Origin of the sequence: Priestia sp. D3YE.R1, from assembly GCF_049199565.1 — a bacterium.
GTDB classification, from domain to species: domain Bacteria; phylum Bacillota; class Bacilli; order Bacillales; family Bacillaceae_H; genus Priestia; species Priestia aryabhattai.
On record NZ_JBLTHW010000002.1, the window covers coordinates 692,058 to 749,728 of the forward strand.

At 38.3% G+C, this 57,671-nt stretch carries 60 protein-coding genes and 2 riboswitches (1 of these 62 only partly in view); of the genes, 39 read left to right on the forward strand and 21 right to left on the reverse strand.

The genetic code is table 11. The features are described from left to right. Positions 1–56: 56 nt before the first annotated feature. Complete coding sequence (locus tag ACOZIR_RS15690) at positions 57–242, reverse strand: YkvS family protein (RefSeq protein ID WP_013055988.1); 186 nt, start codon at positions 240–242, stop codon at positions 57–59. Between the two features lie 307 nt (positions 243–549). Here ACOZIR_RS15690 and ACOZIR_RS15695 point away from each other — a divergent pair, with 307 nt between their 5' ends. The 4 genes from ACOZIR_RS15695 to ACOZIR_RS15710 all read left to right on the forward strand — a co-directional run bounded on the left by ACOZIR_RS15695 (position 550) and on the right by ACOZIR_RS15710 (position 3,107). Further along, positions 550–1,395 (forward strand): patatin-like phospholipase family protein, encoded by an 846-nt coding sequence (locus ACOZIR_RS15695; RefSeq protein ID WP_045292788.1) that lies wholly within the window; start codon positions 550–552, stop codon positions 1,393–1,395. A 17-nt stretch (positions 1,396–1,412) separates the two neighbouring features. Next, complete coding sequence (locus ACOZIR_RS15700; RefSeq protein WP_013055990.1) at positions 1,413–1,607, forward strand: hypothetical protein; 195 nt, start codon at positions 1,413–1,415, stop codon at positions 1,605–1,607. 147 nt (positions 1,608–1,754) lie between these two features. After that, a complete protein-coding gene (locus ACOZIR_RS15705) occupies positions 1,755–2,081 on the forward strand; it encodes a hypothetical protein (protein ID WP_013082248.1) in 327 nt (108 codons plus the stop codon). A 312-nt stretch (positions 2,082–2,393) separates the two neighbouring features. Further along, the gene (locus tag ACOZIR_RS15710; RefSeq protein ID WP_045292786.1) at positions 2,394–3,107 is read left to right on the forward strand and encodes a cell wall hydrolase; all 714 of its coding nucleotides are present in this window, start codon (positions 2,394–2,396) and stop codon (positions 3,105–3,107) included. Positions 3,108–3,132: 25 nt separating this feature from the next. On the opposite strand, the gene ACOZIR_RS15715 is transcribed toward ACOZIR_RS15710, so the two are convergent. Further along, entirely contained in the window at positions 3,133–3,492 is a 360-nt protein-coding gene (locus tag ACOZIR_RS15715) for a YueI family protein (RefSeq protein ID WP_045292784.1), read from the reverse strand. Between the two features lie 675 nt (positions 3,493–4,167). Between ACOZIR_RS15715 and ACOZIR_RS15720 the strand changes: the two genes are divergently transcribed. The 5 genes from ACOZIR_RS15720 to ACOZIR_RS15740 all read left to right on the forward strand — a co-directional run bounded on the left by ACOZIR_RS15720 (position 4,168) and on the right by ACOZIR_RS15740 (position 7,262). After that, a complete protein-coding gene (locus ACOZIR_RS15720) occupies positions 4,168–4,464 on the forward strand; it encodes a hypothetical protein (RefSeq protein WP_045292782.1) in 297 nt (98 codons plus the stop codon). A 230-nt stretch (positions 4,465–4,694) separates the two neighbouring features. Further along, positions 4,695–5,993: an NCS2 family permease gene (locus tag ACOZIR_RS15725; RefSeq protein ID WP_045292780.1), complete on the forward strand. Its 1,299-nt coding sequence runs from the start codon at positions 4,695–4,697 to the stop codon at positions 5,991–5,993. A 171-nt stretch (positions 5,994–6,164) separates the two neighbouring features. Further along, positions 6,165–6,539 carry a cytochrome-c oxidase gene (locus ACOZIR_RS15730; RefSeq protein WP_045292779.1) on the forward strand — a complete coding sequence of 125 codons (375 nt, stop codon included), beginning with the start codon at positions 6,165–6,167 and terminating at the stop codon, positions 6,537–6,539. Positions 6,540–6,743: 204 nt separating this feature from the next. After that, on the forward strand, positions 6,744–7,007 hold the full coding sequence (locus tag ACOZIR_RS15735; RefSeq protein WP_045292778.1) for a hypothetical protein: 264 nt from the start codon (positions 6,744–6,746) through the stop codon (positions 7,005–7,007). 48 nt (positions 7,008–7,055) lie between these two features. Further along, complete coding sequence (locus ACOZIR_RS15740; protein ID WP_013055999.1) at positions 7,056–7,262, forward strand: hypothetical protein; 207 nt, start codon at positions 7,056–7,058, stop codon at positions 7,260–7,262. A 57-nt stretch (positions 7,263–7,319) separates the two neighbouring features. Here the strand turns inward: ACOZIR_RS15740 and ACOZIR_RS15745 are convergent, their stop codons facing one another. The 3 genes from ACOZIR_RS15745 to ACOZIR_RS15755 form a co-directional block, all read right to left on the reverse strand. Further along, positions 7,320–8,117 carry a Cof-type HAD-IIB family hydrolase gene (locus tag ACOZIR_RS15745; protein ID WP_045292776.1) on the reverse strand — a complete coding sequence of 266 codons (798 nt, stop codon included), beginning with the start codon at positions 8,115–8,117 and terminating at the stop codon, positions 7,320–7,322. A 379-nt stretch (positions 8,118–8,496) separates the two neighbouring features. Further along, complete coding sequence (metH, locus tag ACOZIR_RS15750; RefSeq protein ID WP_328121327.1) at positions 8,497–11,940, reverse strand: methionine synthase; 3,444 nt, start codon at positions 11,938–11,940, stop codon at positions 8,497–8,499. Further along, positions 11,941–13,779 carry a bifunctional homocysteine S-methyltransferase/methylenetetrahydrofolate reductase gene (locus ACOZIR_RS15755; RefSeq protein ID WP_045292773.1) on the reverse strand — a complete coding sequence of 613 codons (1,839 nt, stop codon included), beginning with the start codon at positions 13,777–13,779 and terminating at the stop codon, positions 11,941–11,943. It lies immediately after the preceding gene. Between the two features lie 107 nt (positions 13,780–13,886). Continuing rightward, positions 13,887–13,993: riboswitch (SAM riboswitch) on the reverse strand. Between the two features lie 344 nt (positions 13,994–14,337). Here ACOZIR_RS15755 and ACOZIR_RS15760 point away from each other — a divergent pair. The 9 genes from ACOZIR_RS15760 (at position 14,338) to ptsP (ending at position 24,962) form a co-directional block, all read left to right on the forward strand. Then, positions 14,338–15,372, forward strand: coding sequence for an amino acid/polyamine transporter II (locus ACOZIR_RS15760; RefSeq protein ID WP_237758468.1), 1,035 nt, complete (start codon positions 14,338–14,340; stop codon positions 15,370–15,372). A gap of 107 nt (positions 15,373–15,479) precedes the next feature. Further along, positions 15,480–15,630: riboswitch (FMN riboswitch) on the forward strand. Positions 15,631–15,908: 278 nt separating this feature from the next. Next, positions 15,909–16,568, forward strand: a complete 660-nt coding sequence (gene ribE, locus ACOZIR_RS15765) for a riboflavin synthase (protein WP_328121324.1) — start codon at positions 15,909–15,911, stop codon at positions 16,566–16,568. 16 nt (positions 16,569–16,584) lie between these two features. Next, a complete protein-coding gene (locus ACOZIR_RS15770) occupies positions 16,585–17,778 on the forward strand; it encodes a bifunctional 3,4-dihydroxy-2-butanone-4-phosphate synthase/GTP cyclohydrolase II (RefSeq protein WP_045292767.1) in 1,194 nt (397 codons plus the stop codon). Between the two features lie 91 nt (positions 17,779–17,869). Continuing rightward, on the forward strand, positions 17,870–18,340 hold the full coding sequence (gene ribE, locus ACOZIR_RS15775) for a 6,7-dimethyl-8-ribityllumazine synthase (RefSeq protein WP_013056007.1): 471 nt from the start codon (positions 17,870–17,872) through the stop codon (positions 18,338–18,340). Positions 18,341–18,778: 438 nt separating this feature from the next. Then, positions 18,779–19,651, forward strand: coding sequence for a hypothetical protein (locus ACOZIR_RS15780; protein WP_045292766.1), 873 nt, complete (start codon positions 18,779–18,781; stop codon positions 19,649–19,651). A gap of 131 nt (positions 19,652–19,782) precedes the next feature. Next, positions 19,783–20,631: a glucose PTS transporter transcription antiterminator GlcT gene (gene glcT / locus ACOZIR_RS15785; RefSeq protein ID WP_013056009.1), complete on the forward strand. Its 849-nt coding sequence runs from the start codon at positions 19,783–19,785 to the stop codon at positions 20,629–20,631. A gap of 318 nt (positions 20,632–20,949) precedes the next feature. Beyond that, positions 20,950–22,956: a glucose-specific PTS transporter subunit IIBC gene (gene ptsG / locus ACOZIR_RS15790; protein WP_375156303.1), complete on the forward strand. Its 2,007-nt coding sequence runs from the start codon at positions 20,950–20,952 to the stop codon at positions 22,954–22,956. A gap of 18 nt (positions 22,957–22,974) precedes the next feature. After that, on the forward strand, positions 22,975–23,241 hold the full coding sequence (locus tag ACOZIR_RS15795) for a phosphocarrier protein HPr (RefSeq protein WP_013056011.1): 267 nt from the start codon (positions 22,975–22,977) through the stop codon (positions 23,239–23,241). After that, complete coding sequence (ptsP, locus tag ACOZIR_RS15800) at positions 23,241–24,962, forward strand: phosphoenolpyruvate--protein phosphotransferase (RefSeq protein ID WP_045292764.1); 1,722 nt, start codon at positions 23,241–23,243, stop codon at positions 24,960–24,962. Before ACOZIR_RS15795 ends, ptsP begins: the two co-directional genes overlap by 1 nt. 42 nt (positions 24,963–25,004) lie before the next feature. Here ptsP and ACOZIR_RS15805 read toward each other — a convergent pair whose 3' ends face one another. The 3 genes from ACOZIR_RS15805 to ACOZIR_RS15815 form a co-directional block, all read right to left on the reverse strand. Further along, complete coding sequence (locus ACOZIR_RS15805) at positions 25,005–25,691, reverse strand: LrgB family protein (protein ID WP_045292763.1); 687 nt, start codon at positions 25,689–25,691, stop codon at positions 25,005–25,007. Next, complete coding sequence (locus ACOZIR_RS15810) at positions 25,688–26,056, reverse strand: CidA/LrgA family holin-like protein (protein WP_013082263.1); 369 nt, start codon at positions 26,054–26,056, stop codon at positions 25,688–25,690. The genes ACOZIR_RS15805 and ACOZIR_RS15810 overlap by 4 nt, the downstream gene beginning before the upstream one ends. A gap of 520 nt (positions 26,057–26,576) precedes the next feature. Beyond that, positions 26,577–27,452, reverse strand: a complete 876-nt coding sequence (locus tag ACOZIR_RS15815; protein WP_045292761.1) for a LysR family transcriptional regulator — start codon at positions 27,450–27,452, stop codon at positions 26,577–26,579. Between the two features lie 241 nt (positions 27,453–27,693). On the opposite strand from ACOZIR_RS15815, the gene ACOZIR_RS15820 reads away from it, so the two are divergent. After that, positions 27,694–28,470, forward strand: a complete 777-nt coding sequence (locus ACOZIR_RS15820; protein ID WP_045292759.1) for a hypothetical protein — start codon at positions 27,694–27,696, stop codon at positions 28,468–28,470. 17 nt (positions 28,471–28,487) lie between these two features. Here the strand turns inward: ACOZIR_RS15820 and ACOZIR_RS15825 are convergent, their stop codons facing one another. Next, positions 28,488–29,183, reverse strand: a complete 696-nt coding sequence (locus tag ACOZIR_RS15825) for a GNAT family N-acetyltransferase (protein ID WP_328121318.1) — start codon at positions 29,181–29,183, stop codon at positions 28,488–28,490. 144 nt (positions 29,184–29,327) lie between these two features. Here ACOZIR_RS15825 and ACOZIR_RS15830 point away from each other — a divergent pair, with 144 nt between their 5' ends. Then, positions 29,328–30,113, forward strand: coding sequence for an SDR family oxidoreductase (locus ACOZIR_RS15830; RefSeq protein WP_045292755.1), 786 nt, complete (start codon positions 29,328–29,330; stop codon positions 30,111–30,113). Between the two features lie 36 nt (positions 30,114–30,149). Here the strand turns inward: ACOZIR_RS15830 and ACOZIR_RS15835 are convergent, their stop codons facing one another. The 5 genes from ACOZIR_RS15835 to ACOZIR_RS15855 form a co-directional block, all read right to left on the reverse strand. Further along, on the reverse strand, positions 30,150–30,761 hold the full coding sequence (locus ACOZIR_RS15835) for a nitroreductase family protein (RefSeq protein ID WP_025749407.1): 612 nt from the start codon (positions 30,759–30,761) through the stop codon (positions 30,150–30,152). A 153-nt stretch (positions 30,762–30,914) separates the two neighbouring features. Further along, on the reverse strand, positions 30,915–32,078 hold the full coding sequence (locus ACOZIR_RS15840; RefSeq protein ID WP_045292753.1) for an aminotransferase A: 1,164 nt from the start codon (positions 32,076–32,078) through the stop codon (positions 30,915–30,917). Positions 32,079–32,174: 96 nt separating this feature from the next. Beyond that, positions 32,175–32,396 carry an IDEAL domain-containing protein gene (locus tag ACOZIR_RS15845; protein WP_045292751.1) on the reverse strand — a complete coding sequence of 74 codons (222 nt, stop codon included), beginning with the start codon at positions 32,394–32,396 and terminating at the stop codon, positions 32,175–32,177. Between the two features lie 203 nt (positions 32,397–32,599). Next, entirely contained in the window at positions 32,600–32,794 is a 195-nt protein-coding gene (locus ACOZIR_RS15850; protein ID WP_013056022.1) for a hypothetical protein, read from the reverse strand. Positions 32,795–32,907: 113 nt separating this feature from the next. Further along, positions 32,908–33,507 carry a TetR/AcrR family transcriptional regulator gene (locus ACOZIR_RS15855; protein WP_071276205.1) on the reverse strand — a complete coding sequence of 200 codons (600 nt, stop codon included), beginning with the start codon at positions 33,505–33,507 and terminating at the stop codon, positions 32,908–32,910. A 296-nt stretch (positions 33,508–33,803) separates the two neighbouring features. Here ACOZIR_RS15855 and ACOZIR_RS15860 point away from each other — a divergent pair, with 296 nt between their 5' ends. Further along, positions 33,804–34,709 (forward strand): chemotaxis protein, encoded by a 906-nt coding sequence (locus tag ACOZIR_RS15860; RefSeq protein WP_328121315.1) that lies wholly within the window; start codon positions 33,804–33,806, stop codon positions 34,707–34,709. A gap of 50 nt (positions 34,710–34,759) precedes the next feature. On the opposite strand, the gene ACOZIR_RS15865 is transcribed toward ACOZIR_RS15860, so the two are convergent. Both ACOZIR_RS15865 and ACOZIR_RS15870 read right to left on the reverse strand, forming a co-directional pair. After that, a complete protein-coding gene (locus ACOZIR_RS15865; protein ID WP_013056025.1) occupies positions 34,760–35,227 on the reverse strand; it encodes a YkyB family protein in 468 nt (155 codons plus the stop codon). Positions 35,228–35,481: 254 nt separating this feature from the next. Next, a complete protein-coding gene (locus ACOZIR_RS15870; RefSeq protein ID WP_045292745.1) occupies positions 35,482–35,994 on the reverse strand; it encodes a L,D-transpeptidase family protein in 513 nt (170 codons plus the stop codon). Between the two features lie 109 nt (positions 35,995–36,103). Here ACOZIR_RS15870 and ACOZIR_RS15875 point away from each other — a divergent pair, with 109 nt between their 5' ends. Continuing rightward, positions 36,104–37,630 carry an exopolyphosphatase gene (locus ACOZIR_RS15875; RefSeq protein WP_421535709.1) on the forward strand — a complete coding sequence of 509 codons (1,527 nt, stop codon included), beginning with the start codon at positions 36,104–36,106 and terminating at the stop codon, positions 37,628–37,630. A gap of 73 nt (positions 37,631–37,703) precedes the next feature. Then, the gene (locus ACOZIR_RS15880) at positions 37,704–39,827 is read left to right on the forward strand and encodes an RNA degradosome polyphosphate kinase (RefSeq protein WP_415383517.1); all 2,124 of its coding nucleotides are present in this window, start codon (positions 37,704–37,706) and stop codon (positions 39,825–39,827) included. Positions 39,828–39,866: 39 nt separating this feature from the next. Here ACOZIR_RS15880 and ACOZIR_RS15885 read toward each other — a convergent pair whose 3' ends face one another. Together ACOZIR_RS15885 and ACOZIR_RS15890 are read right to left on the reverse strand one after the other, a co-directional pair. Continuing rightward, positions 39,867–40,160: a hypothetical protein gene (locus ACOZIR_RS15885; RefSeq protein ID WP_013082274.1), complete on the reverse strand. Its 294-nt coding sequence runs from the start codon at positions 40,158–40,160 to the stop codon at positions 39,867–39,869. A gap of 146 nt (positions 40,161–40,306) precedes the next feature. Continuing rightward, on the reverse strand, positions 40,307–41,173 hold the full coding sequence (locus tag ACOZIR_RS15890) for a metallophosphoesterase (RefSeq protein ID WP_045292738.1): 867 nt from the start codon (positions 41,171–41,173) through the stop codon (positions 40,307–40,309). A 170-nt stretch (positions 41,174–41,343) separates the two neighbouring features. Between ACOZIR_RS15890 and fadH the strand changes: the two genes are divergently transcribed. From fadH to ACOZIR_RS15905, 3 genes are all read left to right on the forward strand, one after another. After that, positions 41,344–42,108, forward strand: a complete 765-nt coding sequence (fadH, locus tag ACOZIR_RS15895) for a 2,4-dienoyl-CoA reductase (RefSeq protein WP_411304010.1) — start codon at positions 41,344–41,346, stop codon at positions 42,106–42,108. 105 nt (positions 42,109–42,213) lie between these two features. Further along, positions 42,214–43,425, forward strand: a complete 1,212-nt coding sequence (locus ACOZIR_RS15900; protein ID WP_045292735.1) for an EAL domain-containing protein — start codon at positions 42,214–42,216, stop codon at positions 43,423–43,425. Positions 43,426–43,580: 155 nt separating this feature from the next. Then, positions 43,581–44,051, forward strand: a complete 471-nt coding sequence (locus ACOZIR_RS15905; protein WP_421535710.1) for a DUF3993 domain-containing protein — start codon at positions 43,581–43,583, stop codon at positions 44,049–44,051. A gap of 41 nt (positions 44,052–44,092) precedes the next feature. Here the strand turns inward: ACOZIR_RS15905 and ACOZIR_RS15910 are convergent, their stop codons facing one another. Beyond that, a complete protein-coding gene (locus ACOZIR_RS15910) occupies positions 44,093–44,329 on the reverse strand; it encodes a glutaredoxin domain-containing protein (RefSeq protein ID WP_415383513.1) in 237 nt (78 codons plus the stop codon). 280 nt (positions 44,330–44,609) lie between these two features. On the opposite strand from ACOZIR_RS15910, the gene ACOZIR_RS15915 reads away from it, so the two are divergent. The 6 genes from ACOZIR_RS15915 to ACOZIR_RS15940 all read left to right on the forward strand — a co-directional run bounded on the left by ACOZIR_RS15915 (position 44,610) and on the right by ACOZIR_RS15940 (position 49,085). Further along, complete coding sequence (locus ACOZIR_RS15915; RefSeq protein WP_013056035.1) at positions 44,610–44,846, forward strand: YkuJ family protein; 237 nt, start codon at positions 44,610–44,612, stop codon at positions 44,844–44,846. 382 nt (positions 44,847–45,228) lie between these two features. Further along, complete coding sequence (gene cbpB / locus ACOZIR_RS15920; RefSeq protein ID WP_013056036.1) at positions 45,229–45,684, forward strand: cyclic-di-AMP-binding protein CbpB; 456 nt, start codon at positions 45,229–45,231, stop codon at positions 45,682–45,684. A 99-nt stretch (positions 45,685–45,783) separates the two neighbouring features. Further along, positions 45,784–46,662 carry a LysR family transcriptional regulator gene (locus tag ACOZIR_RS15925; protein WP_013056037.1) on the forward strand — a complete coding sequence of 293 codons (879 nt, stop codon included), beginning with the start codon at positions 45,784–45,786 and terminating at the stop codon, positions 46,660–46,662. A gap of 129 nt (positions 46,663–46,791) precedes the next feature. Beyond that, positions 46,792–47,511, forward strand: coding sequence for a 2,3,4,5-tetrahydropyridine-2,6-dicarboxylate N-acetyltransferase (gene dapD / locus ACOZIR_RS15930; protein ID WP_013082280.1), 720 nt, complete (start codon positions 46,792–46,794; stop codon positions 47,509–47,511). A 144-nt stretch (positions 47,512–47,655) separates the two neighbouring features. Then, complete coding sequence (locus tag ACOZIR_RS15935; protein ID WP_045292731.1) at positions 47,656–48,783, forward strand: N-acetyldiaminopimelate deacetylase; 1,128 nt, start codon at positions 47,656–47,658, stop codon at positions 48,781–48,783. A 56-nt stretch (positions 48,784–48,839) separates the two neighbouring features. Next, positions 48,840–49,085 carry a YkuS family protein gene (locus tag ACOZIR_RS15940; protein ID WP_013056040.1) on the forward strand — a complete coding sequence of 82 codons (246 nt, stop codon included), beginning with the start codon at positions 48,840–48,842 and terminating at the stop codon, positions 49,083–49,085. A gap of 35 nt (positions 49,086–49,120) precedes the next feature. Here ACOZIR_RS15940 and ACOZIR_RS15945 read toward each other — a convergent pair whose 3' ends face one another. Continuing rightward, the gene (locus ACOZIR_RS15945; protein ID WP_045292729.1) at positions 49,121–49,984 is read right to left on the reverse strand and encodes a mechanosensitive ion channel family protein; all 864 of its coding nucleotides are present in this window, start codon (positions 49,982–49,984) and stop codon (positions 49,121–49,123) included. A 356-nt stretch (positions 49,985–50,340) separates the two neighbouring features. Here ACOZIR_RS15945 and ACOZIR_RS15950 point away from each other — a divergent pair, with 356 nt between their 5' ends. The 7 genes from ACOZIR_RS15950 (at position 50,341) to ACOZIR_RS15980 (ending at position 57,343) form a co-directional block, all read left to right on the forward strand. Beyond that, positions 50,341–50,889 (forward strand): peroxiredoxin, encoded by a 549-nt coding sequence (locus tag ACOZIR_RS15950; RefSeq protein ID WP_014461006.1) that lies wholly within the window; start codon positions 50,341–50,343, stop codon positions 50,887–50,889. A gap of 102 nt (positions 50,890–50,991) precedes the next feature. Next, entirely contained in the window at positions 50,992–51,438 is a 447-nt protein-coding gene (locus ACOZIR_RS15955; protein WP_045292727.1) for a TlpA family protein disulfide reductase, read from the forward strand. A 188-nt stretch (positions 51,439–51,626) separates the two neighbouring features. Continuing rightward, positions 51,627–52,523: a phosphogluconate dehydrogenase (NAD(+)-dependent, decarboxylating) gene (gnd, locus tag ACOZIR_RS15960; protein WP_045292725.1), complete on the forward strand. Its 897-nt coding sequence runs from the start codon at positions 51,627–51,629 to the stop codon at positions 52,521–52,523. 129 nt (positions 52,524–52,652) lie between these two features. After that, positions 52,653–52,952 (forward strand): hypothetical protein, encoded by a 300-nt coding sequence (locus tag ACOZIR_RS15965; protein ID WP_237758470.1) that lies wholly within the window; start codon positions 52,653–52,655, stop codon positions 52,950–52,952. A 21-nt stretch (positions 52,953–52,973) separates the two neighbouring features. Next, positions 52,974–54,710, forward strand: coding sequence for an ABC transporter ATP-binding protein (locus ACOZIR_RS15970; protein ID WP_045292722.1), 1,737 nt, complete (start codon positions 52,974–52,976; stop codon positions 54,708–54,710). A gap of 15 nt (positions 54,711–54,725) precedes the next feature. Continuing rightward, on the forward strand, positions 54,726–56,531 hold the full coding sequence (locus ACOZIR_RS15975; protein WP_045292720.1) for an ABC transporter ATP-binding protein: 1,806 nt from the start codon (positions 54,726–54,728) through the stop codon (positions 56,529–56,531). Positions 56,532–56,680: 149 nt separating this feature from the next. After that, a complete protein-coding gene (locus ACOZIR_RS15980; protein ID WP_013056047.1) occupies positions 56,681–57,343 on the forward strand; it encodes a potassium channel family protein in 663 nt (220 codons plus the stop codon). 43 nt (positions 57,344–57,386) lie between these two features. On the opposite strand, the gene rnjA is transcribed toward ACOZIR_RS15980, so the two are convergent. Further along, on the reverse strand, positions 57,387–57,671 hold the 3' portion of the coding sequence (gene rnjA, locus ACOZIR_RS15985; RefSeq protein ID WP_013056048.1) for a ribonuclease J1. It continues 1,383 nt past the right edge of the window; only the last 285 of its 1,668 coding nucleotides appear in the window; the start codon falls outside the window, past its right edge; its stop codon occupies positions 57,387–57,389.

Below are 57,671 nucleotides of genomic sequence, written 5' to 3' on the forward strand. Positions count from 1 at the left end.
TTCTTTCAAAACCAATAAAAAAGCAACCGTTTTTGCGTTCCGGTTGCTTTTTCCCTTTACATAGCTGGATTAATAATGGTGTAGTTTTTGTGATTAACAACAGTTCGCTGTTCTAAGTCTAAATCGCGGTAGTTTGTCATGTAAGTCAAATCAACAATCACCGAGTTTTCATTTACTTTTTCGACAATGCCCTGTAAGCCATTTTTAAATTCTATCAAGTTTCCTACCTCTGCTATTTTCATGATTCATCGCTCCTTTGTTTTAAATTAGTTCATTATTAATTTTTCAAATAATTTTAATTTTAAAAATAGTAAAACTAGTTAGCGTTTTCTTTTTTACAATTTTGCCTTAAAACTGGGAATTAGTAAAGAGTTTTTTGAAAAAACATAAAATAAAATTGAAAAAATAAGTAAAATGTGCTTTGAAATAAAAGGAATTGGTAGCTTTAACGAAAGAGAGAAGCAGGACAGTTCCATCTTTGTTCATCTTTCGTTATAATAAACGAGGTATAATCTTGTCATAAATTATAAGAATTAGAAGGTGTAGAAATTGAAAGATACTGGACTCGTGCTCGAAGGAGGCGGTATGAGAGGCCTTTATACAACTGGAGTTTTAGATTACTTTATGGAAAGAAATCTATACCTTCCGTATGTAATTGGCGTTTCAGCCGGCGCTTGTCATGCCACTTCTTATTTATCTAGACAAATAGGAAGAAGTCGCAAAGCTAATTTAGATTTTTTAGAGGATCCTCGCTACTTGTCGTGGAAAAATTATTTTAAAACAAAAGAGATATTTGGCATGGATTTCGTTTTTGATGAAATTCCTAATCAGCTTCTTCCATTTGACTTTGAGGCATTTGCTGAGCGTACAGAGAAGCTTGTAGTAGGAGCAACGGACTGCGTAACAGGAGAACCCGTTTATTTTGATGAGTATGACCGGGACATTTTGACAGCGGTTCGCGCTTCTAGTTCCCTTCCATTTTTAGCACCTGTCGTTACATATAAAGGAAAAGAGCTGTTAGACGGAGGAATCAGTGATCCGATTCCAATTAAAAAAGCAGTGCAAGATGGATATAGAAAAAATATTGTTGTGCTAACGCGAAACGAAGGATATCGAAAAAAGAAATCAAATATGCTTTGGTTATTGAAGCGCAAATATCGTCATTATGATGGGCTGACTCGTGCGCTTGAGAACCGCTATAAATTGTATAATGAAACATTGTCATATATTGAAGAGCAGGAAAGACAGGGGAATATCTTTGTGATTCGTCCGCAAACCCCTCTTGTAGTAGGGCGAATTGAGAAGAATCGTGAGCGTCTCGACGCTCTTTACAACCAAGGATATAAAGAAGCTGAAGCTCAATTTGTATCTCTCCAAAATTGGCTGAGCAGTTAAAAACGAGGTGAAACTGAATGGATGAACAAACAGCAATAAATATGTTGAATGAGTTAAGTGAAGGAAAAGTAACCGAAATTAAAGTTAAAAAAGAAGACTTTCTTGCTTTTCGCCCTTTTTTAGTAAATCGCCCTGATTTCAAACATTTTCGTGGAATAGCCGGACGCGGTGGCGATTTCACCTATACGTATCTAGAAATTCCTAGGAGCTAAACGAAATGATGGCATTATTTGATTATGCCTTATATAATGGATGTATGAGCCTGTACAGTAGAGAATATACTGTTACAAGTGCTTGTGCGTTTATTTAGCAACGTACGGTAAGAGCAAATAAACGTGTTTAGTTATAGGAGGGATATTATGGATGAGTTTCGAAAAAGTACAGCACCTTTTTATTTTGCAGATCATATATGGAAAGATAAAAATGGAATGACGACTTATGGGATGCTGTTAACGAACCGGCCCGAAGATGACGGGGACTATGACCTCCATTCGTTATTAGAAGAAGCATATGTAGATCATAAAAAAATTCTAATTACTACTGTTTACGACAACAGTGAACAGCAGTTGACCGGATACGTGATACATTTATCAGATGATCAAGACGTCTTTACGTTTATGGATGATACGGGTGCTAAGCTAGTGATTGATTTCTATGATGTTGTAGAAATTGAGATCGAAGATTAAAAAGAGCTGAATGTTGATTACAACATTCAGCTCTTTTGTGTAAAAGTAGATAAATTTAAATGTTTATCATAAGAACTATAAGGGAAAAACGAATGAAGAAATTTCTGATTAAACTGAAATAAAGCGGGAAAATATACCTGCATTTTAGAAAAATTACCGTGATTATGACAAAAAATAAGGTACAATGTCATATTTGTGTTGCGAACGTAATTTTGTTCATCAAACTTAAAGAAATGTAATTGAATCGTTCGGTGAAACCCCTATATAGCTATGATAGAGTAATACCATACGAAATTTCAGGAGGTATTACCTATGAAACATAGTTATATGAAATCAATGGTAGTAGCTTGTTTAGCTACTCTTTCATTTATAGGTTTTAATGCAACAGCTACGGCTGCAACTAATTATAAAGTAGTCAAAGGCGATAGTCTTTGGAAGTTAGGTAAAAGATATAGTGTAACAATTGACGATATTAAAAAATTAAATAATCGTCAAGGAGATATGATTTATATTGGTGAAACATTAGCTATTCCGAGTAAGACAAAAGTGCTGGCTGCTGAAACAACGGAACCTTCAACGGCAGAACCTGCTAATACGGCTAAGCCAGAACCAAAACCAGAAGCCAAACCTGCAGACCAGGAAACCCCTGCAGTTTCGATTTCAGCAAGTGAAAAAGATTTATTAGCTCGCTTAGTAGAAGCTGAAGCAAAAGGCGAATCGTATGAAGGAAAAGTAGGAGTAGCAACAGTGGTGTTAAACCGTGTAGATTCTCCGAAGTTTCCAGATACGGTAACAGGAGTGATTAAACAGGTTGTCGGAAAAGCATACGCTTTTTCACCGGTCCAAAATGGATCAATTAACAAACCTGCTTCAGAAGATTCGAAAAAAGCAGTAGAACAAGCGTTGACTAGAAAAGATCGTTTAGACGATTCTATTTACTTTTATAATCCAAAAACAGCTACCGATAACTGGATTCGTTCACGTGCGGTAATTAAAACAATTGATCATCATGTATTTGCCAAATAAAAAAGAGCCGTTCTGGCTCTTTTTTTTAGTCTAAAAAGATATCGCGTTCCAGACTGCCTTCAGAGCCTGTTAAAACTAGACCAATGTCGGTATCAGCTTCTAGGTTCTGAACGATGGTAAAAGGCACTTTATGTTGGTTAGCCGCTTGAATATAAGGGGAGAGGTATGAATAAGACAAGGAGCCATTTAAAAACAAATGACCGTCTTTCACTTTTTTTAAAAGAGTCTTTATTTTTGCCGTATCCTTTTTCATGACTTGCCCTTTTTTTAGTGCAAGTTCAATATTCTCACGTAAAGCAGTTAAGAAATATCTTCTTTCGTCTCTTTTTGTTTCCTTTGCTCCGTACATTCCTCGTTCTAAGTATTCTTCTAGTTGATCAGACATTACGCCACTTCCTTTCGTTATAAACTATAAACGATTATGACTATAAGTAAAAGGGACAGGAAAAAAGGAAAATCACTGTGCTATATCACCTGTTTTTTTGCTGAGTACAAAGAAAAACAAAAAATGTGTTGAAATTTAGCCTGAAATATTGTTTAATGTAAATAGATAGAAAATCATATCGGTTTTTTATTAAAGGTTTGTAAGCGATTACAGATATACATACATAGCAGCGTTTGGGGAGACGCTCCTATGATTTTATGTTCAAAGCGCATTGTATAAAAAGGGGATTATATAGCTTTAGGGCATATACGGTCAAGCAAAGGGTCAGATAAATTAATAAAAAATCGCTATGTATTTTCATAAGAAGAACGGTCAACATTTTTGTTGAGCGTTCTTCTTATGCGTTCCTATTATGTTTATTTCTCATTGCAGCAGCTGCTGCAAATTATAAAGGTGCATTCCTCGTTTCATCTCTCTTATTTTACATAAGTTACATGTAGTATGTTTCAAAGCCTTAAAAAATATATGTTTGTACGCTTGTTTAATCCTAACGAGGTAGTAGAAAAGGAATATTTTTTAAGAAATCACAAAAAAAGAGGCGATTGCCTATGCAAGAAGTGGGTGAATAACATATGTAATAAAGAGAATGAAATATAATTTGAGGAGGCATGTATCATGCAAGAATTTGATATTAATGACATAAGAAGACCATTCGGTGGTTTTGGAGGCTTTGGAGGCTTTGGTCGTCCAGGATTCGGTTTCGGTCGTCCAGGATTCGGTTTCGGTCGCCCAGGTTTTGGTTTCGGTCGTCCTGGTTTTGGCTTCGGCCGTCCGGGGTTCGGCTTTGGCTTTGGAGCTCCATTTCTTGGAGGATTAGTTCTTGGAAGTGCATTAGCAGGTCCAGGTTATTACGGTTATCCACCACCATATTATTATCCGCCGTACCCACCATATTACCCTTATTATTATTAAAACAATGAGCGCTGATAAAGCGCTCTTTTATTATGTCCAGTCCAAGGTATATATAGAATGAATGGAAGACGCTGCGTTTAGAAAATGATAACAGTTTTAAATAAGGAATGAACGCTTAAGCTAAAGGAGACAAGTTTTCCTTGCAACAATTGTTGATTTTGCTATAATAACTTCGGTGGCATTTTTGGTCACTGGGTGGGCGAGGGATAGATGAAAAGAAGGAAATTAGATTGAACGCATTATTTGAAAAGTTGTTTCGTTTAAACGACCACCAAACAACTGTCGGAAAAGAAAGCTTAGCTGGGGTCATTTCATTTCTTTCCATCGTGTATATTATTGCTGTTAATTCAACCATTTTGTCTGATGCCGGTATTCCGCTTGAAGCAGGAATATTCGCAACAGTAGCTTCGGCTTTTGTAGGCTGTGTTATTATGGCTTTTTGGGCAAATGCGCCTCTTATTCTGGTGCCAGGTATGGGGATTAATGCATTGTTTACGTATACGATGGTTCAATCAATGGGGTTATCTTGGCAAGAAGGGTTATTAGCAGTAGTGATATCCGGCTTTCTTTTTACAGCATTAGCTTTTTCACGACTGTCTGCCAAAATTGTCTCTTCGATTCCGCATTCGCTAAAAGAAGCGATAACAGTCGGTGTCGGCTTATTTTTAACGTTTATCGGTTTGCAAAAAGGAAAGCTTGTAGTTCCAAGCGAAACCACTTTTGTAGCACTTGGAGACTTGTCAGATCCGTTTGTTATCAGTACGCTGCTGACGTTAATCATCACAATCGTACTGTTTATCCGAAATGTGAAAGGTAACTTTTTGTTAAGCATGATTGCTGGATCAGTCCTTGCCTTCTTACTTGGTGTAAGAAGCGGTGCAGAAAAAGGACAGTCCGCTGCGAGCGTGAACGACTTTTTTAGCAGCTTTGGCACATTGTCTTTTGGGGCTATTGGAGACGTTGCATTTTGGGCAGCTGTCTTTTCATTAACAATGGTATTGATTTTTGAAAATATCGGTTTGCTGCACGGTCAGCTAGGTATGATGAATCAAGATAGCAAATTTCCGCGGGCCTTTCAAGCAACAGCCGCCTCAGCGTTGCTAAGCGGCGTGTTTGGAACAAGTCCAACGGTGTCTTCTGTAGAAGGAGCATCTGGTATTGCAGCTGGAGGGCGAACGGGTTTAACATCGCTTATTACAGGAGTTTTATTTTTAAGTTCACTTCTGTTTATTCCATTTATCAAGCTGGTTCCAGATAGTGCTATTGCACCTATTCTCATTGTTATTGGAGCATTGATGATTCAAAATATCAAAAACATCAATTTACAGGACTTAACAGAAGGTTTCCCTGCATTTTTAATTATTGCGCTTATTCCTCTTACGTACAGCATTGCTGATGGAATTGCATTTGGGTTCATTGCGTATCCACTGCTTAAATTATTCCTTGGTAAAATGCGTGAAGTATCGATGTTTATGTATGTAAGCGCGCTGTTGTTTTTCTTGAATTTTGTGCTGCATTATATTGCTTAAAATAGACAGCTGAGTATTTTTGCTCAGCTGTTTTTTGTGTTTGCGGTAAAGAATCCTCTTTTTAGATATCATACTCCGTATTTCGTGTCCTTTGGCTAACTTCCGCTTCTAAAATGACGTTTCCTGCGTAAAGTAGTACAGAAGTCGGAGGGGATATAAGGGGAGAAAACGATGGGAATTAAATTAATTAAAATATCAGCCGTTTATTTTGGAATTGGCATCATATTGGGGTATTATATGTCGATTGTTCACAGCTACGCTTTGACACCTGTTCACGTGCACATCAATTTATTAGGATGGACGTCGCTTACGTTAGCCGGACTTATTTATTATTTGTTTCCTGCGTTTAGCGAAAGTAAATTAGCCAAACTGCACGTATGGCTGCATAATATAGGATTACCGGTCATGATGATTGGTCTATTTTTCATGATCGTACTAGAAAATCAAGCTTTTACCCCCGTAGTGGCAGTAGGAGCAACACTTACGGCTATTGGCGTTTTAATTTTCGTATATCACATCCTTAAAAATCTGAAATCTGAACGATAAACGAAGAAAGTCGTTAACGATGGCTGCTAATTTCAAAAGGAAAAAGAACCAGCTATAGCGAATATACATGTAAACAAAGTGAAAGTGTGATTTACATAAAGGTGTGCTAGGCATCTTTATAAGGAGGGGTAAGCTGCAGGGATTTCTAGCTCTTATAAAAGCCAATAAAAGGGCTGATTATAAGTTTCTTGCGGCGGAGATACTATGGGAGAACATCAACAATTAGTGCGTGTTAGGGAGCTAGCAAATGAAATTATTCGACTTCGTCTTCAAGACCGTACGACTTATGACGAATTAGAGTTGCAAAATAATGTAGAGTTGTTGTCTCGTTCTGTGGTTGACTTAGTAAACATTATGTTAGCCGAAGATGTGGATTCGTCTACGTCTTTAAAAGCTACAGCTTCTAAAATGAAAATGGTGTATAATAACATGCATCAAACTGAGAAAAAAGATTATTTGCATTTCTAACTGCTAGGCTCCTTTTCGCCACAAACGAAATGGAGGTGTACGAGGCAGATGCTATCGTCACTAACGACTTCTGAAGCTATTGTAGCATCCGTTCTTGCACTGGTTGTCATTGCCGTTTCCATTATCTTTTTTGCCACTCTTATTATGGTTGTTGTTCGACGAGAAAGAATCAGCAGCTTGGTTAATCACGGAGAGCATGCAGATGGGAAGCAAAAAAGCTTAGGTGAATTTTTTCGTTCTTTGCGAAAAAAATAACTACCGTTTTCTTATTAAATAGATAAAAGCGGTCAATTTAAACGTTGACCGCTTTTTTTAGGTTGGTTGCTTATTTTTTTCTAAAACAATACGCGCTGCTTCACTAACCGATGACACAACAGCAGAGGCGTGGCGCTGAACAGCTTCAGGAGCTGTAGCCATAGCGAAACTGTTCGGCGTTAATTGAAACATAGGAATATCATTAAATGAATCCCCCACACAGGCAATTTCCTCTGGTTTTAGCTGAAGATGACTTAATAAAATTTCAATGGCATTTCCTTTGCTGATATGTTTAGGCATAATATCCAAACACTGCTTGGCAGAAATATATGTATCAATATAATCACCAAACTCTTCGTTCACTTCTTTTTGCAGAGCTACCATTTCATCATGATCTCCAAGAACCGTGATTTTAGATGGAGAAAGAGCGTGACCAAATGAATCCGTCATTTCAATTTGTTCTTCGATAGGGAAAAACATGTGAGTTTCAATTGCTTCAATAATTTCATTTCGCTGCTCTACATAATTGGTGTCGTTTGAACAGACAAGCGTAATACGGTTAGGATCTATCGTTTTTTTATAAAGTTGAACCGCTAAATCATCTTCAAACACTTTTCTATGAAGTTCTTGATTTTCTTTGGTCCACACAAATCCTCCGTTTTGGCTAATGCGATGGAATGTATTATTAATATCGGTAGAAATTTTTAAAATTTCCGTATCCATTCGTCCAGAAGCAAGACAAACCTCTACTCCTTGGCGCTGAAGTTCACTAAGTGCGTCTGCATTATGCTGTTCTACGTATTTTTCTTCGTGTAACAGAGTGCCATCTAAGTCGCTTACAAATAATTTAATCATTTCTTGAAAATTCCTTTCCTTGAAAAATTTTCTGTGATAAGAGTGTTACAATTTATTACATTCCTTATTCTATCAGTGTTTCCCAAGAAACTCATAAAAAAAGCTCAAACCGGCGGTGAATTCAAAGAGATTAAAGCATAACTACATCAATTTTTCCCGCAGGAGTCTTCGCTTTGCCCTCCAATCAACAGCTAGAAACAGCTACATGAAATCTAGTTCACCATCACAATGAAAAAATCCGAACGGAGTGGATTCTCAATCAAGAATCTGGATTTACCGTTCGGATCTTTCTTCAACTAAAATATATTTGTCGCAGGCGCTTTTTTGGGTTTGTTCACTGTTAAAAAACAGCCGCGGTCTAAAAGACCGCGGCCATGTTTTACAATACGTTAAAATACTTCGCTTCAGGATGTGCAAAAACAAGGGCTGTAACAGAAGCTTCTGGTTCCATCATGAAACCGTCTGTTAACTGAATGCCGATGTCTTCAGGTTTAATTAATTTAAACAGTTTTGCTTGGTCTTCAAGGTCTGGACATGCAGGATATCCGAATGAAAAACGCTGACCTTGGTATTTGGCTGAAAAACGCTCCGCCATTGTAAAATCAGGCGAATCGGGGAATCCCCAGCGGTCACGAATTTGCTGATGAACACGTTCTGCTAATCCTTCAGCTAGTTCAAGCGCAAGAGCTTGGAACACGTGACTCTTTAAAAACTCGCCGTTTTCTTTAAATTTCGCCGCGCGTTCGCGAATGCCCGTTCCTGCTGTTACAGAGAAGAAACATACATAGTCCATCTCGTTTTCTTTAGGCTTTGCAAAATCAGATAAGCACAGGAACTGTCCTTTTGCTTGTCGTGGGAAGGTAAAACGTTCAATTTCTGTTTTTTCATCAGCAGGATCATAAATAATTAAATCATTTCCGTCTGCTTGAGCAGGGAAGAACTGATAAATAACCGCTGGTTTAATTAAGTTTTCTTTTAGTGCCAGTTCGAGCAGGTCATCAACGGTTTCTTTTAATTGAACAGCACGCTCGTCTTTTTCAGCAAGCAGCTTATTCACTTTTCCTTTTAGTCCTAAGTGATGGCCTAAAAGCATCTGCCAGTTAATATACGGAAGAACCTGTGCCAAATCGTAGTGTTTGACAACGTGCCGCTTTAAATCAGCCGGTACAAAAACAGGAGCGTCCGTTGAAATAGCGGATCTTTCTAAAACAGCCGTAGCTGCTTGAGCGGTTTGAGGCTGGCGTTCTCGAACCGTTACTTTCTTTTCTTGCCGCGTTTTTAAATCCGCTAAAAGCTGAATAACTTCCTCTTTGTTCTGCAGTTTATTTGCTAACGCTAATCCGTCCATCGCATCTTTGGCGTAGAGGACCGCACCTTCATATTCCGGGGCAATTTTAAAGTCAGTAAATTTACGGGAAAGGGCAGCGCCTCCTACCATAATTGGAACATCAATGCTTGATTGTGTTAAGTCTTGTGCAGTCAAAACCATTTGCTGAGCTGATTTTACTAGAAGACCTGACAGGCCAATGATGTCTGGCTTTTCGTCTTTTACTGCTTCAATCAGCTGCTGCGGCGTTACTTTAATCCCTAAATCAATTACTTTAAAACCATTGTTGCTTAAAATGATGTCTACTAAGTTTTTACCGATATCATGCACGTCGCCTTTAACCGTTGCAAGAATCACTTTGCCTTTTCCAGAATCATTTTCAGTTGCTTCCATATGAGGTTCTAAAAAGGCAACGGATGCTTTCATAACTTCCGCACTTTGAAGCACTTCTGCTACAATCAACTGGTTGTCATTAAACAAACGTCCGACTTCCGCCATTCCCTCCATAAGCGGTCCGTTAATAATATCTAACGGATCATCATATTGAGCTAAAGCCTGTTCTAAATCAGGAAGCAATCCTTCTTTTGTACCTTCGACAATATACATTGCCAATCGTTCTTCGAGTGTTAACGTAGAAATTTCTACTTTTGCTTCTTTCTTTTTATCACGATAAAAGTCGGTAAACGTGCTTAGCGTTTCATCAGTTGTGTTAAATAATAACGCATTAGCAAGCTCAATTTCAGCTTCTGGAATAGAAGCATAGCGCTCTAATTTTTCGGTATTAACAATGGCATAATCGAGTCCAGCCTGCGTACAGTGATAAAGGTAAACGGCATTCAGTACTTCACGTCCGACTGGAGGAAGACCGAATGACACATTACTTACGCCAAGAATGGTCAGGCAATCAGGCAGGGCTTCTTTAATCATTTTAATTCCCTTAACTGTTTCTTCAGCAGAACCAATATATTGTTCATCACCGGTCCCTACAGGAAACACAAGAGGGTCAAAAATAATATCTTTTGGATTAAAGCCATGTTTTTCAACAAGCAAATCATGTGAGCGTTTAGCAATCTCTACTTTTCGTTCTGCAGTAACGGCCATGCCTGTTTCATCGATTGTACCGACAACCAGAGCTGCACCGAATTTTTTTACTAGCGGTAAGATTGCATCAAAACGCTCTTCACCATCTTCTAGGTTAATGGAGTTAATAATAACCTTACCTTGTGAGTACGTTAAAGCTTTTTCAATAACTTTCTCGTCGGTTGAATCGATTACAAGAGGAACCTTCACTTTTTTTACAACTTCTTGAATAAATTCCTCCATGTCTTCCATTTCTTCACGGTCTGGATCTGCTAAGCAAATATCGATAACGTGAGCACCATTTTTAACTTGAGCACGCGCAATTTCAGATGCTTCTTCAATTTTTCCTTCCGCAATCAGACGCTTGAACTTGCGAGAACCGATTACATTCGTACGTTCTCCCACAAAAAGAGGGCGCATAGAATCGTCATATACAAGTGGTTCAATACCGGTGACAGCATGGTTATGCTCGGAGCGATCAAGCGAACGAGGCGCAACCTCTTTTACCGCTTCAACCAGTGCTTTAATATGAGCAGGCGTTGTACCACAGCATCCGCCTACAAAGTTCAGCCAGCCTTTATCAGCAAACCCTTTAATTTTTTGAGCAAGCAGCTCAGGGGATTCATGATAATTGCCTTCTTCATCCGGAAGTCCAGCGTTTGGATAACAGCTAACTGCTGAAGTAGCTAGGTTTGAAAGAGAGCGAATATGATCTGTCATAAATTCAGGGCCTGTCGCGCAGTTAAGTCCGACTGAAAGAGGCTTCATGTGTTCCAGTGATAAGTAAAAAGATTCGATATCTTGACCAGCGAGAGTTGTTCCCATAGGCTCAATTGTTCCTGAAATCATAATCGGAACTTCTATTTTTAGTTTTTCAAACGCCGCTGTAATACCTAAAAATGCGGCTTTTACGTTCAGCATGTCTTGGCAGGTTTCGACTAGAAGTAAGTCAACGCCGCCGTCTAACAAACCCCGAACTTGCTCTTCGTACGATTCTACTAGCTCAGGGAATGTAATACCTCCGGTAACAGAGAGAGTTTTAGTGGTAGGACCGATAGCTCCAGCTACGAACCTAGGCCATTCGGGAGTTGAATATTTATCGCGGGCTGCACAAGCAAGCTTCACAGCTTCGATATTCAATTCATACGCCAAGTGGCCTAAATCGTATTCATCAAGTACGGTAGATGTTGAGCCAAACGTATTGGTTTCAATGATGTCAGCACCTGCTGCAAAGTACTCTTCATGAATGCGCTGAATCACATGAGGCGCTGTACGGGTCAAATATTCGTTACAGCCTTCATATTCTTCGCCGCCAAAATCTTCAGCGGTTAAATCAGCATCTTGAATCATCGTTCCCATTGCTCCATCGATGACGAGTATTCGCTTCTTTAGTTGTTGTTCGATAAGTGAGCTCATTTATATCTTCCTTTCTGATGTAACGAGTTGCTTGTCATGAATATAGCGTGTTAGAATTTCGGTCATTTCATAGCGCATAAACGGCGTAATTAAGTAAATACCGTCAAATAACTCATATGCTGTATCAATTAAGTTTTTTGCAATCGCAAGGCCTTCGACTTCGCCGCGAATCCGGTCATTTCCCGTTGCGTCCATGCGTTCTAGAATATCTTCTGATAATTTAATTCCAGGTACTTCATGGTGAATAAATCGAGCATTTCTTGCGCTTGTTAACGGCATGATCCCGATGTATACCGGTGTTGTTAAATGTTTGGTTGCTTCATATACCTCTTCAATTTGCTTAGTTGAATAGAGAGGTTGAGTAATGAAATAGTGAGCCCCGCAGTCGATTTTCTTTTCCAAACGCTGAACGGCTCGGTCTAAGTGACGCACGTTTGGGTTAAAGGCAGCTGCAATGGAAAAATTGGTTTTTTGACCAAGCGGTTTGCCGGAATAAGATAGTCCTTCATTAAACTGAGCAATTAAACTAATCAAGTCAAATGAAGATAAATCGTAGACCGAAGTGGCGCCAGGGAAATCGCCAACTTTTGACGGATCACCGGTAATTGCAAGCACTTGATTCATTCCTAACGTATGAAGTCCCATTAAATGAGACTGAAGTCCAATTAAATTTCGGTCGCGACAGGTAATATGAATAAGCGGTCGTGCTTTTGTTTCTTGCTGCATCAGTGTTGCCATTGCTAAGTTGCTGATGCGAGGTGAGGCTAGAGAATTATCAGCTAATGTAATAGCATCTACTCCGACTTTATCAAGTGCTTTTGCGCCTTCTAAAAATTTCGTCGGACCAAGCTGTTTAGGAGGATCTAGCTCAACGATAACCGAGCGGCGTTTCTTCACAATTTCGTGCATATGAGGTTTATCCTGCTGCTCACGCTCTTGAACCGTAACGGCTGGTCTCATTTTAACGACTTTGCTTGTAATCGGAGGCAGGTCTTTTAAAGCAGACGACATTGCGCGTACGTGAGCTGGTGTTGTACCGCAGCATCCTCCAATTAAGCGAACCCCTTGTTCGCGGAATAAACGCGCGCTTTCTACAAAGTAGTCTTCATTCGTTTCATATTCCAGCTTTCCTTCCACATACGCCGGAAGGCTGGCGTTAGGGTAAGCAGATAAGAAAGCACGATCGGGAAGCGGTACTTCTTCAAGAGACTGAATCATATGATAAGGACCTAAACGGCAGTTAAGTCCGACAACATCTGCTCCTAACTCTTCTAATTCTTTTAATGCATCTGCTAAAGGACGGCCATCTTGCAGTACGCCGATATCATGCAGGGAAACGTGGGTAATAATAGGCTTATCCGTTTCTTTTCTCGCCAGGGTAAGAACGGTCTTTAATTCTTCAAAATCATAGTATGTTTCAAATAAAAGGCCATCCACGCCTTCATTTAAAAGCCAAAACATTTGTTCACGAATGCTTCGCTTAACCTCTTCTAAACTAATAGCGTTTTTTTGGAAAGAACGAATTCCGCCGAGTGTACCAACTACGTAAGCCTGATCTTTTGCAGCTTGTTTCGCTAATTTTACACCAGCAACATTGATATCTTTGACTGAATCTTCTAATCCATAACGGGCAAGTTTTTGATAATTAGCAGCGTACGTATTTGTTTGAATAACGTTTGCACCAGCTTCTACATAGGCTCTGTGAATACGAGAAACCTCTTCTGGTTTGGTGATGTTTAGTTCTTCAAAGCAGCTGTCAATACCGTGTGAGTAAAGGAGGGTACCAGTGGCACCATCCCCAATTAAAATTTTAGACTTTAAATCTTCAAGTAACCCCATGTCAAAACCTCCTTAAATTGTTCCGCTTCTATTTCACGAGTGATTCGTTTTATGCAATATGCCGATAAAATAGAAAAAGTCTTCTTAAGAAGAAGACTTTTTTCGCCTTCTTATCTTCCAAGCAATAAATTGCTTGCTGGATTTAGCACCATGTCTCTAACGACTGGTTGCTGAGGTTTCAAAGGGCCAGTCCCTCCACCTCTCATGATAAGAATCAATTGTATATAATTGAAACATATTTTTTTAAATAGAAAGAATACTTATTTAATAATTTATCTGATTTTTAGAAATTATACAACAGTAAATTGTGAATTTCCAGCAAATATTGAGGAAAATTTAAAAGCTAAAGGGAAAATATCCGTATATTTTGTTTGAAAATGACTGTTATGTTAGGGGTTAAGGAGTTTTTTGTGAGAAATACAAAAAGAAAATGAAAAATAAAAAATAAACGAAAAGGCACCAGCGCTGGGAGATGCGTCGATTTATACGTAAAAAGGCTCGTCTTTTTTTTATCGCTTCTACATATAGTGAACTATGAAGGGTAGAAGGGTGATGGGCATGAAAAGGTGGAAACTCACGCTGCAGGTTGCTGCTACGTATGTAGGCACCGTTGTAGGAGCCGGTTTTGCAACAGGCAAGGAAATCGTTCAATTTTTTACACAGTACGGGGAACTTGGAATGGTTGGAATTTTGGTCAGCGGCTTGTTTTTTATTTGGCTAGGTTCGAAAATGATGCTGCTTTCGCACGCAATTGGGGCTTCTTCTTATCAGCAGCTTAATACATATTTATTTGGTGATGTGCTTGGAAAAGTTGTAAACGGTGTAATGATTGTCATTTTATTTGGAGTAACTTCAGTCATGCTAGCGAGTACGGGGGCAATAGGAAAAGAACAGTTCGGGCTGTGGCCTCCTGTTGGGATGATTTTTACAATTGTTTTAACTTATATATTTATCGCAAGGGGAATTAACGGTATTTTAATGGTTAATTCTCTTGTTGTCCCGATGATGCTTTCATTTGCTTTTATCATTTTTGTGCCAAATATCAGCTATTTCTCACTGATTCAAACGAAGCCGGATTTAACGCTCGTCACACAGTGGAAGTGGGCGGTTAGTCCCTTTTTATACATTTCCCTAAATCTAGCTTTGGCTCAGGCCGTTTTGGTTCCATTAGGAAGTTCCGTGAAAGATAGGAGCGTGATTAAAAAAGGGGCCGTAATAGGAGGATGCGTACTTACGTTTATGCTTGTTTCTACTCATCTTGCCCTTTCCAATTTGCCTTATTCATTTCAACTTGATATTCCGATGAGTGCCGTTGTTAAAAATATCTCAGCGTGGGTGAATGTTTTATTTACGGTAGTTGTGTTAGGCGAGATTTTTACTACATTGATTGGAAATGTATTTGGAATCGCTAAGCAGCTTCAGTCATTTCTTCCCTTGAATGATAAACAAGCTTTTGCGTTTATTATCTTGGCTTGCTTTATTATTGGACAATTCGGATATGCCCAGCTTCTTGGGCTTCTGTATCCAATATTTGGCTATATTGGACTAGCTTTTGTATGGATGCTATGTATTAAAAAAGAAAAAATAAGCTAAAAGCTGGATTTTAAAGAACAGATGTGAAAAAACGAAGTTAAATGATGTGACAAGTCGATTTTACTTTGCTATAATGTAAAACAAATAAGACTATAGCAGTCGAATATATTATCCTTCGGGGTCGGGTGTAAGTCCCAACCGGCGGTGATGAAGCGTATGCTTTTAAGCCCGTGACCCGTTTTCATACGATGTATGTTAGCGGTGGATCTAGTTAAAATCTAGAGCCGACAGTAAAAGTCTGGATGGGAGAAGGATCAGGAAGCACAGTTGTTTTTTTGTGTTGTATTAATAAGGGACAGGTTTGCCTTTTTTAAAGCTACCCTTGTTTTCATACACAAAACATAACTGTTTATTTCGTATACAATTAGCGGAATTTTGCATAGATAAAACTGATTCAGCTCAGCCGACCCCTTGGACATTTGTTCAAGGGGCTTTTTTATTTTCAGTGGTTGGGGGAAAGATAAATATGAAAAAAAAGCAGCTGCTATTTCAAAACGGCATAAGAAGTTGGAATAGCGCCAAAGCAGGTGAAGAAAATGTTCACAGGTATTATTGAAGAAATTGGGAAGATAAAACGTATTCAAAAGGCTACAGAAGCAATCGTTCTTACGATTGATGCGAAGACCGTGTTAGAAGATGTGAACTTAGGGGACAGTATTTCAGTTAACGGCGTTTGTTTAACCGTAACGGCTTACTCTCAAAATGAATTTACGGTCGACGTCATGCCGGAGACGATTAAAGCAAGTACCCTTCAGCTTCTAACTGTTGGATCACGTGTTAACTTAGAACGGGCGATGGCTGCAAATGGCCGGTTTGGGGGGCATTTCGTTAGCGGACACGTTGATGGAATTGGAACCATTGTAAGCAAAACACGTAAAGGAAATGCCTTTTATTACGAAATTCAAGTTGACCCTAAACTTCGTGAATTTATGATGTTAAAAGGATCTGTTTCTGTAGACGGAACAAGTCTTACTATTTTTGATGTCAGCAACCAATCATTTACTATTTCTCTTATTCCTCATACGGTGCTTCACACGGTAGTAGGAGACAAACAGCGAGGAGACAAGGTGAATATTGAATGCGATATGCTAGCTAAATATATGCATCAGATGATGACGAATAAGTCAACTCCCGGCGCCTCGAATCGTTCAGGTAATATGAAAGATTTATTGCAACAGCATGGTTTTACAAATTAACAGTGAGGTGAAAGAGATGTTTCATAAAGTAGAAGAAGCCATTGAAGAGTTAAAAAAGGGAAAAGTGGTTATTGTATGCGATGATGAAGATCGAGAAAACGAAGGAGATTTTATTGCATTAGCCGAAAAAACGACGCCTGAGGTTATTAACTTTATGGCTACTCATGGAAGAGGATTAATTTGTACACCTGTTAATGAAGAAATTGCGCATAAATTGAATCTTCACCCGATGGTAGCGAACAACACGGATGTACATGGAACAGCATTTACAGTAAGTATTGATCATATTTCAAGTACAACAGGTATCAGTGCATACGAACGCTCTGCTACCGTTATGGCTCTTGTAAATGAAGCAACGGTAGCAAGTGATTTTCAACGCCCAGGACATATTTTCCCATTGATTGCAAAAGACGGGGGCGTTCTGCAGCGTGCGGGTCATACAGAGGCTGCTGTTGATTTAGCAGTGTTAGCAGGAGGGAAACCTGCGGGTGTTATTTGTGAAATCATGAATGAAGATGGAACAATGGCACGCGTACCGGATTTAACAAAGATTGCAGAGCAATTTGATTTAAAAATGATCACAATAAAAGATTTGATTGCCTACCGCCGCAAACATGACCAGCTGATTAGCCGTGAAATAGAAGTGAGCTTACCTACGGCATTTGGTGATTTTAAGGCTGTAGGATATACAAATAAACTTGATAATAAAGAACATGTGGCTCTTATCAAAGGTGATATTGATCATAATAGCCCCGTTCTCGTTCGCGTTCACTCCGAGTGTTTGACTGGAGATGTGTTTGGCTCTGAGCGCTGTGACTGCGGTCCTCAGCTTCACGCGGCTCTTACGCAAATTGAAGAAGAAGGACGCGGCATTCTGCTGTATATGCGTCAAGAGGGCAGAGGCATTGGCTTGTTAAATAAGCTAAGAGCTTATAAGCTGCAGGAAGAAGGATACGATACCGTAGAAGCGAATGAAAAGCTCGGGTTTGCTGCGGATTTACGAGAGTATGGAATCGGTGCTCAAATCTTAAAAGACCTTGGAGTCAAACAAATGAAGCTTTTAACGAACAATCCTCGTAAAATTACTGGGCTAAAAGGCTACGATCTTGAAGTGGTAGAGCGAGTGCCTCTTCAAATGCCGGCAGTGGATGCCAATAAAAAATACTTAGATACAAAAGCTAAAAAACTAGGTCATTTATTACATTTATAAGTTTACACTTTTTTTCTTTATAACAAATGAAGCTAATTCATGAAAAGAAATGTAAATAACTATATATTACTACTAGCAGGAGGAACAAGAGATGAATCATTTATATGAAGGAAATTTAGTAGGCACAGGATTAAAAATCGGAATCGTGGTAGGGCGTTTTAATGAATTTATTACAGGCCGTTTACTTAGTGGAGCAGAAGATGCGCTCAAACGTCACGGTGTAGCTGATGAAGATGTAGACGTGGCTTGGGTGCCGGGCGCTTATGAAATTCCATTAATCGCTAAAAAATTAGCTGAATCTAAAAAATATGATGCGGTTATTACGCTAGGAACGGTTATTCGAGGAGCTACTCCACACTTCGATTTTGTATGTAATGAAGTGGCAAAAGGCGTTGCATCTCAAAGCTTACAAACAGGCGTGCCAATTATCTTTGGTGTATTAACAACTGAAACAATTGAGCAAGCAATTGAACGTGCAGGAACAAAAGCAGGAAATAAAGGATGGGAAGCTGCAGCATCAGCTATCGAAATGGCTAACCTTTCAAAAATGATTGAAGGATAATAGATACCATTCCATTTTTTGTGAGTTGAAGAGTTAAAAGAGGCTAAAACAAAAGTATGTTAGTTGGAAGATCCGAACGATGAATCGTTCGGATTTTTTCATTAGTAGGGTGAACGTAGGTTTCATGTATATAGTGGCTTCTAACTGTAGATTAAAGGGTAAGGCAAAGACTCCTGAGGGAAAAGCGGAAGAAGTGTGACCTCGCAGAAGCGTAAGCGACGAGGAGGCTCGGCGTCCGCCTGCGGAAAGCGAAGACTTGCGCAGAAATCAACTGCAGTGCAGCAAGCGATCCATACTATCTCATGTCTCCCGTTTGTTCGTCTTTAGATTGGATTGATGTAGTATGTCTCAATCTCTTTTGAATAGAAGTTAGCCATGTATAATTTGGCTAAAACGTCTTACTCTAAGTAATAATTAGGTCGTAAAAGGGAGACGTCTATGCCTCATTATACTGCTTTTTTTGCATTGATTATTATTAGCACAGCCGTTTTGCTTGCAGTATTCATACGTAAAAAGGATAAAAAGCTAGTCGTTTTGCTTTTTTTTATCATTGGAATGGCTTATGTACTAGAGTATGTTGTATTTGTGCTGTTTGAAAGTTACGAGTACGATCCTGATTTTATGACCAATGAATATTTTGATAATTTGTTTGGGTCCTTAACTTCTCAAACGTTTGCTTTTCCAATCATGGCTACGGTGGTAGCTGCTTATCAATTAAAATTTCGCTATATTTTAATCATTTCAGCTATGTTTATGGGGATTGAAGAATTATTTTTACACTGGGATATTTATACACATCACTGGTGGAAAACAATTTATACAGGCGTTTTAATGACCATCGGCTTTAGTATTTCAAAGATTTGGTATGTATGGCTAACAGAACGTTACATGACATTTGTGCATTACGCTACATTTTTTCTCGGAATGCTCGCCATTACTTCTACTATTATGTTTATGCTGTTAGCATATTTTCATAATAATTGGTTTTATACGGGATGGTTTGCATCGGCTACTCATGATTCCGTAAACGCAACAATGATTTATGTTTGTATAGTTACAATTCTCCTTGTTTGGAGTGTAGTCAACGAATTTTTTATTGGAGCTGGAATGATTATAGCAGGGCTGCGTATAGTAGATATTTTGCTGATTCACTATGGGGTTTTGCTGGTATCTATTACCACTTCACTTGTTTTTTTTACGCTTTTACAAGCGGGTATATTCATTCTGAGCGTTATGCTTCAACATTTTATTATGAAAAATTGTTATGGCACGAGTAAAAAAGACATTGCGTTTCCAGCGAAGAACTACTAAGATAATACGTAACTCAAATAGTTTAGTTCAATAATGTTTGAAACAAAGAAAAATGAATTGACGGTTATGCGTATTATTTGTAAGATAGGAAAGCAAATAATAGAAAGCCGAAACAGGGGAGTGAAGGATTCGTGAAAGAGTCCTTTTTTGTAGAAAAGGTACTTAATAATAACGTATTAATTGCTAAACACCTTACCTATGATGAAGTTGTGCTAATTGGGAAAGGAATAGGGTTCAATAAGAAAAAAGGCGATGAAATCGATGCAAAAGCCGTGGAGAAAATGTTTTTGTTAAAGAGTGAAGAAGAGCAAGAACAGTACAAGCAGCTTTTAGCTCAGGTGGATGAAGATGTAATTGAAATGATGAATGATATTGTAACGCACATTCAAAAACGCGTTAATATTCCTTTGAATGAGCATATACACATTTCATTGACGGATCATATTGCGTTTGCGATAAAACGTTTTCAGCAGGGAATGGGACTTAAAAATCCATTTTTACTTGAAACAAAAGCTTTATATCCAGAGGAATATACGATCGCATCTGAAGTAGTAGAAATTATTAGTCGCAAAATAGGCGTTCAGCTTCCGGTAGGAGAGATTGGATTTATTGCGCTTCATATCCATAGTGCGCTGACTGAAAAAAACCTGCTGGAAGTGAATCAAGACTCGCAGCTTATTCAAACAATTATTAATGTGATTGAAGAATCGCTTCATCTGCAGGTAGATAAAGAATCTGTGCACTATATGAGATTGATTCGTCATTTGCATTTTGCTATTGATCGAGTAAAAACAGGAGAAAAAATAGAAGAGCCAAAAAAAATCGCTTTGCTATTGAAAGAAGAATATCCCCTGTGTTACAATGTGTCTTGGAAAGTGATAAAAGTAATGCAGCAAGCGTTACATTTACCTGTGTATGAAGCAGAAGCAGTTTACTTAACGATGCATCTGCAGCGACTTATAACAAAAACGGATTTATAAAATCATTTCAATACGTGTTACTGATACGATCAGGCATGAGTGAGAAATGAAGCGATGTGTAATTGGATGAGTGTATCCATTTATCGTTTCTTTTTCCTCATGCCTTTTTTTGTTATAAGAAAGCGCAATCATTGAAAGCTTCGCCTCAGGACACCAGGAGATGTAATGAGTTTTCTAGTTAAAGAAAGCGTTTTATGAAAGCGCGTTAATGATTCACGTATCAAATAAATAGCTTGTTGCACACTAAATATATAAAAGGAGGTAAGCGCCGTGTTTAAAAAACTTTTTGGAGTATTACAAAAAGTCGGAAAAGCGCTTATGTTACCGGTTGCGATTTTACCGGCAGCAGGGATTTTACTTGGAGTAGGGACAGCGCTTCAAAACCCTACATTGTTGGATGCAGTACCGGCACTTGGTGCAGACTGGGTTCAATTGGTTTCAAATGTTTTGTCGCAAGCGGGTCAAATTGTATTTGACAACTTATCGCTATTGTTTGCCGTTGGTGTTGCCGTTGGTTTAGCCGGTGGTGACGGTGTAGCAGGTATTGCTGCAATCGTAGGCTACTTAATTATGAACAAAACGATGAGCACAATCTTAGTTGCTACAGGACAACTAGATCCTGACAAAATGGGTGCCAATCCAGCTTACACTAGCATCTTAGGAATTCCTACGTTAGCTACAGGTGTATTTGGGGGTATCATAGTAGGTATTTTAGCTTCATCCATGTATAATCGTTATTTCAATATTGAATTACCATCTTATTTAGGGTTCTTTGCAGGAAAACGATTTGTACCAATCATTACTGGGGTATTTTCAATTATTTTAGGTGTTATTATGATTTTCATTTGGCCGCCAATTCAAAGTGGATTAAATGCTTTCTCTACTAACATGATTGATGCAAACCCAACTTTATCAGCGTTTGTATTTGGATTGATTGAACGTTCATTAATTCCATTTGGACTTCATCACATCTTCTACTCTCCGTTCTGGTTTGAGTTTGGTGATTACGTTAATAAAGCAGGTCAGCATATTCACGGTGACCAAAAGATTTTCTTTGCTCAATTAGCAGATGGCGTGCCTTTAACAGCAGGAACATTCCAAGTTGGTAAATTCCCGTTCATGATGTTCGGATTGCCAGCAGCCGCTCTTGCGATTTATCATGAAGCTCGTCCTGAAAACAAAAAATATGTGGCTGGTATCATGGGTTCAGCTGCTTTAACATCTTTCTTAACGGGTATTACAGAGCCGCTTGAGTTCTCATTCTTATTCGTAGCGCCAGTATTATTTGCAATTCACGCAGTATTTGCTGGTTTATCATTTATGGTTATGCAGTTATTACATGTTAAAATCGGTATGACATTCTCGGGTGGGGTTATCGATTACGTTCTATTTGGAGTTATGCAAAATCGTACAGCATGGTGGCTAGTTATTCCAGTAGGTTTAGTTCTAGCAGTTATCTACTACTTCGGTTTCCGCTTTGCAATCCGTAAATTTAACTTAAAAACACCGGGTCGTGAAGATAAAGAAGAAGGAGAAGAAGATGTAAAAGTAGAAGCAGCAGAGCTTCCGACAAATATTTTAGCTGCACTTGGCGGTAGAGAAAACATTACACATTTAGATGCTTGTATTACGCGTTTGCGTGTATCAGTAGATGATGTAGGTAACGTTGATAAAAACCGTTTGAAAAAACTTGGAGCAGCTGGTGTTCTTGAAGTTGGTAACAATATTCAAGCTATTTTCGGTCCAAAATCTGACACGTTAAAAGGTCAAATTCAAGACATTATGAATGGCAAAACACCGGTTGTCACAAAAGAAGAGACAAAAACAATTGAAAAACCTGTTGCAACATCTGAAGTAGGAAGCGATAATGGTAATGATATTGTTTCACCGATTGAGGGAGAATTGGTACCTTTATCGGAAGTACCAGATCAGGTATTTTCACAAAAATTAATGGGTGACGGTTTTGCAATTATTCCGAAAACAGGCACAGTAGTTGCACCAGTGGACGGAAAAATAGTAAACTTATTCCCGACGAAACATGCTTTAGGTATTGAATCAACGACTGGACGTGAAATTTTAATTCACGTTGGTATTGATACAGTTAATTTAAAAGGCGAAGGTTTTGAAGCTTTAGTTGCCCAAGGCGATGAAGTGAAAAAAGGACAGCCTCTATTGAAAATTGATTTAGACTTTGTAAAAGAAAATGCGCCATCGACGATTACGCCGATCATTTTCACGAATTTACAAGCTGATGAAAAAATTGATATCTTAAAGCAGGGCCAAGTTTCTCAACAAGAAGCAAATATTATTAACATTTCAAAGTAAAAAGGAGATTGATTTAACATGGCACAAAAAACATTTACAGTAACAGCAGACTCAGGAATTCACGCACGTCCAGCAACAACTTTAGTACAAGCAGCAAGCAAATTTGATTCTGATATCAACTTAGAATTCAACGGTAAAACTGTAAACTTAAAATCAATCATGGGCGTTATGTCTTTAGGTATTCAAAAAGGCGCTACAATCACTATCTCTGCAGAAGGTTCTGATGAAGCAGATGCACTTGCTGCTCTTGAAGATACAATGAGCAAAGAAGGATTAGGCGAATAATGACAAAGGAAATTCAAGGCATTGCCGCTTCTAGCGGCATTGCTATTGCTAAAGCATTTCGTCTAGAAAATCCAGAATTAACCGTTGAAAAAAAATCAGTAACCGAAGTTGAAGCAGAAGTAGCACGTCTAGAAGCTGCACTAGAAAAATCAAAATCAGAACTTGAAATTATTAGAGAGCACGCTCGTAAAGAACTTGGAGATGACAAAGCAGAAATCTTTGAAGCTCACTTATTAGTTCTAAGCGATCCTGAACTTATTAATCCAATTAAAGATAAAATTACAAATGAAAATGTAAACGCTGAACATGCACTTGATGAAGTAGCGGCAATGTTTATTAATATGTTTGAGTCAATGGACAATGAATATATGAAAGAACGTGCTGCTGATATCCGCGACGTAACAAAGCGTGTATTAGCTCATCTTTTAGGTGTAAACGTTTCAAATCCAAGCTTAATCTCAGAAGAAGTTGTCATTATCGCAGAAGATTTGACGCCGTCTGATACAGCACAGTTAAATCGTAAGTTCGTAAAAGGATTTACAACAGATATTGGCGGACGTACTTCTCACTCAGCAATTATGGCGCGTTCAATGGAGATCCCAGCTGTTGTAGGTACAAAAACAGTTATGGAAGATATTCAAAACGGCGTATTAGTAATTGTTGATGGTTTAGATGGCGAAGTTATCGTTGATCCAAGCGAAGAAACAGTAAAAGCTTACGAGAAAAAAGCCGCTGAGTATGCAGAACAAAAAGCTGAATGGGCTAAGCTTGTAAATGAAAAAACGGTTTCAGCTGATGATCATCACGTTGAACTTGCAGCTAACATTGGTACACCGGAAGATGTAAAAGGCGTATTAGAAAACGGCGGCGAAGGCGTTGGTCTTTATCGTACAGAATTCTTATATATGGGCCGCGAAGAGCTTCCGACGGAAGAAGAGCAGTTTACTTCTTATAAAACAGTTCTTGAACGTATGGAAGGCAAACCAGTGGTTGTTCGTACTCTTGACATTGGTGGAGATAAAGAGCTTCCTTATTTAAATCTACCAAAAGAAATGAACCCATTCTTAGGATTCCGTGCCATTCGCTTATGTCTAGAGATGCAAGACATGTTCCGTACACAGCTTCGTGCGCTTCTGCGTGCAAGCGTATACGGTAATCTGAAAATTATGTTTCCTATGATTGCTACTGTTGATGAGTTCCGTCAAGCAAAAGCTATTCTTTTAGAAGAAAAAGCAAAACTTCAACAAGAAGGCGTACAAGTTTCGGAAGACATCGAAGTAGGGATGATGGTAGAGATTCCTTCTTCAGCGGTAATCGCAGATTTATTTGCTAAAGAAGTAGATTTCTTCTCTATCGGAACAAACGATTTAATTCAATACACGCTTGCTGCTGACCGCATGAATGAGCGCGTGTCTTATTTATATCAACCGTATAACCCAGCGATTCTTCGCTTAGTGAATATGGTAATCAAAGCGGCTCACAAAGAAGGTAAGTGGGTAGGCATGTGCGGAGAGATGGCAGGAGATGAGATTGCAATTCCAATTCTTTTAGGCTTAGGCTTAGATGAATTCTCAATGAGTGCAACATCTATCCTGAAAGCTCGTTCTCAAATCCGTCAATTATCAAAAGCTGATATCGAACCTCATTTAGATACAATTCTATCAATGTCTTCTACAGAAGAAGTTATTGAGTTCGTAAAATCAACTTTTCATATTGGATAATAAAAAGGTGTGATCATATATGATCACACCTTTTTTTATCTTTTAAGCGAAAATAGTAGGCAGAAGCATATTTGCGAACAGCATTGTAAGAAGTGCTGCTACGATCATGCCAAGGCTAGAAAAAGTACCTTCAATTTTTCCAAATTCAAAAGCTCTTGCTGTACCTGTCCCATGAGAAGCTACTCCTAAAAGAAGACCTCTTGCTAAAGAAGAGTGCAGTGCGAGGAGCTTAATTAGTTTTGGCGCAACCATACATCCTACTACACCGGTTATAATCACAAACATGATGGTAATATTCGGATCGCCTCCTAGCGTCTGAGATACATTAACGGCAATAGGAATCGTAACCGATCTTGGGATCAAGCTATGAACCAGCGTTGATTGTAAATGAAACACTAATGCTAATAGCATGGAAGAAATCATGGCAGCAAACGTTCCAAGCCCTACGCTTAAGCTGATTTCAACACGATGTTTTTTGAGTAAATCAAAATATTTAAACATAGGAACAGCAAAAGCAACGGTTGCTGGTCCAAGCATAAAGCTAATCGCACTGGCACCTTGCTTATAATGATCATAAGAGCCATTCGTTACTAATAAGATGCCAATTAAAAGAATGGGGGCTAGTAAAATAGGGGAAACTAGCATAGACTTATATTTTTTATAGAGCACTTTTGTGCCGATATAAACGAGCAGTGTAAGCGGAAGAGCAATCCATGTGAGTAATGTCATTTTAGCGAACCTTCCTTTCTTCTTGAAATATGTTCTGCAATGATTCCTGTTATAGACATCACAATAATCGTACTGATTGTGATAATAATCACAATCTGGATTCCAAAATGCATCAATACATCTCCATAATTGATGAGTCCAACGACGGCTGGTATGAAAAATAATAATAGTTCTCCCACTAACAGTGTTCCACCTTGTTCAACCCAGCTTAATTTAATTACTTTAAAATACAGTAAGAAAAACAGTAAGAAAAATCCGATGATACTACCTGGCACTGGGAGGTCAAACCACTGTGAAATACTTTCTCCTATTAAAAACAGAGCCGTTAGTAATAAAATCTGTAAAATCACCATAATCAATTTCATGATTAGCCTCCTTTATTTATGTTTTTATTCATTCATTCATTCCTAGTTTGTTGAGACAATAATGGAGTCGTCTATGCTGAAAAGACGACTCCATCATGGGAAAAGAGAAACTATTTGGATTTTGCAAATGGGGATACAACTTAAGTAAATGAATGCTACACACTTATCTTACAAAAAAACGACTATAATATGAAATATATAATAACTATGATAACTATTCTTTTTAGTTATAGTTGTAAGAAATCTCTTTACAAATGCGTTGGTAACCTTTTCAAAAAAGAGTTTGTGAAATATAAGGTCTAATTATTTAATAAAAGGCAATCAAAAAAAGAGATGGAGACATGCCTGCATTCATTCAATCTAAAGACGAACCGATTGGATAAATGATTTAGTGTGAATGACTTGTTACATTGCTACATATATGAAACCTACGTTCACCGCCATGAAAAAATCCGAATGAGTTTGATTCTCCATCAGACTCGTTCGGATTTTTAATAAAACTACTTTTGTCTCAGCTTTGTTAAACTGTACTTTTAATATAATCAATAAAAGCCTGTGTAGCATAAGAGATATAGCGATCTTTTTTAACGATTAAAGCAATTTCCCATGGAATAGCATTCTCGAGATTAATTACTTTCATATGCTCCAAATCAAGCTTTTCACATAATGAATAAGGGAAAAGAGCAATGCCGAGATTAGCAGCGACCAGCTCTCCAATGAAGTCCCACTGAGAGCTTTTAAAAGCAATATTAGGCGTAAATCCATTTTTTAAACATTCGTTATAGACCATTTCATGCATGGTGAAGTCTTCATGAAAGGAAATAAGCGTTTCGTCTTTTAACTCTTTTAATGAAATCGTAGAATGCTGAGCCAACGGATGAGATTTATGCACAACAAGCTGCAGCGTTTCTCGGGCTAAAGGAGTCGTAAAAAACATATTTTCATCAACTGGAAGTAAAACTACCCCCACATCCACTTCTCCTTGTTCCACAAATTTTTGCATTCGTTTAGCGCCATATTCCACTAATTGAATATCAATCTCAGGGTATTGCTCTCGAAATGCTTTAATAATAGTAGGAAAAAACAATGTACCAATAATAGGGGGAATGCCTATTTTGATGGTTCCTCTTTTTAAATGCATTAAATCATAGAGGGAATCCGATAAATCTCGGAGAGAAGATAAAATGCTTTCAGCTTGCTCGTACACAATCATTCCTGCATCGGTAAGCTGCACTTGTTTGCCAGCGCGATCAAACAAAGGTGTGCCGAGCTCTTCTTCTAATGATTTAACCATTTTACTGAGGGAAGGTTGAGAAATATGCAGCGCTTCAGAAGCTCTTGTGAAATTTTTATGTTTAGCCACTTCTGTTAAGTAATGCAAATGGCGAACATCCATTTTGTATACCTCCGTGTTCATACATGCTAATTAATAAGATACACACATTCTACCACATTCATAAACAGCTCTATACCTTTCTTTCATATCAACTGAAATGATCAGTAGAAGAGGTAGTGAATACGAAAGAAATTGCCAACAATATATATTTACACATTGTTTATTTTAGAAGTATAATATATAAATCAGTAGAACGGTTACATATCGATCACAGAATCAATCAATAAGGTGGTTAGAACGGTTGAGTAAAGCAGATGAAATAAGAGATATCGTTTATATTAATGGCCATGTAAATAAAAAATGCTTTATTACATATGGAATTGAATTTAAAGAGTTTTATCATTCCCTTCCTACGCCGCTTGCAAATATATTATTGTTAAAGCACGGTTTTGAAGACAGTGATTACCATTACCAAACCCATATGGACTACGTAGAAGAAGAACAAATTCATCTTTTAGCAGAGGATGATGTTTATAATTATGGCGATTTTTGTTGGATTGATTTTGAGGATATATCTTCGTTGGATTTGTTAGAACCTCAAGATATTGCAGCTCTGCTGTATTTAGGTCATTTAAAAAAACCGCTCAATTCGCCATTTAATAATAAACTGGGTAATCAATTTGTTTATTTAGCTCATGATGATGGATTTTATAACAAAATCTATTTTCGAGACGTGTATGATATGAAGCATATTTTAAGCCGAATCATTCCGTTAAAAATGTCAGAAATTAAGCAAAAAAGATTTGTATTTAGAAGGAAGAAGTTAGAATATCCGATTTTGCCGCTTGTTTTGGCCAATACTCTTCTTACTTTAACAAATGACGGTTTGTTTATTGATTTCGAACATATGGTGCAATCCCGTAAAGATATTAAAATTCCTTTGTATACAATCGGTGATTTTGACGATATGAATGAAATGTATAATGATCGGTTTGAGCACAAAGAGATGAGTAAATTGCAGGCGCATCTTGTTCTGACTCATAAAGAATTAGAGTGGAGCATTGAAGAAGTTCAATAATCTAAAAAGAGGCTGGGCTAAAATACTTTTGTCTCAGCCTCTTTTTGAATAGCCTTATAAAATGGATTTTTCCATTCCATTAGTACGGCGTAGTTGTGTGAATCTTCATCTTCAATATAATTTGCTGCAAGGCCAATAGGCGTTCTGCCACAGCGCATCAAAAAGGTCATAACGGGATCGTAGAGAGTTCCAGCTGATACAAGGTTCATGTATTCAACGGGCGTGTACAAGGAAGACACTGGTGCGTATCCAGGGATGCGGCACCCGCCGAGCAGCCTTTCTAACTTGTAATGAATCACAACTTCATATAAAGACTGCAAAAGCAGTTTCCCGAGCCCCATCGATCGATGCGAAGGAGTGACGCACACGTCTACTACATAAAGCGTATTACCAGAAGGGTCGTGCGTATGAATATATCCGCTTCCTGTTACTTCATCCCAGGTGTGAGCCGCATTTCCTTCCACTGAAACAATCGCGCTTGTGATAGATCCGCATATTGTCCCGTCTATCTCCACGCATAGCGCTCCATCCGGAAAAAGGGAAACATGGTTATTTAACTGATCTTTGCTCCATAATAATTCCGAAGGGAAAGGAGGGGGAAAACTTTCTTCTTGAATCCGAATCAACTCATCGAAGTCATTCGATGTATATGATCGTACCGTACATATTACAGGCTTATTTTGATGAAAGACAAAGCATTGCTTTTTATACACTGCTTTTTTGCCTCCTTTAAGAAATAATTTTCAGATAATTAAGTATACCATATGGAGAAAAGAAATTATTTCATATTTATTGAAGAATTTGACGAGAACGTGATAAAGTTAAAAAGATTCGAACTATTAGACGAGGTGAAAGAAATGGATGTTGAATTAAAAGGAAAAACAGCCCTTGTATTTGCAGCCAGCCAAGGGCTTGGCAAAGCGATTGCTGCCAGGCTCGCAGAAGAAGGCGCAAACGTTATGATTGCAAGTCGCTCAGAAGAGAAACTAGCCCAAGTAGCGGAAGAGATTTCATATCTTGGAAGCGGACAAGTGTTACATAAAACGGCAGATGTCACAAAAACTGAAGACATTCAAGATGTTATTCAATATACAGTAGATACGTTTGGAACTATTGATATTTTAATTAATAATACAGGAGGTCCTAAAGCTGGGAACTTCCTTTCGTTAACAGATGATGATTGGAAGCATGCATTTGAATTAAATCTCCTCAGCTATATTCGTATTATTCGTGAGGTAGTGCCCGTTATGAAAAAGAGCGGAGGGCGTATTGTCAATATTGCTTCTTCTTCCATTAAAGAGCCAATTGCTGGACTTATTCTGTCAAATACCTTCCGTACAGGAATCGTGGGACTTACCAAAACACTTGCTTCAGAACTAGCGGAAGACGGTATCTTAATTAACACGGTTGCACCAGGAAGAATTGCAACAGACCGAGTGAAAGAGCTAGATACCATTCGTGCTGAAAAATTGGGAGTAGACGTTTCAGAAATTGAAGAAGAGATGAGAAACCAAATTCCTCTTAAGCGCTACGGTCAGCCTGAAGAGTTTGCTAAAGCCGTTGCTTTCTTGGTCTCAGGAGCGAATTCATATATGACAGGCCAGTCATTTCTAATCGACGGAGGCATGGTAAAGTCCATTTAGTTACATAGAAAAACCCTGCAGCTGCAGGGTTTTTTGTTAAATCCAAGTTGTAACTTGGTCCAATGGTAAACGATCGCTAGCATGTGCTTCTTTAGCCGCTTTTCCAACTGAAATAAGCATAACCGGAATGTATCGATCCTCAATTTTAAATTCTTCTACAAATTTTTGAGCGTTAAATCCGCCCATTGAGCAAGTGTCTAATCCTTTTGCTTTTGCTGCAAGCATGAATGTCATAGATGCAAGTGAAGCATTCGTAAACGCTGCATCGCGGGCAAAAGCACCGTTTTTATAAGCGCCGTTAATTTGTCCCGACAAAATATTTTTTACGTCTTCTGTCATGTGACCTGCTTCAACTAGCGGATTGTACACGTCATCTACATTTTTATTGGCTTCTAAATCACCTAAGACAGCTACTACAGCGCCTGCTTCTGTAATTTGTTTTTGGTTGTAAGCAATTGGAAGTAGACGTTCTTTCGCATCTTGGTCTGTAATAACAACGAAATGCCAGTGCTGTAAGTTCCAAGCTGATGGTGACTTCACTGTTGCTTCTAAAAGTTCCGTTAATTCTTCTTTGCTTAATTTAGCTGAAGAGTCATATTCTCGAATCGATGTACGTTCATTTACCACATCAAAAAAATCTTTTGTCATAATAAAAACCTCCGTTAAAAGTATGTATTTCTTTAGTCAATCGATGCACATTTTATAATGATACACTATTGAAGTCAATTTATATGCTTTTAGTATACCCACTCTTATGTGCGGTCACTCGCCAAAGAAATGCATACACTTCTTACCATCGGTTTAACGTGATTGACGAGATGTAAGATAAGCTTCAATTCGATCACAGGCTTCACGCAGCGTGTTCATGGAATACGCATACGATAGGCGTACATATCCTTCACCATGGGAAGAAAAAGCGCTGCCGGGTACTAGTGCAACACCCGCTTCTTTGACTAGCTCCAGGGCAAAATCAAATGAATTACTGTGGAAGTTCTGAATAGAAGGGAAGATATAAAAAGCACCAGTCGGCTTTTCTACGTCAAATCCCATGTTTACTAGTCGGTCATAAACATAATTCAGTCTTTGTTCGTATTCTTTTTTCATATCTACCGCATCGTTTTTACCTGCTGTCAGTGCCTCGAGTGCAGCTGCTTGAGAGACAGAAGAAGCACAGCTCACGTTGTATTGATGAACTTTTAAAATATGTTTGGCTAAATAAGAAGGAGCAAATAAAAGGCCAATTCGCCAGCCAGTCATGGAATGAGACTTTGATACTCCATTAATAACAATTGTTTTCTCTCTCATAGATGAAATGGAGGCAATGGACTGGTGTTTTTTATCAAAAACGAGCTCGCTGTATATTTCATCAGATAGCACAAAAATATTTTTATCGCTTAAAAGAGCAGCAATTTCTTCTAATTCTTGCTGTGACAACGTCACGCCTGTAGGATTAGAGGGATAAGGTAAGATGACGCATCGTGTTTTTGATGTCAAATGCTGCTGGATTAAATCCGCTGTTAGTCGAAATCCTGTTTCGGTTGTATCAATATGTACAGGTTTAGCGCCGTTTAACCGGATAAGCGGTTCGTATCCTGGGTAAACAGGTCCAGGTAAAATAACTTCGGAATCTTCTTCTAAAATGGTGCGAAGAGCAATATCAATTGCTTGACTAGCTCCAATGGTTACAATAACTTCATCAGCTGGGTTATAGTGCAAGTCATATTTTTCTTTGACAAATTGAGCTGCTGCCTCGCGTAGTTCTATTGTTCCAGCATTGTGGGTATAAGAAGTTTGATTATCATCAATTGCAGATTTTGCCGCTTCTTTTACATGTTGTGGTGTTAAGAAGTCAGGTTGTCCAATTGTGAGAGATAAAACATCTTGATAGTGTGAGACCATATTATAAAATGTACGTATTCCTGATAATTCAATTTCTTTGACACGTTTATTGATTAAGTGCTCCATGGGTTCAAATCCTTCCGCGTATTTTCAACTCATTTTATCACAATGAAATTAGGTAAAAAACCACTATTTGCGCATTTTGCAAATAGTGGTTTTAAGTTAGGTGTTATATAGCTTATTAAAAGCAGTTGTTAGTTCATAAAATTGTTCTTCGTCTCTGTTATCTAACGCATCGTCGATAAGAGATTTCAAATGCTGTTTATTAAAGTTTGTACTCATAGTCGTCAAAATACGATTGGCTTCTTTCGCGTAATAGTGTTGGTAAGGTGTGTACTGAGATGAGTGAGGGTAGTGATTCATATTTTTTCGATAAGAACTCATAACATAAACCTCCTTTTTTAAAATAAAACGCAGCTTCTATTACTTGAAATGTACCCTTTCTATATAGTTGTTAACCCTGTTTTTAGCTGCGAATGTGCTAAGGTATGTGTTAGGAAATCAGAGGTTCCTTGCTTCACGTTCGATTCTAGATTCAAAGAAATAAGCGTATAAAAAGACCTGCATATATATGCAGGTCTTGTATATTAGTCAGTGTGTATTTGGCCTTCACGCCAATAAACGGGGGAAACGTAGCCAAAATCAACTTCATGATCGTCCAATGTTACAACGCAGTGATCAGAGCCTTCTTGTTCTTTAATATCTTGATATACAGCTTCTTCTACGTTTTCAATAATGGTCATTTCATTATCGTCATTAAAAAGAATGACGGAGCCTTTCATATTACGAACACCTTCTTTTAAGATTATTCATTCACTTTGTGTAGTATAAACCGTTTTGGCTGTAGAGTCCACAGCTATCTTCGATTTCTTGTTAAAAATTTGTGAACGGGCTTTTAGGAATGAATAAGAAAGCCTCTAAATAGAAGAGTAACCGACTTGTCTATTCTTTCTTGAAGAGCAATAGAGCCGGGTTGGTTGGTACACCAGTAGAGAAGTGTGCCAAAAAAATTAAGTATAGCAATAGAAGCCATTTCTTCGGCAGCGATATCGACTATAAGTTCACCTCGGTCTTGTCCTGTTTGAAAAACTTTTGTAAAATGAGCACGCATTTTTTCAATTTGAAGAATTTCAGATTGTTGAAAGGAACTGTTGGTGATAGCAATATGAAACCAAGAACGGATTAGGTGAGGGTTCGCTTCTTCGTTTGATTGTGCTAGTAATAAAAAGAGTTGTTTAACAATGGCAGCAGTTGATTCTTCTGTTTGAAGGAGCTGTTCTAATTTATAGGAGATACGGTTTGTGAAATTAATTCCAAGGTAGTGAAGAACTTCTTCTTTTGTTTTGAAGTAATTAAAGAATGTTCCCTTTGCTACACCCGCTTCATGCGTAATTTGAGACACAGTCGTTTTTTGATATCCCTGCTGTTGGAATAAAGAAATAGCTGCTTTTTGTATGCGTTTTTTTGTTTCTTCTTTTTGTAATCCTCTGTTCATAAATTACACCTCGTTTGAATAGGAGTAGTCGTTTGACTCAAGTTCATTAGCTAGTATAGAGAAGTAAAGTAGAGCAATTAAAAAACTGAGCAGAGGATGAGACGAAAGGGATCGACGCTCATGTTTTTATATAGTATATAATATTCTGTTAATTCGTAAAACAATATTTTGTGTATATGTTTCAGGGGAAAAGATAACAAAATAAGAAAGTTTTTCTTTACGGATATAAGAGGCGGTCACTATAATAGGAAATATGGACTATTAGATAAGCAGGTGAGATGAGAGGGGCAAGTGATATGAATCAAGATAAAGGAATACTGTTAGAAAGTGGTACAAACGAACTGGAAATTGTCGAATTCGAGATAGGAAATGTTTTATTTGGCATCAATGTAGTAAAAGTTAGAGAGATTATTAATCCCGTATCTATTACACCTGTTCCAAATGCGCATTCTTACATAGAAGGTATTATAGAGCTAAGAGGGGAAGTTCTTCCTGTTGTTGACATAGCCAAAGCGTTAAAAATGGAACCTTCAAATACGCCGGAAAAAGATAAGTTAATTGTTACAGAGTTCAATCGGCAAAAAATTGTCTTTCATACCCATGCAGTGACGCAAATTCACCGTATTTCTTGGAAAGAAATTGAGAAGCCTTCAGATTTGTATCAAGGTTTGGAAACGCAGATTACTGGAGTGGTAAAATTAAACGGACAAATGATTCTGCTTTTAGACTTTGAAAAGCTGATTTCTGACGTGAACCCTGATGCGGGTATTAATCAGTCGAAAATAAAAAAGCTAGGGGCCAGGGAACGCTCCAATAAAAAGATTGTCGTGGCTGAAGACTCGCCGCTGCTGCGCCGAATGATTGAAGATACTCTTGCACAAGCAGGTTATGAGAACACGGAATTTTTTGAGAACGGTGAGGAAGCATGGAACTATCTAAGCTCGGTGATCGATGAAGGAGTGGAAATCAGTGATCAAGTTCAGCTGCTTATTACAGATATAGAAATGCCGCAAATGGATGGACATCATTTAACTAAAAAAGTGAAAGAAAATCCTCAGCTTTCTATCCTTCCAGTCATTATTTTCTCTTCTCTTATCACGGAAGATTTACGTCACAAGGGAAAGATGGTAGGAGCAGAAGGACAAGTAAGTAAGCCGGAAATCGGAGAGCTTGTTGAGTTGATTGATCTCTATATTTTGTAGGATGACAAAATAGTGCCTGAAAGCAGATTGCTCCACTTCAGGCACTTTCTTTAAAAATAACTTTTACCCAGCGGTTTAAACACAGGTGCTTGCCGTTTTCTTGGAGTCGAAACAGGGCTTTTGGCCGGCTGTACGAGATGACCCGTATATTTAGATAATAAGCGCTTCGCATAAGATAATGACATAGTCGTTTTGGGATTTCGATACTGATGGTTTAAATGGCCGAGGTGTGATAACTCTTTGAAGTCTTCTTTCTTTGGAGGCATATGGAAAAAGTAGTCTCCAACTGATACAAGTACATCTGATTTTTGTTGACTTTTACCAGGGTTTGGCGAAAAGTGAAGTCCTTCTTTTTTTGCTTTTCCTTCTAAAATTAGTTGATCTAATGCAATTTTCTTTAACGTATATAACTGCTTAGGATCAGGAGCAGCTTTTGCGTGACGATTTACAGTGAAAATAGCTTGTGCAATCTCAGATACAGACGGGGTCAAAGAGCCTTGTCCATTTGCTTGAGACATACGTTCACTCCCTTTCTATCATATCAGCTGTTCAACCTATAAGGTGAAAGCTGATACGTTCATTATAGCGTGTCTTGTCCCATTTGAAAATAATTACACGAAGAAGTATTTTGGTAATTACTGAAATTTCTTATGTATAGGGTTTGTTTTGTTGCGCTTCCTTATACAAGTAAAGTGGAACAGCACGCCATACTTTCTCTTTTTTTAAAATGCTGCTCACACAGTTACACAATCATTAATTAGTAAATCCTGAACTATTGAGCCATTCGCCGAGAAGGTCGAATATAAACACCAGTACCATTTGGCACAATTTGAGCTAGCTCATTTACTTGGGCATTATACATGCGAATGCATCCTTTGGATACGGCTTTTCCAATAGAACTTGGATCATTTGTTCCGTGAATGCCATAGGACTTTTTAGACAAGCTTAGCCACATTGTACCAAAAGGCCCCCCGGGTTTTGGCTCCCGGTTAACGATAACAAAGTCTCCAGTAGGGGTTGCGCTCAGCATTTTTCCTGCTGCAATGGGATAGACTTTTTGTATGACATTATTTCTTCGTAATTCAAGCTGTTTTTCAGCAATAAACACGTGGATCGTGTAAGGAATGAGCTCTTTATCGGGAAGGTTTGGAATGATGATTACTTGCCCTGGCTTCAGCGTACGATGGCTTACAAAAGGGTTAGCCATCCACAGGTCTTCAACCGGAATCCGGTAGTCACCTGAAACACTTTGCCAGGTTTCACCCCGCTTTACTGTATATCTCATTAACTTCGCTCCTTTGATATATGACTATGTTATAACAGTATACGATTGAAAAAAGTAAAAGTGACTTTTGTGAGCATAAAGTTATTTTGAAAAAGGTGTTGAAATTACATTGACGTATAAGCATGGACTGATTGATATAGGTTCAAATACGATACGCCTTGTTATTTATAAATACAACAAAGGCAGAGGGTTTAAGCAAATTGAAAACGTGAAAGTAGCTGCACGGCTTCGAAATTATTTAAGTAAAGAAGGAGTGTTAACGGCTAAAGGAATATATACCTTGCTTGATACGCTTAAAACGTTTGGAGTTATTACCAAGCATCATCAGCTGTCGCACGTTACCTGTGTGGCCACAGCTACCATCCGTCAAGCGACTAATGCAAAAGAAGTTCTAGCGGTTGTAAAAAAAGAAACGGGCTTTTCTATTCAACTATTGTCTGAATATGAAGAAGCGTATTACGGCTTTGTTGCAGTTATTCATTCCACTTCGATCGAAGAAGCCATTACAATTGACATTGGCGGGGGAAGTACGGAAGTTACGTATTTTCGCAATCGAGAGTTAGTGCAGTACCACAGCTTTCCGTTCGGTACCTTATCTCTACGTCTGCAGTTCGTCAAAGGCAATATTCCCACTGCAGAAGAAAAAGTGAAAATACGGGATTTTGTGCTCCGGCATTTCCATACCGTTCCGTGGCTTTTAAATCGCCATGTTCCGATTGTAGCAATGGGAGGAAGTGCAAGAAGTATGGTGCAACTGCATCAAGGTTTTATCCACTATCCTCTCGCGGGGCTGCATCAATATGAAATGAATTTAGCTGATATATTGCATGTGAAATCGGCTATAGGCTCATTGTCATATCACAATCTTCAAAAGCTAGACCGCTTGTCAAAAGATCGTGCCGATACAATTTTGCCAGCGATTGAAGTATTTCAATCAGTATATGAAACCGTGAACGCGACTCGCTTCATCTTAAGCCGCAAAGGCTTGAGAGAAGGAGTGTTATTTAAAGAAGCATCTGATGCTAATATCCAGCCAATGTACCCCGATGTCATACAGCAAAGTTTTCAAGAAATAATGGAAGAGTTTGAAATAAGTAAAGAGTACGTCAAACAGCTTACGAGCACAGCTATTATGATATTTCAGCATCTTAGAGAGCAGGGGCCGGTTGATTTAAAAGAGGATGACTTAGCGCTTCTTATAAAAGCTGCGCAAGTGTATGATATAGGAGAGTATATTGATGCGGAATCAAGCAGCCAGCATACGTTTTACGTGCTTGCTAATCGTACAATAGATGGAATTTCACATAGAGAACGTTTAAAGCTGGCACTTGTTTCTTCATATAAAGGGAAGTTTTCTTTTAGGCAATATGTTGCTCCTTTTAAAAAGTGGTTAACAAAAGAAGAACAAAAAAAAGTCCAGCTGCTCGGTGCGGTTTTAAAAATAGCTGATGGCTTACATGCAACAAAGCGAAATGTTGTTCAACATATTGATACGAAAAGCGATGAAAACACAGTTACGATTAAACTATTATGTACAAAAGCCTTTCTTCCTGAACAATATCAGGCTGAAAAACAGAAAAAGCATCTAGAAAAAGTAGTCAAAAAAAATATTGTTCTTGAATTTACTAAGCTTTAGAATAACGCTGGATCGGTTAGAATATTCAGTATAGCTAACTAGATTAAATCCATTATCCTGGAAGGTGAGGCTAATGTTAGAAAGTAATCGGACTTATAAGCAAGCCATACAAGTGGCTGATTCAGCTTATTACAATAATCGTGAATTGAGCTGGCTGGCCTTTAACAAGCGGGTGCTGGAAGAAGCTGTAGATACGAAAAACCCTTTGCTTGAGCGATTTAAATTTCTAGGGATTTTCAGTTCGAACCTGGATGAGTTTTTTATGATTCGGGTAGCGGGGTTAAAAGATCAGGTGAAGGCTGGATTTACCAAACCCGAAAACAAAGCAGGTTTAACTCCTAAACAGCAGCTATTCTCTATCTCCAAACAAAACCACAATCTTGTCAAGCAGCAGTATGATACGTATATTCACACACTTCTTCCCGAATTACAGAAATACGGTGTGGAAATCATTACGATTGAACAGCTGAAGAAATCAAATCTAGATAAGCTTGAACAGTATTTTGATGAGCAAATCTTTCCCGTATTGACTCCTATGGCTATCGATACCTACCGGCCGTTTCCTATGTTGATGAATAAAAGCTTGAACTTAGCAGTCGTCCTTTCAGAACAGTTAAATGATGAGCAGCAAATTGCTGAGATAAAAGGAAGACTAGCTATTGTCCAAGTACCTTCGATGCTAACGCGCTATATTGAAATAGCTACGTCAGATTCTACCCGTCTATTTGTATTGCTAGAAGATGTGATTGCCTATTTTATTAAAAAATTGTTTAAGGGATACCGCGTTTCTTCTGTTTCTCAATTTCGAATTACCCGCAACGCAGATATGACTATTCACGAAGAAGACGCTCAAGATTTACTAAAAGAGATTGAAGAAGAGTTGCAGAAGCGAAAATGGGGAGCGGCTGTTCGTCTTGAGATTAAGCGTCCATATGATCTGGATGTACTAGCGTATGTAAAGTCAGTCCTTGAAATTGATGATGAAGATGTGTATGGGATCGAAGGACAGCTGGATTTAACCAGTTTATTTTCGTTTTATAGATTACTTAAATCTACGCATGAAGAGTTGGCTGAAAAAGCCTTTATTCCTAAGCTTACAACAGGGTTACATCCGGATCAAAATGTTTTCGACCAAGTGATTCAAAGAGACATTTTGCTTCATCATCCTTATGAATCGTTTAAGCCGGTCCTTGATTTTGTTAACTTTGCAGCAGACGATGAAAATGTGCTAGCTATTAAGCAGACGTTATACAGGGTAAGCGGAGATTCTCCTGTTATTAAAGCATTAAAACGAGCGGCTGCAAAAGGTAAACAAGTGACGGTACTAGTTGAACTAAAAGCAAGGTTTGATGAAGAGAATAATGTGCAATGGGCTAAAGAGCTAGAGCGGGCAGGATGCCACGTGATATATGGAATGACGCATTTAAAAACGCATGGTAAAATTACGCTCGTGGTGAGAAGAGAAGGAGAGCATATTAAGCGATTTGTTCATCTTGGTACTGGGAATTACAACGATGCGACGGCAAAGATCTATACGGATATAAGTCTTTTTACTGTCAACCGAAACATCGGGATAGATGCGGCCAATTTTTTTAATTACTTAAGTGGCTATACGCAAAAACCAGTATATCATCATTTATCCGTTGCACCATTTGATATAAGAAATGATTTTTTGCATCTCATTGATCAGGAAATCCATTATCATAAACGGTATGGCAATGGAAGAATCATTGGGAAAATGAACTCATTGACGGATAAAATTTTAATTATGAAGCTATATGAAGCTTCTATAGCTGGTGTGGCAATCGAACTCATTGTTAGAGGAGCGTGCTGCTTGCGCCCTCAAGTTCAAGGCGTTAGCGAGAATATAAGAGTAAGAAGCATTGTCGGACGATTTTTAGAACATAGCCGAATTTATTATTTTCATCATAATAAACAGGAAAGGTTTTTCTTTTCATCTGCAGATATGATGACAAGAAATATGGTGAAACGAGTAGAAATTTTATTTCCTATCTTGGATACACATTTGAAAAAAAAAGTGTGGAAATGGCTTGAAGTTATGCTTGCTGATAATGTAAAAGCACGAGAACAAGATCAAGAAGGAAATTATCATTACGTCATAAAAAAAGAACATGAGCTCTCTATTAATAGTCAAGAGATCTTTTGTCAATATGCTCTTTGCGACGAGCAAGAATAACATAAAAAAAGCCGAGTGCTCGGCTTTTTAGTCATGTTATTATCTAGGAATGGGACCAACAGGACCGTATCCAGGTCCGTAGTATGTGTTATAAACAGGAGCACCGCCTCCATAGCCGGCACCAGGGTAGCCTCCTCCAGGAAATCCACCGCCGTAAAACGGAACCGGATAAGGATAAGGTGGTGGACAGCACCCAGGTCTGCCTCCAAAACCGCCAACAGCTAGTCCGCCAAGCAGCCCACCAGCTAAGCCAGCAACAAAGGGAAATCCAAAAAAGCGCTCGTCACCATTTGGAATATTACGATATCCTGTATAGGGATATTGATAGTACATAATTTAACCTCCTTGTCAGTTGTCTTTGTAGTGTATGGCTGAACGGAAGCTTTTGAGCCTGGTTTATTTCTTTAAGACTAGAATTAGGCGGTCATGATCAGCTAAAAAAAGACAAAAAAACATAAAAACGCCCTGTAAGGGCGTTTTTATATTGATTGCAAGGTGAAAAGCGTAATTTCAGGCGTAGCTAAAAAACGAAAAGGAATGCGCGTGGTTCCTAAGCCTCTATTCACATAAAGCTTCATTTTAGAATCTCCAACTTCGTACATTCCTTCAGGGTAAACTGTCCCAAAGGGCGGTGTAATCAAAGGACCGTAAAAAGGAATTTGAATTTGGCCTCCGTGACTATGGCCGGAGAGCTGAAGATCCACTGGAAAAGGAGCTGCTTTGACAGCAACGTCAGGTTCATGAATCATAGCAATAGAAAAGATATCCGGCTGTAATTGACCTAGCGTTCCTTCATATTGTGGATTCCCCAGCATAATATCATCAAGTCCGCAAATATGAATGTAGCTTTTATCAGGCATGGACACCGTGTCAACTTCATTTACTAGAAGTCTAAATCCTGCGTTTTCAATGGCTTGTTTGTAGATATTTGTTCCATACCCTCCATGATCATGGTTTCCATATATTGCGTATTTTCCAAGAGGAGCCTGAAGCCTTTGTAAAATCGGGGGGATTCTTTCTGGATGCGGGTATTCATTAGGTACATCCATTAAATCTCCGGTAAATAATATAATATTAGGCTTCAAATTATTTATGGTTACCATAAGCTGTTCTAGTTGTAATAAATCATAAGATAGTCCAAGGTGAATATCACTAAATTGTAAAATTTTTATTCCGTTAAAGCTTTTCGGAATGTTTTTAGAAGTAATTGTATGACGAACAATTTGCAGACGTCTAGGCTCAATATATTTGGCATATGTATACCCAAAAGACGTGGTGAGCAAAGACCCTAACGAAATGGACGCTAGTCCTTTCAAAAAAGATCGTCTTGTATACGTCTTTTTCATGCAAAATCAACCTATTCCTTATAGTTTTCAAGTTTTCATTATAGCATTGTTTTTTTTATCATCACAACGAGAAGTCTGCTTTTAAGTTAAATAGATAAAAGTTTCACTTTATTCAGAAAAAATAGTAAAATGAAATTGTAAAACACTTATATTTTGGGGAGGATGAGAAATTGAAGAACAAGGTCGTAATTGTTACTGGCGGTTCAAGTGGAATGGGAAAACATATGGCGAAGCGATTTGCAGAACAAGGTGCTCATGTGGTAATCACGGGCAGGTCAGCCGAGCGATTACAAGAAACAGAAAATGAAATTAAAACATTTGATGGACAGGTACTTTCAGTGGTGATGGATGTACGCAATCCAGAAGATGTGGAACGAATGGTTCAAGAAACAGACAAGTCATTTGGACAAATTGATTTTTTAGTTAATAATGCTGCAGGCAATTTTATATGTGCAGCTGAAGACTTATCTATTAACGGATGGAACAGCGTAATTAATATCGTATTAAATGGTACATTTTACTGCAGTTCCGCAGTAGGGAAGTATTGGATCGATAAAGGTACAAAAGGAGCTATTACAAATATTGTGGCTACATATGCCTGGAATGCAGGAGCAGGTGTTATTCATTCAGCTTGTGCCAAGTCAGGAGTTTTAACCATGACGCGCACGCTCGCAGTAGAGTGGGGAAAGAAATATGGTATACGGGTGAATGCGATTGCGCCGGGGCCGATCGAGCGAACAGGAGGAGCAGATAAATTATTTGAATCAGAAAAAATGAAAGCGCGTACATTAAATTCTGTACCATTAGGACGCCTTGGAACTCCTGAGGAAATAGCAGGATTAGCTAGTTTCTTATTCTCCGATGAAGCGTCTTATATCAATGGGGAATGCATCACGATGGACGGGGGACAGTGGCTAAATCAGCATCCTTTTTAAGTTTGGATACGCACTAAAAAGTACAAAGCAAACCGAGAAGGGCTAGCAAAATTATGCTATTCGTATTATACTAACGTAAAGTGAACAAGGAGAGGGGAGAGTTGAGTGGACCCGTTAGATGTATTAACAAACATAGAGAAAACTCTTCCGTATTATCAAGCAATTTTTAGTGCAGATGGACATAGAGTAATTGGCTATGAAGTGTTGGCGAGGTTTCAAAATGAAGGGGAAATTGAAAGTCTCGGCCCATTCTTTCATGATGATGCGATTCCGGATGAATATCGCATAGAAGTTGATTATGCTGTTTTAACACAAGCGCTCGAGCATATGTTGACCCAGGAAGAACAATTTTTAATTTTTATTAATCAAAACCCTAATTTATTAATGAACGATCATGGAGAATCCTTGCTAGAATTATTGAAACTTTTCGAAAATAAAGGATTGTCGCTTGATCGAATTGTTCTTGAAATTACAGAACACAATTTTAGTGGAGATTTGGAATCACTTCAACACTTACTAAAGTATTATCAAACATATGGTATTAAGATTGCAATTGATAATATAGGAAAAGAAAGTAGTAATCTAGACAGGATTGGGTTGCTTTCACCAGATATCTTAAAAGTAGATTTACATATTCTAAGACAAACAGACATGGCGCAGTCGTATCAAGACGTATTGTATTCTTTATCTCTGTTAGCAAGGAAAATGGGTGCTACGCTTCTATACGAAGATATAGAAGCCTCCTATCAGCTGCAATATGCATGGAGAAACGGAGGCAGGTATTTTCAAGGTTATTATTTACATAAGCCGGCTGCTGAACTTGTCGATCCGAACATCTTAAAGGATAAACTAAAGGAACGTTTTGAAATGTATATCGCTCACGAAAAGAAAAAGCTGCTTGCTGTTTACCAGCTGACAGAACGCTTTCAAGATAAAATGCAGCAGGTAATGACAAAGTGCAGAAAGCTAGAAACGTATGACGATATGCTGCCTGTTATTGCAGAAGAACTATCCAACGTGTGTTTTCGCCTTTACATCTGCGATGAAAATGGATTTCAAAAGTCTTCTAACTATGTAAAGAAAAACGAGGATTGGATTCTTGAGCCTGAATATGTAAAGAAAAATTGGAGCTGGCGCCCGTATTTTCTTGAGAATATTATTCGAATGAGCTATGAAAAAAAAGGCATATTATCAGATTTGTATAATGATATTGAAACAGGCGAGAATATCCGAACTTTTTCGTATCCAATTGATAATATGCACTATGTATTCCTTGATATTTCATATTCTTTTTTATACGAAAGAGACGTTTTATAGAGAATGAATAAGTGGAAGTTAAACCGGCAGCTAGCAAAAGTGGTTGCCGGTTTTTTATGTTTTTTAGAGGAGAACGACAGTCGGCTATAGAGATATGCATAGGCAGGGGAATTTTCGGAATTCTAATAAAAAAGAAGCTAAGGAGCTGATTTAATTTGAAGAAAATATGCTTATTTGTCTTTTTGCTGATTGTCTTGTACTCCGGAAAATCTGTTCATGCAGAAGTATCAGGAGAGATTAGGCATGAAATCTTTATAAATTTGCAGGACGCTTATCAGGCTCAGCTAAGAGCTGCGTCTGCCCATACTAATCAAGATGCTGCTCGTGAGCTGAAATTGTTTTTAGATGATGAGTATGCATATGTATTTTTTAATGAGGCTCTCTTACAAAAAGCTCAAGGGTATGTCGGAGAGGGACCTGAATATTTAACACACTATATCCCTTTCTTTTCTTTCGATGAACAGACCAAGGTAGCTCTTCATTCCGACCAAAACAAAGCTTATGTCTATCAATTTTTTCCGGCTGTGCATAATGAACGGGTAAAATACCAAGATCATTATGAAATGATCACTTTAGTAAAAAAACAGGGGAAATGGAAAGTGCAAAAGCTTATATATAGTAAGTAACACTCAAAATAGCTGAGGAAAGCTTATTTTGAGTGTTACTGTTACCCGATGTTAAGAAGCTTCTCAAGCGCTTGAAGGTCAAATCCTCTGATAATTTTCTGGTCAACACGAATGGTCGGAGTGGAATAAGACTCTAACTCAGTAGTCATTCGTTTTCGAGCAGAAGCATCTTTAGATACGTCAAATTCTTTATAGGAAACGTGATGATGCTGTAAAAACTGTTTAACAATTTCGCAAGGTGGGCAAGCTGGTTGTGTGTACAACTCTATAGATCTCAATGAAAGCACCTCCCTATATCAAAATGAATGATGTTAAAGTAGAATAAAGTTTTGTATGATACATAGTATATCGCTATGTTATTATAATAAAAAACGACATATATCGCTATAATAAGGCATTTTCTTATGAAAAATCACGTAAAGTACTTGTGTTTTTTTAGTATGTGGCATATAGTGAAATGGTGTCTTTTAAGTATTAGTTTAGATAAAGGATTTATTTGAATTGATATTGTAGAAAAGTCGAATGCGTAATGATGTAATAGGTGAAAGGAGAGATTATATGTCACAATTACAAGGTATTTTAACTCGTCTTGTGAATCTCCGTGAACAAGCAAGTGGAAGTGAAGCGCCACAACGCTTCTTCGAAGTAGAGGGAAAAAGAATTTGCAGCGTGAAATATCATGCAAAAACTGAAACATACGAACTTGAAGTATATCAAGATGGTGAAAAGCCAGCCGTTTATCAATTTGATAACGTTGATATGATTGCAATTGAAATTTTTGAACTTATTCATTAAGGGATAAAGCAAAACGAATGCCGCAAAGGATTTTATACTTTGCGGTATTTTTTTGTTACTGCCTATGGAGTTTTTGCGGTGGCTTCTGCCCTATTTTCCCGAGAAATATCGACAAAGTGATAGCAGATTTTCTGATAAATGGAAGGAACGGGTCGAATGCTGTAAAAAAACCAAAATAAAAAATTCAGATAATTATGAACTTTCGTTGACACTTGTTTTAAAAAAATCTAGACTTAACATATAAGGGAGAACATCGGGTGTGTCTGCTTCTATTCCCTCTTAAAGGTTCGCATTTACGTAAGCAAGCTATTTTCATTTTGTAGCTTGTTCTTTTTCTCTTTACACACGTGGAAGTTATGAGAAATGGAAGGAGAATGTATAAATGATTGATATTGATCACAACCAGTTAAATCAAATTGAACTTCGAGATTTGCTTGTCACTTCTGATAAAGTTGCTCATGTTCAAGTGGGAAATAATTTAGAACATGCTTTGCTTGTGTTAACAAAGACTGGCTATACGTCCATTCCCGTATTAAATCCAAGGTTTCAGCTGCAGGGGTTCGTGAGCATGACGCTTATTTTAGATTCGATTTTAGGATTAAAGCGCATTGAATTTGAACGATTAGAAACCATGAAAGTAGAAGAAGTTATGAATCAAAATGTTCCTCGTGTCTCCATGAAAAAATCTGTATTAAAAGTCATAAATGCCATGATTAACCATCCTTTTTTGTGCGTAGAGAATGAAGATGGTATTTTTGAAGGGATTTTAACACGAAGAAATTTGTTAAAGTCATTAAGAAGGCAGTCCATCATTCTCCCGAAGGAGTCATTTCAATAATTTTTTTAGGAAATCGTGTTTCAGCCTATCTTTCTCCGTTTTTTTCTTATATGATAAAGGTAAAATGAAAGTAAAAAGAGGCTTGAAAGGAATAACTGAATGCAATTAATAGAATGTCGAATGCTCGTTGTATTAGCTCAAGAATTAAATATGAGAAAAGCTGCAGAGAGATTATTTGTATCGCAACCAGCTTTATCACAGAGGCTGCAAACCATTGAAAAAGCATGGGATACACAAATCTTCATTCGTTCGCAAAAAGGACTGTCATTAACGCCTGCTGGAGAAAAGATTGTTCAATTTGCAAAAGAAGTGGTAGAAAAAGAAGATCGGGTTCGCGAGGACTTGCATCATTTAGATAATGAAGTATATGGTACACTCAAATTAGCGGTGGCGTCGATTATTGGACAGCACTGGCTGCCGGCGGTGTTAAAACGCTATATGGATCGTTACCCACATGCTAAAATCTCTCTTGTAACCGGTTGGAGCAGTGAAATGCTTCGCTACCTGTACGAAGATGAGGTACATATTGGAATCATACGCGGAAACCCGGATTGGAAAGGCGTCAAAGAACATTTGTTTACAGATCCTCTTTATCTAGTTGATTCAGAAATTGAAAGGGCAGCGGAAGTAGTAAATACTCATCGACCATTTATTCAATTTAAAAGTGACTCAACGTATTATCAAGAAATTTTAGAATGGTGGCATCGAGAGTTTCATACTACACCGAAACGTACGATTGTAGTGGATCAGATTGAGACGTGTAAGCAAATGGCTTTAAATGGTCTTGGCTTCGCTATTTTACCATCGATTGCTATTAAAGAAGCTGGAAGCCATATTCACCGGACGCCGCTTCTGAAAGCAAATGGAGAGCCAATTACCCGAGACACTTCTTTAGTTGGATATGAATCAGCTTTTAAACTGAAGCAAGTTCGAGCATTTGTTGATATTGTACGTGAATATGTAAGAGAAACGGTCTAAAGCGAGCCTACATGCTCGCTTTTTTTATTTGCAATCGTTATCTTTTTATTAAAACGATAATGATGCTTGTCATTGTGAAAGCATTTTGTTACATTAAATGAGACATTGCTTACTTAGGAGGAATACATAATGAAAATGATGGATGCTAATGAGATTATCTCATTTATTCAAAACAGCACAAAATCAACACCGGTAAAAGTTTACGTAAAAGGTGAAGTAGAAGGAATTGACTTTGGTTCATCTTCTAAAACATTCGTAACGGGCAACACAGGTGTAGTGTTCGGTGAATGGAAAGAAATTAAAGCTGCTATTGAAGCAAACGAAGGAAAAATTGAAGACTACGTAATTGAAAACGATCGCCGCAACTCTGCGATTCCTTTATTAGATATGAAAGGAATTAAAGCTCGCATTGAGCCAGGCGCTATTATTCGTGATCAAGTTGAAATCGGCGACAACGCTGTTATTATGATGGGTGCATCTATTAACATCGGTTCTGTAATCGGTGAAGGAACAATGATCGACATGAACGTAGTACTTGGTGGTCGTGCAACAGTAGGTAAAAACTGTCATATCGGCGCAGGTTCTGTATTAGCTGGTGTTATTGAGCCACCTTCTGCAAAACCAGTTGTAGTAGAAGATGACGTAGTAATCGGTGCTAATGCTGTTGTTCTTGAAGGTGTAACAGTAGGTAAAGGTGCCGTAGTTGCTGCAGGTGCAATCGTGGTAGAAGATGTAGCTCCTTACACAGTAGTAGCAGGTACGCCGGCTCGCGTTATTAAAGAAATTGACGAAAAAACAAAGTCTAAAACAGAAATCAAGCAAGAATTGCGTCAATTAAACGAAGAATAAGAAAAACGATCAGTTTGCGCTTTTTCTTTGCTGAATTAGTCGGTTTTAGCGATTGGGATACTGAATCCTTAAACGTATCATATGGACAAGTTGGAAGCGTGGGCAACCACGCTTTCTTCTTTATTTCGTGAGGAGGACATACACATGGCTGAAAATGAATTTGTGAAAATAAGAAGAGAGCTACATAAAATTCCTGAATTAGGGTTTCAAGAGGTGAAAACACAGCGTTTTTTGCTTGATTATATTAACACTCTTCCGCAAGAACGCTTAGAAGTAAAGACGTGGAAAACAGGACTCTTTGTTAAAGTACATGGTACAAACCCAACTAAAACAATAGGCTACCGAGCAGATATTGACGGTCTTCCTATCACGGAAGAAACGAATTATTCTTTTCAATCACAGCATGAAGGACTAATGCATGCCTGCGGACATGATATGCATATGGCCATCGGGCTAGGCGTACTGACTTACTTTGCTCAGCATGAAATCAAAGATAATGTACTGTTCATCTTTCAACCTGCAGAAGAAGGTCCAGGAGGAGCACAGCCAATGCTCCAAAGCGATATCATGAAAGAATGGCTTCCAGATTTCATCTTCGCCCTTCACGTAGCGCCTGAATATCCGGTTGGGTCGATTGCACTGAAGGAAGGGTTACTATTTGCTAACACGTCTGAGCTATTTATTGATTTAAAAGGAAAAGGCGGGCATGCTGCTTATCCACATACAACAAATGATATGGTAGTTGCTGCTTGTCAGCTCGTTTCACAGCTTCAAACTATTGTTGCTCGCAACGTTGATCCGCTAGACAGCGCTGTAATTACAGTAGGAAAAATTCAAGGCGGGACGGTTCAAAATATTATTGCGGAGCGAGCTCGCATAGAAGGAACCATTCGCACGCTATCTCCTGAATCAATGATGCGTGTTAAAGAACGAATTGAAGCGATTGTTAAAGGAGTAGAAGTAGGGTATCAGTGTGAAACAGCCATTGATTATGGTTGTATGTATCATCAAGTATATAATCACCATGAAGTCACGCGAGAGTTTATGGAGTTTGCCAAAGCGCAAACGGACGTGGATGTTATTGAGTGCAAAGAAGCAATGACAGGAGAAGATTTTGGCTATATGCTAAAAGATATTCCTGGATTTATGTTTTGGCTTGGCGTTCAGTCTGAATATGGGCTTCATCATGCAAAGCTGCAGCCTCATGAAGGCGCAATAGATACTGCGATTTCTCTTATTACAAAATATTTTGAACATAAAGGCAATCAATAAATCGTATAATCATTTTTCCTTATGGCTAAATTAATACCATGAGGAGGTGGGCAACGATGGCACGAATTGGTGTAGAATACGGTTTAACAGATGTACAGGCTGCACTTCAGCAGCTCGGACATGAAGTGGTACAATTACGCAACGAAAGTGATGCACAAGGGTGCGATTGCTGTGTTGTAACAGGACAGGATTCAAACGTAATGGGGATTTCTGATGCAGTAACGCAAGGCTCAGTTATTACAGCTAGCGGATTAACGGCAGAAGAAATTTGTCAGCAAGTAGGCAACAAGGTACAAGGATAAAAGAAAGCCGAAGGAACAAATCCTTCGGCTATTTTTTATGCATGCTGAGGCTGCTTGGCATCTTCAGGCTGCTTTTTATCAATATTTACTTGATGAGGGAACGGAATATCAATACCGTTTGCGTCAAATGCTTCTTTAAACTCTTTGCGAAGCTGACGTTCAACCCCCCACTGCTCACCGTTTTTAGCTTTGCCAACTACACGAAGCACAACGTCCGACGCGCCTAGACCTTGAACTCCTATCACGCTTGGTCCTTCTACAATGTTTTCATTTGTTGCAGCAACGCGCTCGCATACTTTTTCTAGTACGGAAATTGCTTTGTCAATATCATCATCATACGAAATGCCAATATCAATCAACGCGCGCATATTGCCTCGGGAATGATTGCTTAAGCTTGTAATTTCACGGTTAGGCACATAGTGTAAAGTTCCATCAAACCCGCGAATTTGAGTAGTACGAAGACCTACTGATTCGACAATTCCTGAAAAACTTCCGGTTGTTACATAGTCGTCAACATCAAGCTGTTTTTCAAGAAGTAAAAAGAAACCTGTTACAACGTCGCTAACCAGTCCTTGAGCACCGAACCCGATTGCTAGACCCACAACTCCGGCACCAGCTAATAAAGCTGTCGCATGAATATTTACCGCTTCAAGCAGCATGACGACAAAAATAAAAATAAGTACATATGAAAACACATTAACGGTTAAACTTTTGAGTGTGAGCATACGTCCACGCGTAGCGTTTTCGCGCTCACTCATTCTTTCAAAGGAACGTTCAATAACTTTTTTACCAATTGCTCGTACAAGTAAAAATACAATGGTAATGGCAACTAGTTTTAACACAATAACTCCAGTATTGGTAAGAAGCTGTTCCCAGTTGATGTCTTGCATCTTAAACATTCGTTGTTCATCCTTCCTATGTTCTGTTTCAATATTACTAAGTGGGAATTTATTCTGTGGAAAAGATTTTGTAAGAGTATGAGCACATTTGTTTATTCCCGATATTAGACATGCTAAACTGAGAAGGTAAATAAATGCAAACCTTTTATAGCATTTTTTTGCTAAAGTCAGGGTTTAATTTGCCCTCAAGGCGGGCATAACAACTATGTTACCATTATAAGGTGTTGTTTAAATTCATTCTTAATTAATATTGACTAAAAAAACAATATCCATTATAATGAAAACCGTTATAACAGTACATAAGTGAGAATGTTTTATACATTTTCTCATTTAATAATTATTTGGAGGGATCATGTATGCCAGAACGTATGGTAGGTAAACAAGCTCCACGCTTTGAAATGGAAGCTGTATTATCAAACAAAGAATTCGGTAAAGTTAGCTTAGAAGAAAATATTAAAAATGACAAATGGACAGTATTATTCTTCTATCCAATGGACTTTACATTTGTATGTCCAACAGAAATCACTGCACTTTCTGACCGTTATGATGAGTTTGAAGATCTTGACGCAGAAGTAATCGGTGTTTCTACAGACACAATCCATACACACTTAGCTTGGATCAACACTGATCGTAAAGATAATGGTTTAGGTGATCTTAAATATCCATTAGCAGCTGATACAAATCACGTTGTTTCTCGTGAGTACGGCGTTTTAATTGAAGAAGAAGGTGTAGCACTTCGCGGTTTATTCATCATCAGCCCAGAAGGCGAATTACAATATTCAGTTGTAAACCACAACAATATTGGCCGTGACGTTGATGAAACTTTACGTGTTCTTCAAGCGTTACAAACTGGCGGACTTTGCCCAGCTAACTGGAAACCAGGTCAAGCTACTTTAAACGCGTAAGCACAACGTTTAAAAGGTCTAACGTCCACGTTAGGCCTTTTTTTCATCGGATAATAAAGAACATTTAGTTAATAATAGTGAAAATAAGGGAGGCTTTTATTCATGAAATTACGTCAGCCAATGCCTGAGTTAACGGGCGCTACAGAATGGTTAAACGGAGAGGTTACAAAAGAGCAGCTAATTGGCGAAAAGCCAACGCTTATTCATTTTTGGTCAGTAAGCTGTCATTTATGTAAAGAAGCAATGCCTCAAGTAAATGAATTTCGCGACCAATACAAAGATCAATTAAACGTAGTAGCCGTTCATATGCCGCGCTCTGAAGATGATTTAGACTTAACAAAAATTAAAGAAGTAGCAGCAGAACATGATATTACGCAGCCAATTTTTGTAGACAGTGAACATAAATTAACGGATGCATTTGAAAATCAATATGTACCTGCATATTATGTATTTGACAAAACAGGTCAGCTACGCCACTTCCAAGCTGGCGGAAGCGGTATGAAAATGCTTGAAAAGCGCGTGAATCGTGTATTAGGCGAGAACGAATAAATACAGGCAGTTGTAACAGGTAAAAAGCATTCGATGCTTAGTAGAACTTGCATCGAATGTTTTTCTTTTTTTGTGTGTAGGAAGTAACTGATAAAGGAAATATAAAAATGTGGATTTTTTCTTGTGAGTTTACACCATACTAACACTAACAACATGATACGAAACTTACTATTGGAGGTAATTTACATATGAAATTAGGTATGATTGGCTTAGGAAAAATGGGAGCAAACTTAGTATTGAATTTACTAGATCATAACCATTCTGTGGTAGCATTCGATGTGAACAACGAAGCAGTACAGAAAGTATCAGAAAAGGGAGCAGAAGGAGCTTCTTCGATTCAAGAATTAGTGAGCAAATTAGAAAAACCACGCATTGCTTGGGTAATGGTTCCGGCTGGGGAGCTCACGGAAAAAGTAATTTCTGAGCTTCAAGAACTACTTGAAGAAGGAGATATGATTATTGAAGGCGGTAATTCTAAGTATAAAGATTCTGTACGACGTGCTGCAGCTTCTGCTGAAAAAGGAATTCACTACTTTGATGTTGGAACAAGCGGCGGAATGGAAGGTGCCCGAAACGGCGCTTGTATGATGATTGGGGGAGATAAAGATGCATTTGCTACAATCGAACCTATTTTCCGCGACATCAACGTAGAAAACGGCTATCTCTATTCCGGTGCAGCAGGAAGCGGTCACTTCTTGAAAATGGTTCATAACGGAATTGAGTACGGCATGATGCAAGCAATTGCTGAAGGCTTTGATGTGCTAGAGAAAAGTGAATTTGACTATGACTACGAAGCTGTAGCCCGCGTATGGAATAACGGATCTGTTATTCGCTCATGGTTAATCGAATTAATGGAACGTGCATTTTCAAAAGATGCAAAACTTGAGGGGATTCGAGGAGTAATGAACTCTTCTGGAGAAGGAAAGTGGACGGTTGAATCCGCTCTAGATTTACAAGTGCCAACGCCAGTTATTGCTCTATCCTTAATGATGCGCTATCGCTCACTTGAAGATGATACGTTTACAGGTAAAGTAGTAGCCGCTCTTCGCAATGAGTTCGGTGGACATGCAGTAGAAAAACAATAAAAAAAGAGGCTTGGACAAAAGTATTTTAGTCCAAGTGAAAAACGAACCACTAATCAACATATTTGATTGGTGGTTCGTTTTTTTGTTATGGTGAATAGGTTTCGTCTATTTAGATCTTTCTAGAAGTTGATGGGAGGGCAAGACGAAGACTCCTGCGGGAAAAGCGGAACAGATGAGACCCCGCAGGAGCGCAAGCGACGAGGAGGCTCAGCGCCCGCCCGCGGAAAGCGAAGTCTTGCACGGAAATCAACTGAGGTATCACAAGCAGTTCAACTAATGTATTCCATTTGTTCTTCTTTAGGTTGGATTCATTTAGCTATATTCCAATTTCTTTTTTATGACTATTTACCTTTTTTTGATAAAATATCTAAAAATTATGGTAATTTATTTCGGGAACCGATATATTTAAATATGTGTGGCACATTTTAGCTAAAGGAAAGGACGGGGTATATGGGAACGTTTAAAAAACTAAAAGATTTTTATTTGCCGTACCGAATGTACTTTTTTTATTCTGCTATTTGTTTGTTATTTGTAACCTCCATCACTGTGATTTACCCTATTGTGTTGCAATATACGATAGATCATATCGTGTTGGGAAAACAATATCAGCTAGTCGATAATGTAGCATTTATTTTTATTGGACTGATGATTGTCAAAGGAATCTTTACATATATTCAGCAATATTACAGCGACTTATTTGGAATTAAGTCCGTGTATACTCTTCGCAATAAACTTTACCGCAAACTTCAGTATTTACCGTTTTCTTACTATGACAATGCTAAAACAGGGGACTTGATGTCCAGGTTGACAGCTGATGTAGAAGGATTTCGTTTTTTTCTATCTTTTGGCTTCTCAGAATTAATTCGCTTCGTTATTTTACTTACTGCCAGCTTTTCCGTTATGTTCTATTACTCTATTTCACTCACTCTGGTCACAATCTGCCTGCTGCCTTTTTTGGGGGTAGCTGTTTATCGTTTTGATAAACGCGTTCATCCAGCGTTTCGCTTAATTCGCCAATCGTTTGGGGAACTTAATACAAATGTTCAAGAAAATATAAGCGGCATACAGACGGTCAAATCATTATCAAGAGAAAAATTTCAAACCTCTAAATTTAACGATTCCAACGGAGTTTATAAAAATCGAAACATTGAAACAGCGAATGTGTGGGCAACATATTTTCCCTTAATGGAGTTTATAGGAAATTTATCTATTGTTGGTCTCCTTGCGTACGGAGGAGCGCTTGTTATGAACGGAAGCGTACGTCCTGGAGAGCTTGTTGCTTTCTTTAGCTTAACCTCTTATTTGATGTGGCCTATTATGAATCTAGGGTTTGTTATCAATATGTTTTCACAGTCTAAAGCTTCAGGTGAAAGGCTGCTAGAAATTTTAGAAGAAGAAGAAAAAGTCCATGAGCATGCGGGAAGCTTCTCTATTAATGGAACGGTCGAGTTTCAGCATGTTAGCTTATCCTATCCAAACGAGGATAAAAAATCGCTTGAGAACATATCGTTTTCTGCTTCTAAAGGAAAAGTCGTAGGTTTAATCGGAGCAACTGGAGCCGGCAAAACAAGCTTAACACAGCTGCTAACGAGGTTTTACGAACCGACTTCAGGACAGATCTTAGTTAACCATCGTCCGATTAAAGAGTATCCGCTCTCTGTTCTTCGGAAAGAAATTGGCTTTGTACTTCAAGAAACGTTTTTGTTCTCAAGCAGCATAGGAACCAACATCTCCTATGGTGTGCCGGGTATTTCTAGAGAAGACATTATTGATGCTGCAAAACGAGCGCAGGCGCATGATTTTATTATGGAGCTTCCAGATGGATATGACACGATGCTAGGAGAGAGAGGACTAGGGTTATCAGGCGGGCAAAAGCAGCGTATTGCGATTGCACGAGCGCTTATCTTAAATCCTAGTATTCTAGTATTAGATGATGCCACCAGTGCCGTTGATATGAAAACAGAAAGAGAAATTCAATTGGCTTTAAAAGAAGTGATGAAAAATCGTACGACGTTTATTATCGCACACCGCCTTTCTTCTTTGCGACATGCCGATGAAATCTTGGTCTTACATGAAGGTCACATAAAAGAGAGAGGAAGCCATGAAACGCTCATTCAAAAGCAAGGGATTTATAAAAACATTTACGAGATTCAATATGAAAGCAGTACGTCGGTGATGAACGTATAACAAGGGAGGAATAGAATGGAAGTCGAAAAAAATAAAGTTGTGCGAGAGCGCTTTTATTATCAAACAGATCAAATCATTGATAAGATGTTTAACTGGAAGCAAATGGCCCGCTTGTTTCGTTATCTTCATCCATATCGAAAAAACTTGCTTCCTTTCTCGTTTCTTATGGTCATTATCACGACGGTCATTAGACTCGCTATTCCTATTTTGATAGGTGTATATACACTTGATCATGCTGTAAAAGACAAGAATAGCACGCTGCTCATGCAGTTAGTTTTCATAATCTTTAGCTTGTATATTCTATCTTATATTGCGAACGTCTTTCGAATTAAATGGATGAACCAACTCGGGCAACACGTTATATATGATTTAAGGAAACATTTATTTACCCATGTTCAAGGGCTGTCGCACCGGTTTTTTGATACGCGTTCAGGAGGCTCTATTCTTGTAAGGATTATGAATGATATTAACTCTCTTCAAGATTTATTTACCAACGGGGTAGTTAATCTGTTTATGGACCTCTTATTGTTAGTTGGGATTGTAGTTATATTATTTTCTCTCAGTCCTACTTTGACATGTGCTGTTTTAGTCATTTTACCGATTATGTTCTTGATTTCCACAAAGCTGAGAAGAAGAATTCGCCGGTCATGGCAAGTTGTTCGTATGAAGCAGTCAGTATTAAATTCACATTTAAATGAGAGTATTCAAGGCATTCGCGTCACTCAATCATTTGCTCAAGAACAAGAAAATATGCTGTTTTTTGATCGCATAAACAGTGAAAATTACGAGAGCTGGAGGCAAGCTACTCGAAAAAATGCCATGTTTCGACCGTTTGTAGAACTCACAAATGCTGTCGGAACGGCTATTTTAATTTGGTTCGGTGCCGTACTTATTCAAGATGAACGGCTAACAATTGGTATTTTTGTATCATTTGCTTTTTATCTTGGGATGTTTTGGGAACCGATTTCCCGTTTAGGGCAAGTGTACAATCAATTATTAATGGGAATGGCTTCATCCGAGCGTATTTTTGAATTTCTAGATGAAAAACCTCTCGTCGCAGATTTGGAAACCGCTACGTCTTTAGAGGATATGAAGGGGAAAGTTGAGTTCAAGCACGTCTCATTTTCTTATGATGGGAAGCGGAAAGCTCTAAACAACGTATCAATTGAAATAAAAGAAGGACAGACGGTTGCTTTAGTGGGGCATACTGGATCTGGAAAAACGTCCATTGCTAATTTAATCACGCGTTTTTATGATGTGAACGAAGGGCAAATCTTAATTGATAATATGCCTATTCAAGATATTACGTTAGCGAGTTTACGAGCGCAAATTAGTATTGTGCTGCAAGAAACCTTTATTTTTTCAGGAACCATTACGGAGAATATTCGGTTTGGAAAACCGGATGCTACCGATGAGGAAGTGATTAAGGCTGCAGAAGCGGTAGGGGCTGCAGATTTTATAAAGCGTCTGAAAAAAGGCTATGATACGGAAGTAGAAGAGCGGGGAAACGTCTTATCGGTGGGAGAGCGTCAATTGATCTCATTTGCTCGAACGCTGTTAGCTGATCCTCGTATTATCATTTTAGATGAAGCGACAGCAAGCATCGATACAGAAACAGAAGTAAAGATTCAACAAGCGCTTAAAACGCTGTTAAAAAACAGAACGGCCATCATGATTGCTCATCGGCTATCTACTATACGAGAAGCAGATAACATCATTGTATTAGATCACGGAAGCATTATTGAAACAGGGAATCACGGGGAACTTATGCAGCAAAAAGGCGTATATTATTACCTTGTTCAAACCCATGCTACAGCTTAAAAAACAGAGGGAGCTGATCCTTCTGTTTTTCTATGAGAAATAGTAAAGACATATAAGCGTTGTTAACGGGAAAATGAGGTTGATACAAAAGAATTGTGGTAAAATAACGGTAGTTCAGATTTTTTCCTGTACATAATGGAGGAATTCAAATGAAAAAAGAATTTGCAGTCATCGGATTAGGTAGATTTGGTGGAAGTATTTGTAAAACATTAAGCGATCAAGGAATGGAAGTTCTGGCGATTGATATTGATGAAGAAAAGGTAAATGAGTATGCTAACGTTGCTTCCCACGCAGTAGTAGGCGATTCAATGGATGAAGGGGTTTTAAAAAGTTTAGGAATTCGTAATTTTGATCATGTTATCGTAGCTATTGGTGACAATATTCAGGCGAGTATTTTGACGACCCTTATACTAAAAGAGCTGGGCGTTGAAAAAATAACGGTAAAAGCGCAAAATGATTATCATGCCAAAGTATTATCAAAAATTGGCGCCAATTTTATCGTGCATCCCGAACGAGATATGGGAAGAAGAATTGCCAATAACATGATTTCAAACAGCGTGCTGGATTATTTAGAGCTATCTGAAGAACACAGCATTGTCGAATTAGTAGCGAGCAAAAGAATGGCTGGCAATACGCTGATTGAGTTAGACATTCGTGCGAAATATGGCATTAACATTGTAGCCATTAAGCGTGATCGAGACATCATTGTTTCTCCTCAGGCATCCGAAACGATTCAAGAAGGGGACGTGTTGATTGTTATTGGAGCAGACGCAGATATCAACCGCTTCGAAAATAAATTTGCCAGTGCCTAATAGAAAAAGAGCGGATGCAATTGCATCCGCTCTTTTTCTTTTATTAAACCTCCATAATGATTGGTAAAATCATTGGACGGCGCTTTGTTTTTTCATAAAGGAATGGAGCCAATGTGTCTGTGATTTCATTTTTAATCTCAGACCATTGTGACGTACGACGTTCCATTACTTTGTTCAAGTGTTTTGTAATAAGGGACTGTGCATCATTAATTAAGTCGCCAGATTCGCGCATATAAACAAAACCACGAGAGATAATGTCTGGACCAGCAGCGATCTTGAAGTCTTTCATATTGATGCTTACAACCACAATCACAAGGCCTTCTTCAGA

Coding starts and splice junctions, on each gene's coding strand:
- ACOZIR_RS15945 (WP_045292729.1), bottom strand. CDS start 49,984: ATGTTTAAGATGCAAGACATCAACTGGGAACAGCTTCTTACCAATACT.
- ACOZIR_RS15835 (WP_025749407.1), bottom strand. CDS start 30,761: ATGACAAAAGATTTTTTTGATGTGGTAAATGAACGTACATCGATTCGA.
- ACOZIR_RS15935 (WP_045292731.1), top strand. CDS start 47,656: ATGGCTGAAAATGAATTTGTGAAAATAAGAAGAGAGCTACATAAAATT.
- metH (WP_328121327.1), bottom strand. CDS start 11,940: ATGAGCTCACTTATCGAACAACAACTAAAGAAGCGAATACTCGTCATC.
- ACOZIR_RS15860 (WP_328121315.1), top strand. CDS start 33,804: ATGAATCAAGATAAAGGAATACTGTTAGAAAGTGGTACAAACGAACTG.
- ACOZIR_RS15855 (WP_071276205.1), bottom strand. CDS start 33,507: ATGAACAGAGGATTACAAAAAGAAGAAACAAAAAAACGCATACAAAAA.
- ACOZIR_RS15980 (WP_013056047.1), top strand. CDS start 56,681: ATGAAAAAAGAATTTGCAGTCATCGGATTAGGTAGATTTGGTGGAAGT.
- ACOZIR_RS15880 (WP_415383517.1), top strand. CDS start 37,704: ATGTTAGAAAGTAATCGGACTTATAAGCAAGCCATACAAGTGGCTGAT.
- ribE (WP_328121324.1), top strand. CDS start 15,909: ATGTTCACAGGTATTATTGAAGAAATTGGGAAGATAAAACGTATTCAA.
- ACOZIR_RS15810 (WP_013082263.1), bottom strand. CDS start 26,056: ATGAAATTGATTATGGTGATTTTACAGATTTTATTACTAACGGCTCTG.
- ACOZIR_RS15955 (WP_045292727.1), top strand. CDS start 50,992: ATGAAATTACGTCAGCCAATGCCTGAGTTAACGGGCGCTACAGAATGG.
- ACOZIR_RS15840 (WP_045292753.1), bottom strand. CDS start 32,078: ATGGAGCACTTAATCAATAAACGTGTCAAAGAAATTGAATTATCAGGA.
- ACOZIR_RS15745 (WP_045292776.1), bottom strand. CDS start 8,117: ATGATTAAATTATTTGTAAGCGACTTAGATGGCACTCTGTTACACGAA.
- ptsG (WP_375156303.1), top strand. CDS start 20,950: ATGTTACCGGTTGCGATTTTACCGGCAGCAGGGATTTTACTTGGAGTA.
- ACOZIR_RS15830 (WP_045292755.1), top strand. CDS start 29,328: ATGGATGTTGAATTAAAAGGAAAAACAGCCCTTGTATTTGCAGCCAGC.
- ACOZIR_RS15710 (WP_045292786.1), top strand. CDS start 2,394: ATGAAACATAGTTATATGAAATCAATGGTAGTAGCTTGTTTAGCTACT.
- ACOZIR_RS15845 (WP_045292751.1), bottom strand. CDS start 32,396: ATGAGTTCTTATCGAAAAAATATGAATCACTACCCTCACTCATCTCAG.
- ACOZIR_RS15915 (WP_013056035.1), top strand. CDS start 44,610: ATGTCACAATTACAAGGTATTTTAACTCGTCTTGTGAATCTCCGTGAA.
- ACOZIR_RS15770 (WP_045292767.1), top strand. CDS start 16,585: ATGTTTCATAAAGTAGAAGAAGCCATTGAAGAGTTAAAAAAGGGAAAA.
- ACOZIR_RS15870 (WP_045292745.1), bottom strand. CDS start 35,994: ATGAGATATACAGTAAAGCGGGGTGAAACCTGGCAAAGTGTTTCAGGT.
- ACOZIR_RS15925 (WP_013056037.1), top strand. CDS start 45,784: ATGCAATTAATAGAATGTCGAATGCTCGTTGTATTAGCTCAAGAATTA.
- ACOZIR_RS15950 (WP_014461006.1), top strand. CDS start 50,341: ATGCCAGAACGTATGGTAGGTAAACAAGCTCCACGCTTTGAAATGGAA.
- ACOZIR_RS15850 (WP_013056022.1), bottom strand. CDS start 32,794: ATGAAAGGCTCCGTCATTCTTTTTAATGACGATAATGAAATGACCATT.
- ACOZIR_RS15690 (WP_013055988.1), bottom strand. CDS start 242: ATGAAAATAGCAGAGGTAGGAAACTTGATAGAATTTAAAAATGGCTTA.
- ACOZIR_RS15705 (WP_013082248.1), top strand. CDS start 1,755: ATGGATGAGTTTCGAAAAAGTACAGCACCTTTTTATTTTGCAGATCAT.
- ptsP (WP_045292764.1), top strand. CDS start 23,241: ATGACAAAGGAAATTCAAGGCATTGCCGCTTCTAGCGGCATTGCTATT.
- ACOZIR_RS15965 (WP_237758470.1), top strand. CDS start 52,653: ATGGGAGGGCAAGACGAAGACTCCTGCGGGAAAAGCGGAACAGATGAG.
- ACOZIR_RS15815 (WP_045292761.1), bottom strand. CDS start 27,452: ATGGATGTTCGCCATTTGCATTACTTAACAGAAGTGGCTAAACATAAA.
- cbpB (WP_013056036.1), top strand. CDS start 45,229: ATGATTGATATTGATCACAACCAGTTAAATCAAATTGAACTTCGAGAT.
- ACOZIR_RS15795 (WP_013056011.1), top strand. CDS start 22,975: ATGGCACAAAAAACATTTACAGTAACAGCAGACTCAGGAATTCACGCA.
- ACOZIR_RS15700 (WP_013055990.1), top strand. CDS start 1,413: ATGGATGAACAAACAGCAATAAATATGTTGAATGAGTTAAGTGAAGGA.
- ACOZIR_RS15885 (WP_013082274.1), bottom strand. CDS start 40,160: ATGTACTATCAATATCCCTATACAGGATATCGTAATATTCCAAATGGT.
- ACOZIR_RS15780 (WP_045292766.1), top strand. CDS start 18,779: ATGCCTCATTATACTGCTTTTTTTGCATTGATTATTATTAGCACAGCC.
- ACOZIR_RS15890 (WP_045292738.1), bottom strand. CDS start 41,173: ATGAAAAAGACGTATACAAGACGATCTTTTTTGAAAGGACTAGCGTCC.
- ACOZIR_RS15730 (WP_045292779.1), top strand. CDS start 6,165: ATGGGAATTAAATTAATTAAAATATCAGCCGTTTATTTTGGAATTGGC.
- ACOZIR_RS15940 (WP_013056040.1), top strand. CDS start 48,840: ATGGCACGAATTGGTGTAGAATACGGTTTAACAGATGTACAGGCTGCA.
- ACOZIR_RS15805 (WP_045292763.1), bottom strand. CDS start 25,691: ATGACATTACTCACATGGATTGCTCTTCCGCTTACACTGCTCGTTTAT.
- dapD (WP_013082280.1), top strand. CDS start 46,792: ATGAAAATGATGGATGCTAATGAGATTATCTCATTTATTCAAAACAGC.
- ACOZIR_RS15740 (WP_013055999.1), top strand. CDS start 7,056: ATGCTATCGTCACTAACGACTTCTGAAGCTATTGTAGCATCCGTTCTT.
- ACOZIR_RS15865 (WP_013056025.1), bottom strand. CDS start 35,227: ATGTCTCAAGCAAATGGACAAGGCTCTTTGACCCCGTCTGTATCTGAG.
- gnd (WP_045292725.1), top strand. CDS start 51,627: ATGAAATTAGGTATGATTGGCTTAGGAAAAATGGGAGCAAACTTAGTA.
- ACOZIR_RS15720 (WP_045292782.1), top strand. CDS start 4,168: ATGCAAGAATTTGATATTAATGACATAAGAAGACCATTCGGTGGTTTT.
- ACOZIR_RS15715 (WP_045292784.1), bottom strand. CDS start 3,492: ATGTCTGATCAACTAGAAGAATACTTAGAACGAGGAATGTACGGAGCA.
- ACOZIR_RS15975 (WP_045292720.1), top strand. CDS start 54,726: ATGGAAGTCGAAAAAAATAAAGTTGTGCGAGAGCGCTTTTATTATCAA.
- ACOZIR_RS15735 (WP_045292778.1), top strand. CDS start 6,744: ATGGGAGAACATCAACAATTAGTGCGTGTTAGGGAGCTAGCAAATGAA.
- ACOZIR_RS15755 (WP_045292773.1), bottom strand. CDS start 13,779: ATGGGGTTACTTGAAGATTTAAAGTCTAAAATTTTAATTGGGGATGGT.
- ACOZIR_RS15970 (WP_045292722.1), top strand. CDS start 52,974: ATGGGAACGTTTAAAAAACTAAAAGATTTTTATTTGCCGTACCGAATG.
- ACOZIR_RS15760 (WP_237758468.1), top strand. CDS start 14,338: ATGAAAAGGTGGAAACTCACGCTGCAGGTTGCTGCTACGTATGTAGGC.
- ribE (WP_013056007.1), top strand. CDS start 17,870: ATGAATCATTTATATGAAGGAAATTTAGTAGGCACAGGATTAAAAATC.